This window comes from Enterococcus sp. HMSC076E04 (assembly GCF_001814285.1).
Classification (GTDB): domain Bacteria; phylum Bacillota; class Bacilli; order Lactobacillales; family Enterococcaceae; genus Enterococcus_B; species Enterococcus_B lactis.
This window is the reverse complement of the sequence record NZ_KV815632.1, coordinates 152,840-210,510: the sequence shown is the minus strand read 5'-3', so window position 1 is coordinate 210,510 and position 57,671 is coordinate 152,840. Positions and strand designations below refer to the sequence as shown.

The 57,671-nt window shown below is 39.8% G+C and carries 47 protein-coding genes, 1 pseudogene and 1 other annotated feature (1 of these 49 cut by a window edge); of the genes and pseudogenes, 10 read left to right on the top strand and 38 right to left on the bottom strand.

Features of this window, described 5'->3' with window-relative positions; all coding sequences use genetic code 11:
- Positions 1-1,131: the 5' portion of an ABC transporter substrate-binding protein gene (locus HMPREF2961_RS13530; RefSeq protein WP_002306538.1), read on the bottom strand. Its footprint begins 156 nt before the window's first position; the window shows 1,131 of its 1,287 coding nt (coding positions 1-1,131); the start codon lies at positions 1,129-1,131; its stop codon lies beyond the left edge, outside the window.
- A gap of 273 nt (positions 1,132-1,404) precedes the next feature.
- On the opposite strand from HMPREF2961_RS13530, the pseudogene HMPREF2961_RS15850 reads away from it, so the two are divergent.
- The 3 genes and pseudogenes from HMPREF2961_RS15850 to HMPREF2961_RS13520 form a co-directional block, all read left to right on the top strand.
- Positions 1,405-1,665: pseudogene (locus HMPREF2961_RS15850) on the top strand (response regulator); the annotation flags it as partial.
- Positions 1,666-1,983: 318 nt separating this feature from the next.
- On the top strand, positions 1,984-2,913 hold the full coding sequence (locus HMPREF2961_RS15845) for a helix-turn-helix domain-containing protein (protein WP_025476745.1): 930 nt from the start codon (positions 1,984-1,986) through the stop codon (positions 2,911-2,913).
- A gap of 46 nt (positions 2,914-2,959) precedes the next feature.
- On the top strand, positions 2,960-4,639 hold the full coding sequence (locus tag HMPREF2961_RS13520; RefSeq protein ID WP_070705044.1) for a cache domain-containing sensor histidine kinase: 1,680 nt from the start codon (positions 2,960-2,962) through the stop codon (positions 4,637-4,639).
- A gap of 80 nt (positions 4,640-4,719) precedes the next feature.
- Here HMPREF2961_RS13520 and pheA read toward each other — a convergent pair whose 3' ends face one another.
- From pheA to HMPREF2961_RS13470, 10 genes are all read right to left on the bottom strand, one after another.
- Positions 4,720-5,544: a prephenate dehydratase gene (gene pheA, locus HMPREF2961_RS13515; protein WP_002309043.1), complete on the bottom strand. Its 825-nt coding sequence runs from the start codon at positions 5,542-5,544 to the stop codon at positions 4,720-4,722.
- Positions 5,541-6,050, bottom strand: coding sequence for a shikimate kinase (locus HMPREF2961_RS13510; RefSeq protein ID WP_002292022.1), 510 nt, complete (start codon positions 6,048-6,050; stop codon positions 5,541-5,543). The genes pheA and HMPREF2961_RS13510 overlap by 4 nt, the downstream gene beginning before the upstream one ends.
- A complete protein-coding gene (gene aroA, locus HMPREF2961_RS13505) occupies positions 6,043-7,338 on the bottom strand; it encodes a 3-phosphoshikimate 1-carboxyvinyltransferase (RefSeq protein WP_002314867.1) in 1,296 nt (431 codons plus the stop codon). The genes HMPREF2961_RS13510 and aroA overlap by 8 nt, the downstream gene beginning before the upstream one ends.
- A gap of 12 nt (positions 7,339-7,350) precedes the next feature.
- Entirely contained in the window at positions 7,351-8,442 is a 1,092-nt protein-coding gene (locus tag HMPREF2961_RS13500; RefSeq protein WP_002292024.1) for a prephenate dehydrogenase, read from the bottom strand.
- A gap of 16 nt (positions 8,443-8,458) precedes the next feature.
- Complete coding sequence (aroC, locus tag HMPREF2961_RS13495) at positions 8,459-9,625, bottom strand: chorismate synthase (protein ID WP_002314866.1); 1,167 nt, start codon at positions 9,623-9,625, stop codon at positions 8,459-8,461.
- A gap of 1 nt (position 9,626) precedes the next feature.
- Entirely contained in the window at positions 9,627-10,691 is a 1,065-nt protein-coding gene (gene aroB, locus HMPREF2961_RS13490; RefSeq protein ID WP_025477235.1) for a 3-dehydroquinate synthase, read from the bottom strand.
- A 32-nt stretch (positions 10,692-10,723) separates the two neighbouring features.
- Positions 10,724-11,746 carry a 3-deoxy-7-phosphoheptulonate synthase gene (aroF, locus tag HMPREF2961_RS13485; RefSeq protein WP_002292027.1) on the bottom strand — a complete coding sequence of 341 codons (1,023 nt, stop codon included), beginning with the start codon at positions 11,744-11,746 and terminating at the stop codon, positions 10,724-10,726.
- A 674-nt stretch (positions 11,747-12,420) separates the two neighbouring features.
- Positions 12,421-13,395 carry a beta-galactosidase small subunit gene (locus HMPREF2961_RS13480; protein WP_002314864.1) on the bottom strand — a complete coding sequence of 325 codons (975 nt, stop codon included), beginning with the start codon at positions 13,393-13,395 and terminating at the stop codon, positions 12,421-12,423.
- Complete coding sequence (locus HMPREF2961_RS13475; protein ID WP_025477234.1) at positions 13,376-15,259, bottom strand: glycoside hydrolase family 2 TIM barrel-domain containing protein; 1,884 nt, start codon at positions 15,257-15,259, stop codon at positions 13,376-13,378. The genes HMPREF2961_RS13480 and HMPREF2961_RS13475 overlap by 20 nt, the downstream gene beginning before the upstream one ends.
- Before the next feature lie 17 nt (positions 15,260-15,276).
- Positions 15,277-17,502: an alpha-galactosidase gene (locus HMPREF2961_RS13470; RefSeq protein WP_002314862.1), complete on the bottom strand. Its 2,226-nt coding sequence runs from the start codon at positions 17,500-17,502 to the stop codon at positions 15,277-15,279.
- 113 nt (positions 17,503-17,615) lie between these two features.
- On the opposite strand from HMPREF2961_RS13470, the gene HMPREF2961_RS13465 reads away from it, so the two are divergent.
- Positions 17,616-18,650, top strand: a complete 1,035-nt coding sequence (locus HMPREF2961_RS13465) for a LacI family DNA-binding transcriptional regulator (protein WP_002314861.1) — start codon at positions 17,616-17,618, stop codon at positions 18,648-18,650.
- Between the two features lie 66 nt (positions 18,651-18,716).
- Here HMPREF2961_RS13465 and HMPREF2961_RS13460 read toward each other — a convergent pair whose 3' ends face one another.
- From HMPREF2961_RS13460 to HMPREF2961_RS13450, 3 genes are all read right to left on the bottom strand, one after another.
- Entirely contained in the window at positions 18,717-19,727 is a 1,011-nt protein-coding gene (locus HMPREF2961_RS13460; RefSeq protein WP_002345957.1) for an alpha/beta hydrolase, read from the bottom strand.
- 77 nt (positions 19,728-19,804) lie between these two features.
- Complete coding sequence (locus HMPREF2961_RS13455) at positions 19,805-20,941, bottom strand: 5-methyltetrahydropteroyltriglutamate--homocysteine S-methyltransferase (RefSeq protein WP_002292037.1); 1,137 nt, start codon at positions 20,939-20,941, stop codon at positions 19,805-19,807.
- A gap of 92 nt (positions 20,942-21,033) precedes the next feature.
- Positions 21,034-21,265: a binding site (T-box leader), on the bottom strand.
- Positions 21,266-21,388: 123 nt separating this feature from the next.
- Positions 21,389-22,150, bottom strand: coding sequence for a MerR family transcriptional regulator (locus HMPREF2961_RS13450; RefSeq protein WP_002314859.1), 762 nt, complete (start codon positions 22,148-22,150; stop codon positions 21,389-21,391).
- 98 nt (positions 22,151-22,248) lie between these two features.
- Between HMPREF2961_RS13450 and HMPREF2961_RS13445 the strand changes: the two genes are divergently transcribed.
- Both HMPREF2961_RS13445 and HMPREF2961_RS13440 read left to right on the top strand, forming a co-directional pair.
- Positions 22,249-23,970 carry an ABC transporter ATP-binding protein gene (locus HMPREF2961_RS13445; protein ID WP_070705041.1) on the top strand — a complete coding sequence of 574 codons (1,722 nt, stop codon included), beginning with the start codon at positions 22,249-22,251 and terminating at the stop codon, positions 23,968-23,970.
- A 14-nt stretch (positions 23,971-23,984) separates the two neighbouring features.
- Positions 23,985-25,769: an ABC transporter ATP-binding protein gene (locus tag HMPREF2961_RS13440; protein WP_002314857.1), complete on the top strand. Its 1,785-nt coding sequence runs from the start codon at positions 23,985-23,987 to the stop codon at positions 25,767-25,769.
- Positions 25,770-26,337: 568 nt separating this feature from the next.
- Here the strand turns inward: HMPREF2961_RS13440 and HMPREF2961_RS13435 are convergent.
- The 8 genes from HMPREF2961_RS13435 to pcrA form a co-directional block, all read right to left on the bottom strand.
- Entirely contained in the window at positions 26,338-26,466 is a 129-nt protein-coding gene (locus HMPREF2961_RS13435; protein WP_002295229.1) for a 30S ribosomal protein S9, read from the bottom strand.
- Positions 26,467-26,468: 2 nt separating this feature from the next.
- Positions 26,469-27,842 (bottom strand): 23S rRNA (uracil(1939)-C(5))-methyltransferase RlmD, encoded by a 1,374-nt coding sequence (rlmD, locus tag HMPREF2961_RS13430; protein ID WP_002314856.1) that lies wholly within the window; start codon positions 27,840-27,842, stop codon positions 26,469-26,471.
- Between the two features lie 110 nt (positions 27,843-27,952).
- Positions 27,953-29,008, bottom strand: coding sequence for a diacylglycerol kinase (locus tag HMPREF2961_RS13425; RefSeq protein ID WP_002292050.1), 1,056 nt, complete (start codon positions 29,006-29,008; stop codon positions 27,953-27,955).
- 9 nt (positions 29,009-29,017) lie between these two features.
- On the bottom strand, positions 29,018-30,448 hold the full coding sequence (gene gatB / locus HMPREF2961_RS13420; protein ID WP_002297526.1) for an Asp-tRNA(Asn)/Glu-tRNA(Gln) amidotransferase subunit GatB: 1,431 nt from the start codon (positions 30,446-30,448) through the stop codon (positions 29,018-29,020).
- Positions 30,445-31,917, bottom strand: a complete 1,473-nt coding sequence (gene gatA / locus HMPREF2961_RS13415) for an Asp-tRNA(Asn)/Glu-tRNA(Gln) amidotransferase subunit GatA (protein ID WP_002297528.1) — start codon at positions 31,915-31,917, stop codon at positions 30,445-30,447. The genes gatB and gatA overlap by 4 nt, the downstream gene beginning before the upstream one ends.
- A complete protein-coding gene (gene gatC / locus HMPREF2961_RS13410) occupies positions 31,917-32,222 on the bottom strand; it encodes an Asp-tRNA(Asn)/Glu-tRNA(Gln) amidotransferase subunit GatC (RefSeq protein WP_002288477.1) in 306 nt (101 codons plus the stop codon). Before gatC ends, gatA begins: the two co-directional genes overlap by 1 nt.
- A 105-nt stretch (positions 32,223-32,327) precedes the next feature.
- Positions 32,328-34,364 (bottom strand): NAD-dependent DNA ligase LigA, encoded by a 2,037-nt coding sequence (ligA, locus tag HMPREF2961_RS13405; RefSeq protein ID WP_002306506.1) that lies wholly within the window; start codon positions 34,362-34,364, stop codon positions 32,328-32,330.
- A 16-nt stretch (positions 34,365-34,380) separates the two neighbouring features.
- On the bottom strand, positions 34,381-36,618 hold the full coding sequence (gene pcrA, locus HMPREF2961_RS13400) for a DNA helicase PcrA (protein ID WP_070705038.1): 2,238 nt from the start codon (positions 36,616-36,618) through the stop codon (positions 34,381-34,383).
- Positions 36,619-36,772: 154 nt separating this feature from the next.
- On the opposite strand from pcrA, the gene HMPREF2961_RS13395 reads away from it, so the two are divergent.
- Positions 36,773-38,332 carry a ClC family H(+)/Cl(-) exchange transporter gene (locus HMPREF2961_RS13395; protein WP_002314853.1) on the top strand — a complete coding sequence of 520 codons (1,560 nt, stop codon included), beginning with the start codon at positions 36,773-36,775 and terminating at the stop codon, positions 38,330-38,332.
- Positions 38,333-38,450: 118 nt separating this feature from the next.
- Here the strand turns inward: HMPREF2961_RS13395 and HMPREF2961_RS13390 are convergent, their stop codons facing one another.
- The 5 genes from HMPREF2961_RS13390 to HMPREF2961_RS13370 all read right to left on the bottom strand — a co-directional run bounded on the left by HMPREF2961_RS13390 (position 38,451) and on the right by HMPREF2961_RS13370 (position 43,772).
- Positions 38,451-40,382, bottom strand: a complete 1,932-nt coding sequence (locus HMPREF2961_RS13390; protein ID WP_002306502.1) for a PTS fructose transporter subunit IIABC — start codon at positions 40,380-40,382, stop codon at positions 38,451-38,453.
- A gap of 17 nt (positions 40,383-40,399) precedes the next feature.
- Entirely contained in the window at positions 40,400-41,314 is a 915-nt protein-coding gene (gene pfkB / locus HMPREF2961_RS13385; protein ID WP_002314852.1) for a 1-phosphofructokinase, read from the bottom strand.
- Complete coding sequence (locus tag HMPREF2961_RS13380) at positions 41,311-42,063, bottom strand: DeoR/GlpR family DNA-binding transcription regulator (RefSeq protein WP_002297539.1); 753 nt, start codon at positions 42,061-42,063, stop codon at positions 41,311-41,313. The genes pfkB and HMPREF2961_RS13380 overlap by 4 nt, the downstream gene beginning before the upstream one ends.
- Positions 42,064-42,223: 160 nt before the next feature.
- Complete coding sequence (locus HMPREF2961_RS13375; protein ID WP_002314851.1) at positions 42,224-42,433, bottom strand: hypothetical protein; 210 nt, start codon at positions 42,431-42,433, stop codon at positions 42,224-42,226.
- A 10-nt stretch (positions 42,434-42,443) separates the two neighbouring features.
- Positions 42,444-43,772: a hypothetical protein gene (locus HMPREF2961_RS13370; RefSeq protein WP_070705035.1), complete on the bottom strand. Its 1,329-nt coding sequence runs from the start codon at positions 43,770-43,772 to the stop codon at positions 42,444-42,446.
- Between the two features lie 136 nt (positions 43,773-43,908).
- Between HMPREF2961_RS13370 and HMPREF2961_RS15470 the strand changes: the two genes are divergently transcribed.
- Entirely contained in the window at positions 43,909-44,064 is a 156-nt protein-coding gene (locus HMPREF2961_RS15470) for an SPJ_0845 family protein (RefSeq protein ID WP_002288488.1), read from the top strand.
- Positions 44,065-44,140: 76 nt separating this feature from the next.
- Here HMPREF2961_RS15470 and yihA read toward each other — a convergent pair whose 3' ends face one another.
- The 7 genes from yihA to HMPREF2961_RS13330 form a co-directional block, all read right to left on the bottom strand.
- A complete protein-coding gene (gene yihA, locus HMPREF2961_RS13360) occupies positions 44,141-44,728 on the bottom strand; it encodes a ribosome biogenesis GTP-binding protein YihA/YsxC (RefSeq protein WP_002297545.1) in 588 nt (195 codons plus the stop codon).
- Positions 44,729-44,810: 82 nt separating this feature from the next.
- The gene (clpX, locus tag HMPREF2961_RS13355; protein WP_002292068.1) at positions 44,811-46,061 is read right to left on the bottom strand and encodes an ATP-dependent Clp protease ATP-binding subunit ClpX; all 1,251 of its coding nucleotides are present in this window, start codon (positions 46,059-46,061) and stop codon (positions 44,811-44,813) included.
- A gap of 215 nt (positions 46,062-46,276) precedes the next feature.
- The gene (gene tig, locus HMPREF2961_RS13350) at positions 46,277-47,566 is read right to left on the bottom strand and encodes a trigger factor (RefSeq protein ID WP_002292069.1); all 1,290 of its coding nucleotides are present in this window, start codon (positions 47,564-47,566) and stop codon (positions 46,277-46,279) included.
- Positions 47,567-47,719: 153 nt separating this feature from the next.
- Entirely contained in the window at positions 47,720-48,652 is a 933-nt protein-coding gene (locus tag HMPREF2961_RS13345; RefSeq protein ID WP_002314849.1) for a tetratricopeptide repeat protein, read from the bottom strand.
- A 153-nt stretch (positions 48,653-48,805) separates the two neighbouring features.
- Positions 48,806-49,465 (bottom strand): RDD family protein, encoded by a 660-nt coding sequence (locus tag HMPREF2961_RS13340; RefSeq protein ID WP_002314848.1) that lies wholly within the window; start codon positions 49,463-49,465, stop codon positions 48,806-48,808.
- Positions 49,466-49,467: 2 nt separating this feature from the next.
- Complete coding sequence (sppA, locus tag HMPREF2961_RS13335; RefSeq protein ID WP_002314847.1) at positions 49,468-50,493, bottom strand: signal peptide peptidase SppA; 1,026 nt, start codon at positions 50,491-50,493, stop codon at positions 49,468-49,470.
- A 12-nt stretch (positions 50,494-50,505) separates the two neighbouring features.
- Positions 50,506-50,796 carry a hypothetical protein gene (locus HMPREF2961_RS13330; RefSeq protein WP_002314846.1) on the bottom strand — a complete coding sequence of 97 codons (291 nt, stop codon included), beginning with the start codon at positions 50,794-50,796 and terminating at the stop codon, positions 50,506-50,508.
- Positions 50,797-51,203: 407 nt separating this feature from the next.
- Here HMPREF2961_RS13330 and glmS point away from each other — a divergent pair, with 407 nt between their 5' ends.
- The gene (glmS, locus tag HMPREF2961_RS13325; RefSeq protein WP_002314845.1) at positions 51,204-53,009 is read left to right on the top strand and encodes a glutamine--fructose-6-phosphate transaminase (isomerizing); all 1,806 of its coding nucleotides are present in this window, start codon (positions 51,204-51,206) and stop codon (positions 53,007-53,009) included.
- Between the two features lie 152 nt (positions 53,010-53,161).
- Here glmS and HMPREF2961_RS13320 read toward each other — a convergent pair whose 3' ends face one another.
- On the bottom strand, positions 53,162-53,992 hold the full coding sequence (locus HMPREF2961_RS13320) for a helix-turn-helix domain-containing protein (RefSeq protein ID WP_070705062.1): 831 nt from the start codon (positions 53,990-53,992) through the stop codon (positions 53,162-53,164).
- Between the two features lie 149 nt (positions 53,993-54,141).
- On the opposite strand from HMPREF2961_RS13320, the gene HMPREF2961_RS13315 reads away from it, so the two are divergent.
- Entirely contained in the window at positions 54,142-54,366 is a 225-nt protein-coding gene (locus HMPREF2961_RS13315; RefSeq protein WP_002314843.1) for a hypothetical protein, read from the top strand.
- A 338-nt stretch (positions 54,367-54,704) separates the two neighbouring features.
- On the opposite strand, the gene glmM is transcribed toward HMPREF2961_RS13315, so the two are convergent.
- The 3 genes from glmM to HMPREF2961_RS13295 form a co-directional block, all read right to left on the bottom strand.
- Complete coding sequence (glmM, locus tag HMPREF2961_RS13305; RefSeq protein ID WP_002292085.1) at positions 54,705-56,060, bottom strand: phosphoglucosamine mutase; 1,356 nt, start codon at positions 56,058-56,060, stop codon at positions 54,705-54,707.
- Positions 56,061-56,083: 23 nt separating this feature from the next.
- Positions 56,084-57,256 carry a CdaR family protein gene (locus HMPREF2961_RS13300; RefSeq protein ID WP_002314841.1) on the bottom strand — a complete coding sequence of 391 codons (1,173 nt, stop codon included), beginning with the start codon at positions 57,254-57,256 and terminating at the stop codon, positions 56,084-56,086.
- On the bottom strand, positions 57,253-57,671 hold a 419-nt coding region (locus HMPREF2961_RS13295; protein WP_176746936.1), incomplete at its 5' end, for a diadenylate cyclase. The genes HMPREF2961_RS13295 and HMPREF2961_RS13300, both read right to left, overlap by 4 nt.

Below are 57,671 nucleotides of genomic sequence, written 5' to 3'. Positions count from 1 at the left end.
TTTGGAAAAATCATCAAAGACCTTTTGGCCACTGTAAAATTCTGAAGCTTCTTGATAAGCTTCTTGTTCATTTGCACTAAGCATCGTAGACACCAGTCCGATTTCTTTCGCAAGAGTGCCCATCAGTTCTTCATTCGATGCAAACGTTGCTTCGAGGAAATCTTTCGCTGATTCTTCTCCAGCTACTCCTTTGAGCACATACCAGCCAGCGCCGCCAAGGTTAGAAGCTTGCGCTTTTTGTAAACTTTCTGGCAGTGCAGGTATTGGCGCAATCTTCCATTTTCCAGATTGGTCTTCTGCTCCTTGGATCGTTGAAGAATACCAAGCGCCAGTTGGGCTAGAAGCTACTGCTCCTGATTGTATCGCAGTTACTCCAGCATTCCAGTCAGAGGTTTGTTCGACTAGGTCTTCTTTCAAAAGAGTGGCAAATAATTCAAGACCATACTTTAAAGATGCATTGTCTTGGATCGTGACCGTCTCCCCATCTTTGGACGTATACCATTCTCCCGCTTGTTGCATCATCATTCTTACTCGACCAAGATCAGAAGGATTGACTTCAGCGATTTTCTTTCCCGTCTTTTCTTTGACATCTCGCGCCACTTGAATATACTCGTCCCACCTCAGATTCTCCATGTCCTCTTCTGTATATCCTGCTTCAGCCATCAGATCCGTACGATAGAAGTTTGCTGTTACGCCCGAATCGAAAGGAACACCGTATATTTTTTCTCCTACTTTGTTTACCGCAAATTTATACGGTGCAAAATGATCTTCCTTTACAATAGCAGACAAATCAGCGAATGCATCTGGATAAGAAGTCAAATAGCCTTGTATCCTATAATCTTCAATCAAGACGATATTGGGCAATCCTTCTGTATTCCCGCTTGCTAAAGCGGTGTTCAGTTTCTGAACGATATCATCCTGAGACATCGTAACAACTTCTATCTCTGTTTCTTCGTTCTCATAAATTTTTTTTGCTTCATTCACTGCTTTGATATTGAATGTCTCATCCCACGCCCAAACAGTGACTTTTTCTTCGTTGTCTGCTGTGCTACTAGCACTTCCGCATCCTGTTAAGAAACCTGATGCTGCCGCTAAACAAACGACTCCAGCAATTAACTTTCTGATGTTCATTTTTATCCGCTCCTTTTCCATCAATTAGTTGTTTACGTTTGCTACATTCATCATACCAAAATTCGAAAACGGTTTCTTTATTATTCAGATACTTCAAAAATTTCTCCTAAAATAATAAAAAAATACAAATCAACTATGACAAAAGGAATAATCTTAGCATCTAGACCAAAGATCGAAAGGGTGGAGGTTTCTTTAAAATAAAAATATCCTTGCATTTTCTCCTAGAAATAAGTATTTTTAAATTACAAGACTATTCTTAAGGCGGATAAAAAAATGCCAATACGCGTAATTCTTATCGATGATGAACAGACGATTTTAGACGGAATGAAACAGTTGATCAATTGGTCTGAGCACGGGTTTCAATTAATAGGAACTTTTTCCAGCCCGTTGAAAGCGTTTGACTTTTCTTTGGCACATGCAATCGATATCGTGGTCACAGATGTAATGATGCCTGAACTAAATGGGATCGAATTATCGCGGCTATTAAAACAGCAACAACCTGAAACACAGATTCTTATCCTCTCTAGCTATGATGAATTTGATATGGTTAAAGATTCTTTCAAATATGGCGTCGCTGATTATCTTTTAAAGCCTCGATTGAGTCCTGATTTTTTTCTAAATTCCTTAATTGCCGTTTCACAAAAAATCAAAAAAAAGCCCAACAAAAGCCCAATCACCGATCGTTATGAGCAGATCTGCGAGAATCTTTCACAGCAGATTGCTGGACAAACTCGTCCATTGCTTAACCCTCTTCTTTTTGAACACACCTTGTTTTTTCTGGTATATACCGAAAAACGGCCATTCAGTTCAAAACAAGGCTCTAAACAAAAACAGTCGATCATCCATTCGTTGATGGATAGCGACGATTCATTTACTATCTATCCCTTTTCTACCTTTTCGGAAGAATCCGGCTATGTGATCAATACTGATTCCAAAGATACGCTTAGGAAGTTTGTTCAAAAGTTTCGTCAAGAAATTTTTCCAGGTGATTTTTTTGTTGTTTCTGACTCTTTTGCAATCCAAGATATCAATGAAATATTCCAAGAAATCAGAAATTGTACCAAAGGACAACGTTTCTATCATAAGGGAAAGAACCTTGCTTATCAGCATGAACTTCTTCCGTTATCAACCAACCACGAGCAGCAAGCAAGTAGCTATTTAACAAAAATCGTTCATAAAGACTACGCTTTAGCTGTCAAAGAACTTGAGGTTTTCTTCACGACAATATTGGAACAGCCTATTGATCCAGCTTATTTGAAACATGAGGCAATCAATCGTTTCTATGCATTACTCAACGCTTTGGCTGACGAATATGTTGGGAATGAAGAACTTTCTTTGCTCAAGATCGCCCTTCCTTCTTTATTAGCCGATGCTGAGTACTTGGAAGATTTTTCTATTCTTGTCAAAGAAACACTTGAGAAACTCACCCACTTTTCTGCAAATGCAATAAAAGACAATTTCGATATCTTGACTTTGATCTACGAGTTCGTCCAGGAAAATTATGAGAAAGAAATCAATTTACAACTTCTATCCGAAAAATATCATTTTTCATATAGCTATCTTTCAGCTATCTTTACTGAAAAATTTGGCATCAACTTTTCAAAATATCTAAAAAAAGTCCGTATTAGTAAAGCCAAGCTCTTTTTAACGGAAACACGGCTTACTTTGACGGAAATCTGTGAGAAAGTCGGCTATACCGAACTGGGTTATTTCTCCAGAGTTTTTAAAGAAGAGACAGGAATGACACCTTCTCAATACCGTAAAGGAACTTTTGTAAAATGAGAAAAAAATCAAAGAGCATGAACTCTTTACCAAACTTCTGTTCATTTTGTTCATCGGTCTTTTTCTGCAGGCCATCGTCATCTCTTTGTTTATTTATCATCGATCAAGGGATGCCTATATCCAGCTGTTCAATCAATCGAATGATGTGGTACTAAAAAAGATCCAATCTGAATTTGAAGGCTTGAATGATGCAATCGAGAATACATTAGCCGCTTTTGATTCCAACCCAGCTGTCGAAAGCTATTTTTCCAATGGTCCAGTCCAACATATGGAACAGCTTCAGCAGCTAAGAACGATCCAAAAAATGAATGACTCTCTTTCAAAAATCCATCCAATGATCGATTACGATGTGTTGATCTTTGGAGAAAACGGAAGAACTTTTGTCGGAAACGACATGCTCACTGCCGTATCTGCCGATTCTTTTTTTCAATCTGCGATTGCCCAGAGAGTGAATGAACGTGCTGCTGATACACAAATGCTTTTTGCACAATACGGATTGACTCTTCGCGATAAGAAAGCACCCAGCGTCTTCTTTGTCAAAAAACTGAAAAACACATTGAATCACATTTACGGATATGCTGTTTTATCGATCTCATCTCAGCAACTAGCGAATCTTTTTCAATCTGTAGTAAATCCTGAGATATCGAAGATCTCCTTCATGAACGAAGAACAGACGATCATCGCATCAAATGAAGAAAATAGAATTGGGAGCCGATCAATGATTTTCAAAAAACTAACAGTAGGTGAAACAACGATTTCAAATGGACAGCAGTTGACCCGTCTTCCCCTGTACCGCCAGGATTGTACATTACTCAGTCAAGTCGATCTTCATTCTTTGTCTAACCAAATGGGCGTGATTTTCCCCATTATTTTGTATAATATCGTGACACTTGCTTTTGCTGGCTCATTGGCATTTATGTATTTGGATCGACACACAAAATCGATCTACCGCTTGATTGATTCGCTAAACTGGCTAGAGGAAGATGGCTTAAAAGCTACTGTTCCTGTACAAGGAAGCCATGAAGTCCAATTGCTAGGGAATACGATCAATCAATTGCTAAGTAATGCGCAGCATCATTATGAACAGACCATCCAAGACGAAAAGAAGAAACGTTCGCTTGAAATCCAAACTATGCAAGCACAGATACAGCCCCATTTCATTTATAATACGCTGACTAGCTTGAAATTTTTGATTTGGCAGAAAAAAACTGATGAAGCAGTTCAGGGAATCGACAGTTTCATTACTTTACTAAGAAGTACGATTGGAAAAAAAGAAGAAGTGATTCCAGTCAAGGAAGAAATCAAAAGCGTACAAAGTTACATTGATCTTTTGAGTATGCGATATGGCGAAAGAATCTCGGCTAAAATAATGATTCCTGATGAACTGCAGACATTGTCTATGCCGAATATGATCCTTCAACCAATTATCGAAAACGCCTATCTTCATGCTTTTCACAATAAAACGCAAGGATTCATCACGGTGTACGGCAAAACAAAAAATCAGCTTCTTTTATTCGAAGTGATTGATAACGGCGATGGCTTCGATACTGAAAATACCAAACAAAAAAATGATCATTTCTCAGGAATCGGCATCAGTCATGTAGATGAGCGGATACGCCTAATGTATGGAGATGCATATGGCATAACGATCCAATCAGTGATTGGGACAGGAACGACTGTAACGATTTGTCTCCCGCTTCTTTCTAAAAATCAATCAGAATATTAAAAATAAAGAATAGCCAAGCGCTGATTGATTTATTTTAAGTTAAATAAATCAATCAGTATTCTTGACTTTCATCTACGCGTCTATTCTACTGTCAATACTGGATAACAGCCCAATATTTGACTTTTTCCTCCGAGCATCTTGATTTCTTGGAGCGCATTCTCTACTAATGCCATTGGGCGGTCCAATAACAAATCGATTACGAAAAAATATTCTCCCAAGCTAGTTTTCAATGGTCGGGATTCAATCTTACTTAAGTTGATCTCCCGCCAGCCAAAAGCTGCCAGCATTTTATGAAGCATCCCTGGCCGATTAGCAGGCAGTGTCAAGATGACACTCATCTTTACTGGAGCTGGCTGCTGGCTGGTCATCTTTCGGTCACCGACGATCCAAAAACGTGTCTGGTTCAACTCATTATCTTGGATATTCTCAGCTAAGATCTCCAATCCAACATGCTGTGCTGTTTCTAATGAAGCAATCGCTGCTGCGTCTTCTTTCGGATGTTCTGCTACATACATTGCTGCAGCAGTTGTTGATTCTGTTGCTACTAAAGGAACATTAGGATAATGCGTTTCTAAAAACTGTTGTGATTGTGCTAGTGCTTGGGGATGAGAAAGGATTTTTGTAATCTTTGTTGCTGCATTGCCTAAAAGCTGCTGCTTGATAGGAAGAACGATTTCACTTTTAACTTCGACTTCTGGATGTTTGGAAAGAAGATCGATTGTGTGATGAACAGATCCTTCCAATGAATTCTCTACAGGAACGACAGCCAGATCCACCTGTTTGCGAAACAAAGCGCGCAAACAAGCAGGAATCGAAGCATACGCAGTCAATTGTTCTGTAGGAAATAGCTGGCAAGCCGCCTGATAAGTGAACGAACTTTCTGGCCCTAGATAGCTGACATTCATATGCTTTTGATCCTCTCTATAATGGTATCGATGATCTTTTCTGGTGTTTCATTGGTCGTGTTGATTCGAAGTGTCGCGCTCTCTTCATACCAGGAAAGTCGTTGTGCCAATAAGGCTTTTATTTCTTCTCTTGTTTTTCCAAGAGCTAACGGTCGAATAGACGTTTTATCTTGTTGGATACGATCGATTAGACAATCTGCTTCTGCCTCTAAGTAAAGAACAATTGGCTGTGTTTGTAAAAATTGCCGATTGGCAGCACATTGGACGATTCCTCCACCAGTCGCGATAATTTTATCTTCATTTGACAGCTTTCTTAAAACCTTTGACTCCACTTTTCGAAAGCTGTTTTCACCGTAATAGTGAAAATATTCGGCAATCGACAATTGGATATGTTCCTCAATCTTTGTATCTAAATCTACATACTCTTTTTGTAAACGTTGAGCTAACCCTTTACCGATCGTTGTTTTTCCAGCGCCCATGAAACCAATCAGCAAAATGCTAGCCATGAGCTTCTCCTCCTGACACAAGTTCTGCTAAATCATCGAAAAATGCCGGATAAGAGATTGAAACGGCTTCGGCTCCTTCTAGTTCGCAAGGTCCATCGGCTATCAAAGCAGCTACTTGCAGCATCATCCCGATTCGATGATCGCCTCTGCTAGAAACTTTTGCGCCATGCAGAGGTGTTGGTCCATGGATGATCAAACCATCTGCTGTTGCTTTTATCTTTGCTCCCATTTTTTGCAATTCTTCTGCCACCGCATCAATTCTGTTGGTTTCTTTTACTTTTAATTCTTCTGCGTCTTTAATGATCGTGATTCCTTCTGCTTGAGTAGCCACTAAAGCTAGAATTGGCAGTTCATCAATCAGACGCGGAATGATTTCTCCACCAATCGTCGCTTTCTTCAAATGACTCGTCTTGACACTTAAATCAGCCGATTGGTTCTGTTTATTGTGATTCGTCTGGGTAATCGCTGCGCCCATCTCCTCCAACACATCTAAGATACCTGTCCTTGTTGGATTGACCCCGACATTTTTTAACAACAGCTGGCTTTCCGGAACAAGAAGTCCTGCTGCTAGAAAGAAAGCAGCTGATGAAATATCACCTGGAACAGTGATCTGCTGACCGGTTAATTTTTGCGGTCCTGTCACCATGATTGTTTTATCTTCCACTGTGATCCTTCCACCAAATTGACGAATCATTTCTTCCGTATGGTTACGGGAACGTTCTTTCTCAACGATTACGGATGTACCTTCTGCTTGTAGTGCCGCAAACAGCAAAGCAGATTTGACCTGTGCACTAGCTACAGGCATATTGTATCGGATAGGTGATAAAGAGCGGGTTCCTGTCACAGTGATTGGTAAACACTGGTCATTTTCATTTCCTTGCAAGTCAGCACCCATCTCGCGTAAAGGCTCCATTACTCGCCCCATTGGACGTTTAGACAACGAAGCGTCACCGAACAGAGTCGTTGTAAAAGGCTGACCAGCCAAAATACCCATCAATAAACGACTCGTCGTACCGGAGTTTCCCATGTCGATGGGTTCAGTTGGTGGGACAAAGGAGTGGCTACCGCGACCATGAATATTGATCACCTCTTCCTCTTCTTCGATTTCGACGCCTAATTGTTGGAAGGCATGTAAAGTACTCAGACAATCTTCTGCGCGCAAAAAATTTTGTATAGTCGTCGTTCCCTCAGCAATTGCTCCAAACATGATGCTGCGATGAGAAATCGATTTATCTGCTGGTATCCTAACAGTCCCTCTTAATCCATGTATTTGTTGTAATAATCGCATTTATCCAGCCTCCTATTTGATCCAGCAATGATAACTGGTATTAGACATAATGGTTCTTTTTGCTTGTAACAAATCCTGTTGATTTTTGAAACTGATTTGCAGTATCCCTAAAATATCTTCTCGCGTCTCTTGGATCTTCAAATTAATCAAAGAAACTCCCGCTTTTCCGATCAGTCCAGTTACTTCTGCAATAACGCCAGGCTCATCTGGCACATCGATAAATAAATCAAAAAAGGCAGGGATTGCGCCTTGCTTATGGATAGGCAACTGGTCTCGACTTTCTTTTGCCCGATTGAAAAAAGAAAAGATTTCCGATTGGTTCTCAGTCATGATCCATTCTGCTATTTGTGTCATTTCTTGCTGCCAATCTGCCAATCGTTCCAATAATATCTGCTTATTGCTCAACAAAATATCTGTCCACATGACAGGATCCGAGGAAGCGATCCTAGTGATATCTCGAAAGCCTCCTGCTGCTAGTTGTTTGGCTCGCGGATATTCTTGATTGAATTGTTCTGCCTGATTGACTAAACCAGCTGCCAGAATATGTGGAAAATGACTTAGCATTCCTGTTATACGGTCATGTTCTCCTGCTGTAAGAGTCACATATTTTGCTTTGGTTCCGCAAAATAGTTCTTGCAGTTTTTCAACATCTTTTTTCGTCTTTTCCAAAGGTGTAAAGATGTAATAGGCATTTTCAAATAGTTTAGCATCTGCTGCCTGTATACCTGATTTGTGAGAACCAGCCATTGGATGTCCACCGACAAACCGAAGATTTTTCTGCTCAGCGGATGTCACGACTTGCTGCTTCGTACTGCTGACATCCGTAATGATGACGTGATCAGACAAGTTGATTCTTTCAAGGACATCAAGATAAGCTAAGGTTGTACGGACGGGAACGGCTAATAAGATAACGTCTGCTTGTTCTGCACCTGTTTCAAAATCATTTGCAACGTAATCAACGATCTGCTGTTCTACTGCTTGCTCACGGGTTTTTGACTGACTATCCCAACCAACTACTATCAGTTCTGGATTGGTCTGACGAATACAAAGTGCCATAGAAGCACCAATCAGTCCAAGCCCCACGATAAAAACATGTTGTGCCATCTTATTTGCCCCCTTTTTAGTAATGTTTCAAGTAGTCACGGTACTCCTTCACTGCAGCTTTCAACTCAACAAGCGAATCACTTGGGAATTTTGACAATATCTCTGTCGCTACCACAGTGGCTACAACATTTTCCGCAACGACACTAGCTGCAGGAACTGCTGTACTATCCGAACGTTCTACACTTGCTTTGTAAGGTTCTTTTGTATCGATATCAACGCTTTGAAGTGGCTTGTACAATGTAGGGATGGGTTTCATGACCCCGCGGATAATAAGTGGTTCGCCATTGGTCATTCCGCCTTCGAAGCCGCCTAGATTATTGCTACGTCGGAAGTAGCCTCGTTCTTCTTCCCATAAGATCTCATCCATCACTTCTGATCCTGGTAATGATCCAGCAGTGAATCCGACCCCAAATTCTACTCCTTTAAAGGCATTGATACTAACCACAGCTTGCGCGATTTTGGCATCTAGCTTCGTTTCCCATTGTACATAGCTTCCTAATCCAGCTGGAACGCCTCCAACGAGCACTTCTACAATTCCTCCGATCGTGTCTCCATTTTTCTTTGTCTGATCGATCAGTTCTTTTATTCTTTGCTCGACTGCTGAATCAACAACCCGTACTTCTGATGCTTCAGAAATTTCTTTGATTTCTTGAATGGAGATATTTCCAGGTATTTCTGCTTGGATTCCACCAAGACAAATCACGTGTCCGGCTACGATGATGTCAAGTTCTTCCAGAATTTTCTTGGCAATTGCGCCGATTGCTACACGCATGGTCGTCTCTCTTGCAGAGGACCGTTCAAGCACATTCCGAAGATCTCGATGATGGTATTTCATACCGCCTACCAAATCCGCGTGTCCTGGACGCGGACGTGCAACTCGCCGCAGTGATCGGTCTTTTTCAGGTACTTCTGCTACAGACATGACAGTTGTCCAATTTTTCCAATCTTTATTTTCTACCACTAAAGTGACAGGTGAACCAATTGTTTTGCCGTGACGGATGCCAGACGTGATCCGAACACGGTCTTTTTCGATCTTCATCCTTCCTCCTCTGCCGTAACCAGTTTGTCTGCGAGCGAGTTCGTAATTGATTTCTTCTTCTGATAGAGGTAACCCTGCTGGTAGTCCTTCAATAATCGCTGTTAATTCTGGTCCATGGGATTCTCCCGCAGTCATATAACGCATCTTACAGTCCTCCTAAGTAATCTTTGAATGTCTCTGTAGGAACAGGTACGATTTTTGCTTGCCCAATCTTTTCTAGCAAGATGATATTCAATTGGCTTCCTCTTGCTTTCTTATCATGGGTTATCGCGTGGAATAATTCCTCTGAATGACTTAGATCGTAAGTAATCGGCAGGTGGAATTTTTGGAGTATCCTTTCTAATGCAGCTGTCGATCCAGTTGGAGACAAGCCGATTTTTTCTGCATGAGAAGTGATGGCTACCATTCCAATAGCTACTCCTTCTCCATGACTGACTACCCCATATCCTGCTGTATTTTCAATTGCATGGCCAATTGTATGGCCAAAATTTAAAATAAGTCGATTTCCTTGGTCAAAGACATCTTCTTCCACTACTTTTCGCTTGATTTTCAACGTAGCAGTGATGATTGGAACAGCATGCTCTAAAAGATCTTTTTCGTCTTTCAGCTCATTCAGCTGTTGCCAAAGCATTGCATCTGCTATAGCTGCTGATTTGATGATTTCAGCGATCCCTTCTCGTAAACGACGTACCGGCAAAGTCTTTAGAACCTCAGGATCAATCAATACGCCAGCTGGCTGGCTAAATGTTCCGACAAGGTTCTTCGCTTTGTTTGTATTGACTGCTGTCTTCCCACCGATACTAGAATCTACTTGTGCAAGTAGCGTAGTCGGAAGTTGAACGAAATGGATCCCACGCATGAACGTTGAGGCCACGAATGCGGCTAGATCACCCACCATTCCTCCACCAAGTGCAAGTATTCCATCGCTGCGGGTAAAATCATTATCTGCCAAAAAATCGTATAACTCAGCTGCTTGTTCCAAAGATTTACTGGTCTCACCCGCCGGTACGATTGAAAGGACTGGTTCAAAATCAGCTTGTCTCAATTGGAACATGATTTTTTCCGCATACAGTGGAGCAACGTTGGTATCAGTGATTACAGCTACTTTTTGAGGCTTCCAAATCGTTTGAAGCCATGATCCAGCCTGTTCTAGTGCACCTTCTTCAATATGAATATCGTATTTCTGGTTATCAACATGTATAGTAAGCATTCGTTTCACTTCTTTCTTTTAAAAAGCTGGCATTAATCGAGTGTTTGGATCTTTTCCATTGCTTCTTTCATGATCGCCACTTCTTTCATCATGCGTGAGTAAGTCTTTTCATTCAACGATTGGGGACCGTCTGACCAAGCATTTGCAGGATCAGGATGAATCTCTACGATCATGCCATCTGCTCCGCTTGCCACACCCGCACGGGCCATTGGTGGTACAAGATCCCAAATACCTGTACCATGACTTGGATCAACGATCACAGGGAAATGAGTTAATTTTTTCATCAATGGGACAGCACTTAAATCAAACGTATTACGTGTAGCTGTCTCGTAAGTCCGAATCCCACGTTCGATAAAAATGACAGGAGATTTGTCTTCGACTGCAATGTATTCTGCAGCATTAAGCCATTCATTGATCGTACCAGAAATCCCACGTTTCAATCCAACAGGTTTACCTGTTTTGCCGACAGCAGATAGCAGTTTGAAATTTTGCATATTACGTGCGCCAATCTGTAGGATATCGCTGTACTCAGCCACCATGTCGATATGTCCTTCATCCATCACTTCAGTAATCACTTTCATTCCAAATTCATCAGCCGCTTGACGGATGTATTTCAATCCTTCTTCTTCTAAACCTTGGAAAGCATATGGAGAAGTACGTGGTTTGAAGGCACCACCTCGCAGAATTTTTGCGCCCCCGGCTTTAGCCATCCGCGCACATTCTCTGATTTGGTCTAATCCTTCGATAGAACAAGGACCAGCCATCGTCACAAAACTGCCGTCACCGATTTTTACTCCGTCTACATCCACGACTGTATTGCCAGGATGGAATTCTCGAGAAGTCAATTTGTATGTGTTCAAAATACGCACAGCATTTTCTACTCCTTCGTAGCGTGTAAATGCTCCTTCTTGTAAACTTCGCGTATCACCTTTTAGTCCAATCACTACTCGTTCTGTTCCTTGATCGATTGAGACTTTGAATCCTTCTTTTTCGATATGATCGACGACTTTTTTTACTTGTTCTTCCGTTGCTTCTTTTTTCATAATTACTATCATTGTTTTTCCCGCTTTCTTTTGTTTACTTATCTATCTTGGCTGATTTTCTCTACTTTTTCAAGTTGGTTTTACATAAATTCCTACTAAACGACCGTGTCCTATTGTTCTCATTTTCGCTCCTTCTTTCCTACTTATGAACCGGATAATCAACAAAAAAAGATGTCCCTGTAGGAAATTGCCTCTACAGTGAACATCTTCAACGAGCCTTAAAAAGCGCTGCAAAAATATAAAATAGCCACTATAGATGAATTTCTCTACGTGGCTGTAAGTCGTGTTTAAAAATCTTTAGCCATCATAGATACAAACTTGGTTTGTTTGTACCCACGAAGTCATGAATACAAACCTATCTAAAATAGCTAAAGTAATACGTATTCAGTTTTGTAAGTTTTCTAGATTTCATAAAAAATCGCTCCAAACTGATGTAAGAATTGTACCTAGTATAGACATAAAAAAATCGACTGTCAATCATTTTTGTGAAACTTTTTTTAATTTTCTGATATTTAACTTTATTTTTCAGAAAAACAACAATTGGTTTCATTGAAGAAAATAGTCATGAACAAAAGATTCTGAGAACTTTTTTGCTCGCTTGTTCATGACGTATCTTGTTCATGACGTATAGAATAAAGCAGCTTTGTCTTGTAAACTCTGTTTTTCAAATAATAATCTAAAGATCGCTACTGGATAATAAAGCTGATTTCATGGTCCTCTTCGCCGCTGATGCGATAAGGTGACTCAACATCCGCTCCCCAGCTATTGATACCCCCGACTCCTCTTACTTTTGCAAAAATCGTAAGAACCGTTCGTCTTTCTGGCGGTAGTTCTTCTATATGTGTCGCCTGTTCCAGTTCTTCTGCTTTGAATGGTAAAGCGGAAAAAGCAAATGGCGTATCCTGCTGTTCAAATCGCAACGAAAAGTCTTCTTGATCTTTGTCCGTATTATCCAATGTTTGATTTCTTGTCAGTTCTAGCCATTTCGTTTCCATATGCATACCGCATTCTTGGGGAACAAGATATGGAGGGATAGGGAGTCCTTCCACTTTATAAATACCTTCGATACCACCAGCCAGCCGATCCGGATATGTTTCCCCTGATAAACCCTCATACTCAAAGAATTTTGCTTTTGTTGGTATAATGAACCTTATACCCAATGCTGGTAATTCCGGCAACCCTTTTTGTCCAACATAATGCATTTTAACAAGCATTTTACCCTCTCCAGCGATTTGGTAGGAAATTGTCACTTGTGTTTTTGGTACTGTGTTGATTTCCAGTGTAAAAATGATTTCAACTGTTCCAGCGTATTCATTACTTGAATATTGATTATTTACTGGGGCAATCGGCAAATCGATCTTTTTATTGTCCACCAGTACTTCTATTTCTTTGACTTTTGGATACAATCCGGCTCCTAACCACATACCAGATTTAAATCCAAATCCGCTACCTCTGTCATTATCGGTCGTTGCCCGCCAAAAAACTGGAAGTGTTTCCCGGTATAGCCATTCTTTTCCGTTTTTATTGAGCGATTCCAGTCCGCCTCTTGTATAAGAAAAAATATAATGCGTATTCCCCGATTTGACACCTAATGTACAGTCGCCGAAGACGATTGCAACTTTTTCTGTCTCCATATGACTTTTATTTACTGTATTTTTCATAATAATATCTTACCTCCTGCATGGCGGGTTTTTCTTGTCCATCTGCAAAAACGATTCCATTCCCTGAGAATTCATAGTCACTTGGTTTATCGTCAAAGTCACCGCCATAGCGCATCACTTCTCTACCAGTGATTGGATCAGTCACTTGGATCGCCTGATCTTTAAAATCCCATATATAGCCTCCTTGGTACATTTCATAACGATCAAGCAACGTCATGTAAGAATCCATTCCACCTAACGAATTCCCCATGTCATGCATGTATTCACATAAGATGAACGGTTTTTCCGCTTTATTTTCAAGGTAGTCAACGATCTCTTCTGGTGGCGCATACATGCAGCTTTTTACATCTGAAATCGAATCTTCGAATGCTGGATTTGGAAAATTCCCTTCATAATGAACAAGTCGATCCGGGTCTACTTTTTTGAAGTAATCGTTCATTTGTCGAATGTTTTCTTCCGCATAGGATTCATTTCCAAGAGACCAAAAAAGAATGCTTGGATGGTTTTTTAATGTTTCGAAATTCGTTTTTGCCCGATCAAGAACAGCAGATTGCCACTGAGGTACTGCACCTGGCACGTTGTAAGAAGGCTCAAATGCACCCATTTTTTGCCATGAGCCATGGGATTCGAGGTTCGTTTCCGCCATCACGTGGATACCTGCTTGGTCGCATAAATAATACCAAGTGATCTGGTTGGGGTAATGAGATGTCCGTACGCCGTTGATCTTTGCATTTTTTATGATAGCCAAATCTTTTTCCATATCTTCTATAGTGATGGCGCGTCCTTTTTTTGGATGCCACTCATGTCGATTTACCCCGTTGATGATCATCCGTTTTCCATTGAAGTATATGATTTTATCTTTGATTTCGATTTTACGAAAACCGAAGGAATAGTTAATATACTCCGTTACTCTTTTTTCTTCGTCTATCGTCTCCAATTCAAGCTTATATAAATTGGGCTGAAAATGCCCCCACAATGCCACGTTTTCAAATCCATCGATCCGAATCGTCATTTGTTCTTTTAACGGATATTGCTGTTGATAGATTTCCTTCCCCTCAGGATCTAGTATCGCTACATTCAGCTGACTGTTTTTGGCTACTTGCTCAAAAGACAAATCTACTTCAAGTTTACCATTTTGACATTTGTCATCTAAGCGAGGTTTGATCCAAAGATCTTCTAAATGGTTTTGTCCTCGAGCAACTAAGAAGACCTCTCTGAAGATCCCAAAAAATCGGAAAAAGTCCTGATCTTCCAAGAATGCAGCTGTACTTCTTTTGTAAACCTCCACAGCTAGAATATTTTCTTCTTCCAAATAAGGTGTTAAATCAAATTCAGACGGAGTGAACGAATCTTCGGCATAGCCGATAAAATGACCATTCAACCAAAGGAACATTGCTTGTTCTACACCAGCAAAATGTATCGAGATTTGTTTTCCCTTTAGACCTTCTTCTAATCGAAAAGTCGTCAAATAGGACCCCACCGGATTGTCTTTAGCAGCTGAAAATATCCCTTCCGCCTCTTTCTCAGGGCTTGTCGTGAAAGGGGGACGGCGAAATACATGTCCCTCCCACGGATACATCGTATTGATGTAATGGATCTTGTCATAATTTGCTAATTCAATATGACTAGGAACAGTGATTTCATCAAAAGAACAGGCATCAAAATCTTTTTTATAAAATGTTTTTGGACGTACCGAAGGATTTGGCGAATAACAAAAACGCCATGTTCCATTTAAAGACTGTTTAAGGGATGATGTGGTTTCTACTTCTTCCCTTGTTGCATAGCAAACATGATCACTATGCGCATTTGATTGGTTCACTCTAAAAACTTGTGGATCATCTAACCATTTTATATTTGCTTTCATACTTTTTTCCTTCTCTCTCATAACTTTTTGAAATGAAGCAGCTCTGTTTGGAAATCACCTTGAAAATCAGGGAAGTAAAGTCCGACTGTCATCAATTCGGCCCCCGAAAATAGCCGCTTCGAGGTCTGTTCCTGATAAAGTGCCTCATCATCTAACCCCAACAGATATACTTCATGGAACGCTGGTTGAGCTGAAGCTAGTATCCTCCCTAAAAACACAATAGCTTCATCTTGTTTAGGAGACACAAACATCCATGCGACAATATTTTCTTCAAAAGGACTCGCCAAACGATAATAATGGCCGTACTGGATCACGGGACGAATCGTTTGATAGGATATAATTTGTTCTTTGACTTGCTTTTTTTCTTCAGGAGACAGCTTTGTCAAATCCAGTTCATAACCAAAAACAGCGCTCATAGCTGTTTCTCCTCTTGTTTTCAACGAAGTAGATCTGCCAGTCTGATGATTTGGTACAGCTGATACATGAGCCGTGATGGACGAAATCGGATAAGCAAGACTTGTTCCATATTGGATTTTCATACGCTCCACTGCATCCGTGTTATCACTTGTCCATGACTGCGGCATATAATAAATAAAACCAGCATCAAACCGCCCACCTCCACCAGAACAGCCTTCCCATAAGATTTCCGGATAATCAGCTGTCAAATGTTCGAGTAGTTCATAAAGCCCAAGCATATAACGATGCGCTACTTCTCCTTGTCTAAGTGGGTCAAGGGTAATCGAATAGATATCTGAAAGCGAACGATTCATATCCCATTTGATGTAGTCAAGAGGAATCGTGTCTAAAATCTTTCTCATTTGTTTCTCAATCGTCTGCCGAACATCTAACCTTGTAAAATCCAGTACATGTTGTGATCTGGAAGCAGAAGGCATTCTACCTGGCACCTGCATAAGAAAATCAGGATGTGTTCGATACAGTTCAGAATCAATGGAGATCATTTCTGGTTCAAACCATAAACCAAATTTCAATCCTTTGCTATGAGCATAATCTGCTATTTCACGTAATCCATTTGTCAACTTGCCTTTATACTCGAACCAGTCTCCTAATGAAGAATTGTCCGCATCTCTTTTTCCAAACCAGCCATCATCTAATACGAACATTTCGATGCCTAGCTCCTTTGCTTCATCAATGATCGCCTTGATTTTTTCACTATTGAAGTCAAAGTAAGTGGCTTCCCAGTTATTGACAAGAATCGGCCGTTCAGCAAATTGATGACGACCTCTTGCGATTCTTTCACGTAGCAACTCATGGTGGATCTGACTCATTTTGTTCAATCCCTGACTTGAGTAAGAAAGGATCATTTCAGGTGTTTGAAAAGACTGATTTGCATTCAATTCCCACGAAAAACAATGGCTGTTGATCCCACCGACGACTCTCAATTGATTGATCTGATCTTTTTCAAGTTCGAAAGAATGGTTGCCGGAATAAACAAATTGAAGTCCAATCGCTTCTCCAGTATTTTCTGTCGTATGATGATGAACTAAAGCAATAAAGTTATTCATATGGTGACTGCTCGTTCCTCGACGGCTTTCAAATACTTTTGTTCCAGATAAAAGAGATTGCCGTGAGATCTGTCTTTCATTGACATGTGCTCCTGGCAAAGCAATGACTTCATCAAATCGCCTAGTATGGGCAAAATCTAACTGGAAACTAGCTGCTTTTTCTAGTTTGATTGTTTCTCTAGTTTCATTTCTTATCTTTACAGATCGTGTGATCACTGCTCTATCACTAAATATGGTATAGAACAAATCGAAATAAATCGCTGTTTCTCTATCCTTAAGTGAAATCACCAACGTTTGTGCCTCTGACTTGTCTAGCACATAAGTTTGAGGCAAGCCTTCGATGTCTGGCTTCCCATCTGTAATATAATTACTATCATATCTCAGATCCAGTAAGTCTGACCCATTCTTGCGCTGAATGATCGATGCGGGCGTTCGAAAGTCCATGCTGCCATGAGAAGAGTATTCTTGTGGTAGTGTATCTTTCGACAGAGACCGGTCAGGATTTAAGGGAATATTTCCTGAAAATCCACGATCTCTTCGGGGATAATTTTTATTGTCTTTGTACTGCTTGACTGGTTTGCCAAAATAAATATGCGCCAATACATTGCTCTCTTCTATCTTTATCAGATAAGAAAGAAATGTATTTCGTAAATGGAATACTCGGCTCTTTTCATCAAATAAGATGAAATTTTTTTCTGTTTTTTTATGCGTAATATCCATCATTTCACTCCCACCAAAACGGAAACCGTTTACTTTTTTTATAATTCCTGTATACTGTTTACTAAACAATTTTGTCAATAGAAATTTTTTGTTTTTTTGAGGAGTGTGTAAAAATGGTTGGAATTAGAGATGTCGCACGAAAGGCAAATGTCTCTCCTGCTACAGTTTCCCGCGTGTTGAATAACGATCAGACGATCCATGTGGCTCAGGCTACTCGGCAACGAATAGTAGAGGCAGCAGCTGCGTTGGATTATGATATCAGTACTCGAAAATATATCAAAAAGAGAATGCCTTCGATTGGTGTGATCTCTACGATCGGCAAAGCGAGCGAAGAACATGATATCTATTACAAACATTTGCGAGTAGGGATGGAAGAAGAAGCTCGACGTCTGCATTTAGGGATGAATCGAATCTATAATCTATCTGATAATCCTAAACAATGGGAAGATCTAGATCAGTTAGGTGCGGTGATCGTTGTTGGGACCGTTACGAAAGAATCGATTACCGCCTTATTAAAACAAAACATGCAAATAGTCGTCGTGGATAACCCTGACATCCAGCAAGAGGTCGATATGGTTTATGCAGATCTTGAACGGATGACTAAAACCGTACTGGAATTGTTCTTAGAAAATGGCCATAAAAGAATAGCCTATATTGGGGGGTATAAAGTCGATATGGATGAACTGGGTGGGAAGCAGATTTCTATAAACGAAAAGAGAATGCGTGCCTATCAGCATTTTATGATCGATCATCACTTAGAAAAATATATGTCTTATCGTCTAGGTGGCTGGACAGAAAAACAAGGTGAGGGACTTGCGACTGATCTATTAGAAAATGAATCCCCTCTTCCTACTGCCATTCTTGTCGGGAGCGATCCAATGGCAATCGGTGTCTATCGGGCATTGAAACAAAAAAATATCCAAATTGGAGAAGAGATTGTTGTAGCAAGCTTTGATAATATCGAGACAATCGCAAACCTCTCCCCTGGCTTGACCAGTGTCCAAATCAATGCGAAATCAATTGGGCAAGCAGCTGTTCGAATGGCATTGGAGCGAATTGACGGAATACGGGACGAACCAATCATTTTGACTTATCCTGCACGATTGATTGTTCGGGAAAGTTTTATCCCAAGAACAAAAAGGTATTAAAAGAGAGGTTGTAAAAAGCCGCTTCGTTTCTTCATACTCAAAACTAAACGGCTTTTTCACAACCTCTTACTTATACTTATTCACAAAATCCAATGTCTGCTGGTAACAATTTTGCGATTCTTTTAGCGTGTAATCAAATTGGTATTCATGGGTAATCTCTTTTTTTGTATCTGTATAAAACAAGGATTGCACGGGTACCTTTAATTCTGTCAACCGATTTTCTAATGCTTGACCTTGCTCTTGGAAGGAGTAAGCATTTCCGTCAGTTATATACGTTGGCGGAAATTCCTTAGAAACATGGTCAGCCACACTAGCTTCTTTCAGTTGCTCGCTCGTTTTCCAATCTTTTGTTCCAATCAACGACCATGCAACGGTTTTGACGAAGAACTTCATAAATCGATCATCCGAATGTTGCTGTGCTGTTAGCTTTAAATCAACGGGTCCACAATAAGAAATGGTTCCTTTCAAACTATCTTTTGGAAGTACCTGTTTGATTTTCATCTGTTTGGCATACGCTTCATTTGTTTGTAGAGCTGCATATTGCAAAGCGATTTGTGCACCTGCACTATCGCCGCCAAAAAATAGTTGTTCCATGTCTAGCAGTTTGTCGTCGCCTTCAGCTAATAAATCTTTGACCAGCTCATTCACTTGAAGAACTTGATTAGGGTATTCTGAATCAGGCGCTAATTCATAATTCATCGCAACCACTGCGATGTTGGCATCTGATACTAATTTTGTCGCAAATTCCTTGACACCTGATTTATCTCCGCCGACGAACCCTCCACCATGTACCCAAAACAGAACAGGAACAGGTCCCTTGCTGTTTTTTGGATAGTAGATATCATACGTATTCTCTTTATAGTTGGACTCGTACGTCAAATCTGTTTTTTTCGCCACGTTTTTTTCTGCTTGATTGAACGTTTTCTGATCGGTGATTTGAACAGTATTTGAAAACATATGGTTGATCAAGAATGCTCCGGGTCTGGGGGAAAGCTGGAAGGCAAGAAAGATTGCAAACGCGATCCCAAGAATGATTCCGAAGAACCATCCGATAAATTTAAGAATTTTCTTTTTCATAAGTCTCCCTCAGAAATTAGTATTAAGCATTCTGATTATACCATAGTGTTCTTTCCTAGCAAGCTCTCCTGCATGATTTAATTGTTCCCCCAAACTTCTTCTGCAATGCTTTTGACAAAAGCAATCTTTTCCCATTGTTCTTCTTCAGACAAAATATTTCCTTCTTCTGTTGAAGCAAATCCGCATTGAGGACTTAAGCACAAACGATCCAAAGGCAGATATCGTGTCGCTTCGTAGATCCGGTCAATCACTTGCTGGCGCTCTTCCAGTTCACCACTTTTCGTTGTGATCAAGCCTAATACAACTAATTTATCTTCGGAAACTTTCGCTAAAGGTGCAAAACTCCCAGCACGTTCACTATCGTATTCTAAATAATAGGCACGGACATTTTCTTGAGTAAATAATGGATCTGCTACGTCGTCATAGCCCCCCGATGCTGCCCAAGTAGAATGATAATTCCCGCGACAGACATGTGTATTGAGTGTTAAATCATCCGGCTGGTCAGCTAAGACTGCATTGTTGATCGTTAAATAAAGATTTGCTAGTTCCCGACGAACTTCTTTTTCATCTTTTCCCTCATCCATCGCAAACCCTTTAGGAAGTGGTGCAACTAATACTCCCCATGTACAATCATCTAGCTGGATCGTCCGCGCACCTGCTTCATATAAGTCGTCGATCACTTGACGATAAGCTGCGATGATATCTTTGATCAATGTTTGATTGTCTTCATAGACTTTTCGAACATGGGGTAATATATCCGGACGAAGTAGTTCCACTAAAATTTGAGCTGGAGCAGGAATTGTCTGTTTCACTTCGATGCCTTGACTTGTATGTGCCTGAGTGAATTTAAAATGTTCGACGAAAGGGTGGTTCGTACCAGAAATTTTCCCCGTCACAATCACTGTACCAGGACGTGTCTCTTCTCCATGAAAGAAATAGCCATGTTCAGGCACATAAAATTCCACGCCATTCAACCCATAAAAGAAGTCCAAGTGCCACCAGCTGCGACGGAACTCTCCATCAGTAACAGCTTTCAAACCAGCTCCTTCTTGTTTTTTTATCAATTCGATGATCGTTTCATCTTCAACTTTTCGAAGTTCCTCTTGTGTGATTTCCCCATCGGTAAAACGAGTCCTTGCCTCTTTCAGCTTTTCAGGACGTAAAAAGCTCCCGACGATGTCATAGCGAAATGGTGATGTTGTTCGAATTGTCATAAAAAATCTCCTCCAATAATCATGTTTTAACAAAGCGTATGAAGCTTTTCAAAAAAAGAAAAAAGTACCCGCCTCTTTTGCCGTTGAACGACAAAAGGGACGAATACTTCGTGTTACCACCCTTATTTGCATTATTTTCACAAATAATGCCTCATCGGTACAGATTGTATACCCGGCGAGTTATCGGTCGCTTTACCGTTTAGATTGCGTGAACAATCCAAAAAACTCAGAGCTCATCTTCACTGACCAAACAATCCTTGCTCTCACCTACCAAGGTCTCTGTACTTATTTCCGATCAGCTACTCTTCTCTTCAACGCTTCATTATTTGCTAATTAATATCCCACTTTCGTTTCATTTTGTCAATCTTTTTTTAATAAAAAAATCGAGCAGTTTCTCTCTTATTTCATTTTCATCCATTCAATCCACTTATCCTAAATATTTCTTTCCTATTTTTTCATTTCCATCCATGCATGATAATATTCAATTCTGATATTGTTTTCGTCCGTATTTGTCAATAGATATTGTCCGATCACTTCTCCTGTTTCCCACCCTTTTTCATGCATTGTTTCTCTGACTTCTAAGATATTATTACGTTCCGCATGGTTCATCTCAGATTTCAATAAAAACCGGCGATAAATAGTCGTATCTTTTTTCTTCCAAATCACATCTTGGGAAAATAAATGTATCTCACTAGGGTCGATAAAAAAGCCGTACATCGTTTGCGAACTGGAAGCTGGCATACTCATCATTCCAAAACTCGAATAGTTCGGTAGAAATTGTTTTATTTCCACAATATCCTCAAATTCCGTTGAGATCATACAGTCAAAAGGGATCTCTTCTATAGGAAATTCTTCCTCGTTTGTATCGATCATCAATTTCAACTGTTTTTTTCGCGCCCTTATCTCTTTCTGTTTTTGTTTCATTATCAATAGTTCTTTATGGATTCTTTTTTCTGTTTCATCAAGTGTCTCATATAACTCCGTCAGCGTTTTACCATATAAATTCTTCATCTGCTTGATCGGTATATCTAATTTTCTATAAAAAACAATATCATAAAGCATAAAAATATCGTCGATATCAAACAAGCGGTAATCATTCTCTTCCTGTCTGCTTGACCGGATCAGACCCTGTTCATCCCAATAGCGAATCGTTGATTTTGGCAAATCGAACAGTTCTGATACTTGGCCGATCGTGTACATTTTTTTCATTTTTTCTCACCTCTTTTCTAGTTTATTCTTTTTTCTATTGACCTTCAAGCTACTTGAAGGTATAGAATCGAAAAGTATCAGGAAAAAGGAGGAATAATATGACTATCTTAAAAAAATTCTTACAGCAAAACAAAGGACTCGCTCTCCTTACCTTTGTGATGATCTGTTTACAAATCGCCGGTACATTAGGTGTACCAAAATTAGTAGCCAAACTGATCGACACAGGTATAGCAAGTGGCGAAGCCTCTGTTATCAAGAAAATCGGCGTTGAAATGCTACTTGTAGCATTTCTAGGAACGATCGCTGCAGTTGCCTCTAGTTACTTTTCAGCGTTGGCATCCGCTCGGTTTGGATTCCAGACACGGGAGAAATATTTCCGTAAATTCCAACAACTGTCAATGAAGGATATCAGCCGTTTCAGTTCTGGATCTCTTTTGACAAGAATGACGAATGATGTCGATAATGTCCAGCAAATGATTGTTTTATTTTGCCAAATGATTTTACCAGCACCAGTTATTTGCTTTTTCACCATCCTCATGATGTTTCGTTATTCTCTATTGCTTACATGGGTTACATTACTCTCTGTTGTTTTTTACGTATGGATCGTTTACCGACTGATGAAACGAGGAACGCCTTTATCTTTGAGTATCCAACCAAAAATGGATCGGATCACCATCACATTGAGAGAATTCTTTACGGGGATCAATATGATCCGTGCCTTTGATAATCAATCATATGAAGAAAAGCGAACGAATCAGACCTTTGAAGATTATGCTAGTCAAATGATCAAAGTGAACCGAATCTTTGCTTGGGTCACTCCAATTGCTTTTTTACTCATGGGAATCGTTTATGCTTCTATTTTGTGGTTTGGCGGAAATCTTGTGGCAGACGGGACGTTACAGATCGGGGTCGTGACCGCGGTAGTGGAATACTCTATGCTGACACTTGCTTATTTGATGATTGCAGCCATGGTACTGGTCATTATCCCTAAATCATTCGCCTCTTTACGACGAATAGAAGAAATACTCGAAGCAGAGATCGAAATTAAAGAAGAGACGATCCAAACAGTTGCTAAACCATCCTTTGCTCAGACAAATGCAGCAGCTTTTGAACATGTCACATTCAAATATACTGAAACTTCTGATCCAGTTCTAGAAGATATTGATTTTACAATACCTAAAGGAAAAACAACGGCGATCGTTGGCGGGACCGGATCTGGAAAAAGCAGTTTAGCAAAACTTCTCTTGAGACTAAGTGATCCTACTGTAGGAAAAGTGACCCTTGGTGGTATCCCTCTTACTCAAATGACACAGGAACAGATCCGCTCACACATCAGTTATGTCCCTCAAAAAGCTTTCTTATTCAGCGGTACGATCTTAAGCAACTTGCAGATGGGAAATGAACATGCCTTACCAGAAGAATTGGCTAAAGCGATCAAGATCGCCCAATTAGAAGAACTAGTGGACACTCTTCCGGATGGATTAGATAGCTTTGTTGCTCAAGGTGGTTCTAATTATTCTGGCGGACAGAAACAGCGGATATGCATTGCTCGAGCATTGATCAAACCAGCAGAAATCTATGTATTCGATGATAGTTTTTCCGCTTTAGATTATAAAACAGACGCAGCATTAAGGGCAGCACTCCATAAACACATGTCGGAGAAAACTCTCGTGATTGTTGCTCAACGTCTCAGTACGATCCAACAAGCAGATAACATCATTGTTTTAGATGAAGGAAAAATCGTAGGACAAGGTACTCATGAAGAACTATTGTCTAATTGTCAAACATATCAGGAATTTGCCAAATCACAAGGAATATAGAAAGAAGGGATTCGATGGAAAAGAAAAAAACGTTAAACACACGCGCTTTGATACGTTTTTGGAAAATGATCAAACCTGAACATAAATATTTTTACGGATTGTTTCTATGCAGTTTATTGGGCAACCTATTAGTTGTAGCCATGCCCCTGATCATGGGAATCGGGATTGATGATTTGTTGTCGCAAATAAGAAAAACAGGTATTGGACAGCTTACTTTCAGTGATATCAAACAGGCATTGCTGTTCCCTGTCTTATTGCTGATCGGCTGTTCAGTCCTAAGCAGTGTTGCTTCATTTATCCAAGAACGTACAATGGCAGCATTAAGCGAAAAGATCACATTGAGAGTGCGAAAAGAAATCACAAAAAAATTCAAAACGTTACCGATGTCGTTTTTTGATAATCATCAAGTCGGCGACATCATCAGTCGAACGACTACCGGACTCAATCAGCTTTCTCAAGTGTTATTGACAGGTATCAATCAATTTTTCACTTCTGTCGTAACAATAGCTGCTGCTGGTCTAATGCTGTTTTATATCGAAAGCAAGCTTACTTTGCTCGTCTTATTGCTGATCGTCGGAAGTTCAATTGTTACAACTAAAATTGCGAATAAAAACAAACAGATTTCTGAACAAAACCAATATGAACTAGGTGTCTTGAATAATCGGATGGAAGAAATATTAGCTGGTAATCTAGTGGTCAAAACATTCAATCAGCAAGCTCATGCAGAAGCTTCTATACATGAAGTAAACAAAAAACAATACAATGCTTTTAAACGTGCTCAATTTATGAACTTTGCCATCTATCCGGCAATCCGTTTCATCAATCAACTCGCCTTCATCATAAGTGCGGTATTCGGTGCTATACTCGTTCTTTCTGGCGGTGTAACGATTGGCTTCTTACAAGCTTACCTTCAGTACATCAATCAGATCTCTGAACCAATTTCCACTGCTTCTTATGTGATCAACTCGATCCAATCCGCAATGGCTGCAATCGAAAGGATCTTTGAGATATTAGATGAAACAGATGAAATTCCGGACTTACCAGAAGCAAAACTTTTGGAAGAACCGAAAGGAAAAATAGCTTTCAAAAATGTACAATTTGGTTACACATCGGATAAAATATTGATGAATCAAGTTGATTTTTCAGTAAAACCAAAACAAACTGTGGCGATCGTTGGACCAACTGGTGCAGGAAAAACGACTTTAGTTAATCTGCTGATGCGTTTTTATGAACTGAATAAAGGAAAGATCGAATTTGACGGCCGCGATATTACTAAGCTTTCGCGTGGAGAACTACGCCGTTCTTTTGGGATGGTCTTACAAAATACCTGGCTGTTTGAAGGAACAGTGGCCGATAATATTGCCTATGGGAAAATGGATGCCACGAGAGAACAAATTATCGAAGCGGCTGAAATCGCGCAATGTGATCACTTTATTCGAACACTGCCAGAGGGATATGATACAATCATCTCTAGCGAAAATGGTACGTTATCTCAAGGGCAGCAACAATTATTAACAATTGCACGGGTCATTCTGGCAAATCCCCCTGTCGTTATTTTAGATGAAGCAACTTCTAGTGTAGATACACGAACAGAAGCATTGATCCAGCAAGCAATGGAGGCTGTGACAAAAGACAGGACAAGTTTTGTCATCGCGCACCGTTTGTCAACGATTGAAAATGCAGATATGATCCTTGTAATGAAAAACGGCGATATCGTCGAAAAAGGAACGCATTCTGAATTACTCCAAGCACCAACGCTTTATGCTAGCCTTTATAATAGTCAATTTCAGGTAGCATAGCCAAAAGAGCGTGGGACAAAAGTAAAGAACACTTTTGTCTCACGCTCTAAACACGTATAAACGGCGGAAGCAGAAGCAACTCCTTCGGAAATAAGCTGAAATTCACAAAGATTTGAAAAGCAATTTTCGTGAATTCCTTCTTATTTCTTGGAGTTAAACGCTTCTGTCCCAGCCTCTTTGTCTCATTACTGGTTGAACACAAAAAATGTTAAAATATCTGAATGCAATCAGCTAAATATTTTGGAATGGCCTCGTATGTAGCTTTCCAGTCAGCAGGAGCAATTCTGATGGCTTTCATGAGTTTTTCTAAGCTTTTCTAAATGCAGCTAAATTTCTTGTTTCTTTTGTCATCATGACTTTTTTAACCCCTCATTTTCAACGACTTTTTCACGAACAGCCGATTGAATTACCAAAAATGTGGAGTATAGCGGCATTTATTCACTCTTTTTTTATCTTTTTTAGGTTATATCATTTTCAAGAATATAAAACAAAGTGTATGAGGATTTAAATAGCGAAAGGATGGGGAACGATCATCAAGATCATCGTTCCCCATCCATTTTTAACCATATTACTTATTAAAGATCTTAGGGCCTTTTCTCATGTTTTTACGATCATTCTTAGGTGTTTCCATTTGTTTGGATCGGCCTCCACCTTGTTTCTTTTTGATCAATTCTTTCATTTTTTCTTTTTGGTCCATTTTTATTCTCCTTTAACGAATGAAGCGACTAATTCGATATGATGGGTTTGCGGGAAAAGATCTACAGGCTGAACTTTCTTCACGGCATAACCTGCTTCTGCAAATAACTTAGCATCTCTTGCAAAAGTTGCCGGATTACACGAGATATAGACGATTCGTTCTGGTGACATTTCGATTGCTGATTCAATAAAATGATGATCTAATCCTTTTCGTGGAGGGTCAACTACGATCACAGATGGTTTAATCCCTTTTTCTTGCCATTTTTTCATGACTTTCTCTGCTTTTCCGACTTCATAATGAACATTTTCGATTTTATTATTTAAAGCATTGAACTGTGCATCTTCAATTGCTTCTGGAATAACTTCCATCCCATACACCTTATCCACTCTGTCTGCTAAAGACAAGCCAATCGTACCTATTCCTGAATAAGCGTCGATCACAATGTCTTTTTTATCTAACTCAGCAAACTCGATGGCTGTTTGGTACAGATACTCTGCTTGTTGAGTATTTACTTGATAAAATGACTTTGCTGAGATTCGATAGGTTTTTCCTAATAGCTGATCTTCGATATAGTCTCTGCCATATAAAACTTTTTCTTTGTCTCCTAAAATCACATTTGTTTTTTCTTCATTGATATTTTGGATGACCGAAACCACTTCTGGCAATTCTTCATGAATGGCTTCAGCAATTTCCTTGGATTTAAAGAATTTTTCTTTACGAGTAACTAAAACGACCATCATTTCATGGGAATAATGACCACGACGGATAATGATGTGACGAAGCTGTCCTTCATTTTTTTCTTCATTATATCCTCGTACTTGGAACCGTTGCAAGATATCTCTGACTACTTTGATTGCTTGATCGATGACAGGATCTTGGATATAAAAATCTTCGATAGGGACTAGATCATGGCTATTCTTTTTGTAAAAACCGGTGGCTAACTGTCCATCGATACGGCGAACAGGGATCTGTGCTTTATTACGGTAGCCGAATGGTTCTGCCATTCCGACAGTTGGAAGTACAGGAACTTCTGGCATCTTAGCAATCTTCGCCATTACATGCTCTACTTGTTTTTGTTTGAAGACAAGCTGTTGTTCATACTTCAAATGAGCTAAAGGTGCGATACCTGTGCGAAGTAATGCATTGTTTTCTACAGGCTGGCGATCAGGAGATTGTGTAATAAATGTTTCGACTTTCCCATACCCAAACTTATTGCCTGCTTTCACTACTAGTATTTCTACTTCTTCTCCAGGGAGTGCATTTTCGATAAACAATGGATAACCATCGATTTTTGCTACCCCCATTCCTTCATAACTCAAGTCGACGATTTCGACTGTATATCGTTCGTTTTTCTTTACTATTTGCTGTTCTGTCATATTTTGCTCCTTTAAGCCTATTTTTCAATCCTACTGAACTCTACTATAAATCAGCTAATTACACAACTAAAACCGGCACTGACCTTACTACGTTCAGCACCGGCTTTTGATTAATTCTTTTGATTAGGTGTTTCGTCTGCTATTTTTCCGTCACCGTCGATATCTTCATCCGTTAAACGTTCGACTTCTTTTACGAATTCTTTGCTGACAACCTCTAATTCTTCTTCATCTGTGCCTGTGATTGCTTCATCAGGAATCTGATCGGTATTGGCAAAGAACTCAATGTGTTGATGAAGATTTTGGAAATGCATCGGTGCTTCCCCGCCATATTCACCATCTAAGTTGATCATTACTGGTCGATTGATATCATCTTCTGTTTCGACGAACAAACTGCTTGTTTTGGTATAGATTACTCTTGGATCATCGACATGTCGACCGCCATTCAGCATGAGTGCCGCAATATGCAAGATCTCAAAGATATTTGCTGTCTTCACAATGATCAAAGAAAACTTGCCATCATCCAATTTGGCATCTGGCGCGATCTGTTCGAATCCTCCAACAGAGTTCGTCAGCCCTAGGAAAAACATCGAAGCATTTCCGATATATTCCCCTTCATCATACTTCAAGCGCATTTTGATTGGCTTTACTCGAGGTAGCATCTCTGCTCCTTTCGCAAGGTAGGCAAGATAACCAAAAATACTCTTTAGTTCTGATGGAACTTCATAAGTCAATTCTGTCAAATAGCCGCCTGCAGCGATATTGATGAAGTAACTGCTATCAGAAAGACCGATGTCCATTTTTACTGTTTGGTGTTTTTTTATTACTTCTGCTGCTGCTTTAATATTATCTCTAGGAATTTTTAATGCTCGAGCATAGTCGTTCGTCGTACCGGCTGGGATAATGGCCATTTTAGGACGGTGTTCAAGCGGAGCGATCCCATTGACCACTTCGTTGATCGTTCCGTCGCCCCCAGCTGCCACTACTAGATCAAAACCTAGTTCTGCAACTCTGCGTGCTTCATTCTTGGCTGAATCAGGTTCTGGTGTAGTGGCATAGGCGCTGGCTTCAAATCCTGCTTCTTCTAATGCCTGCAGGATATCCGCCAAATTTTTTTTTAATAATTCTTTTCCCGAGGTAGGGTTATAAATTACGCGTGCTTTTTTCATTTTCAGCCTCTAGCGTTTCGCTAATTCATCTTTAAGCAGCTTGTTCACGACACCAGGATTTGCTTGCCCTTTAGTTGCTTTCATGATTTGACCGACTAGGAAGCCAACCGCACGATCTTTTCCATTTTTGAAATCATCGACAGATTGTTGATTGTTATCCAAGATTTCATTAATGATTGGAAGAAGTTTGCTAGGATCAGATAATTGTACCCAACCATTTTTCTCAACAACTTCTTGCGCTTCTCCGCCATTTGTGATCAATTCACGGAAGACTTTTTTGGCGATTTTTGAGCTGATCGTTCCATCGGCGATCAAACGAATCATTCCTGCTAAGTTCTCAGGTGTCAATTTTGTCTCAGCTAATTCCAGTTTCTCACTGTTCAAGTAAGCAGAAACTTCACCCATCAACCAGTTAGATGCTTGCTTGGCATCTGCACCATTTTCCAAAACAGCTTCAAAGAAATCAGACATTTCTTTTGTAAGTGTCAATACCATTGCGTCATACTCTGGAAGACCAAATTCACGGATATAGCGTTCGCGACGAGAAGCTGGCATCTCAGGTAAACTAGCTTTTACTTTTTGAATCCATTCGTCATCGATCACGAATTTCGGAATATCAGGCTCTGGGAAATAACGATAATCACTAGAACCCTCTTTCACACGCATCAAAACTGTTTTATTCGTTGTTTCGTCAAAACGGCGTGTTTCTTGTTGGATTTCTCCTCCTGAAAGAAGAACTTTTGCTTGACGTTTTTCTTCAAAAGCTAAACCTTTTTTCACGAAAGATAAAGAGTTCAAGTTTTTCAATTCTGCTTTCGTACCGAATTCTTCTTGTCCATAAGGGCGGAGAGAAATATTCGCATCACAACGCATAGAACCTTCTTCCATTTTCACATCGCTGACTTCTGTAAATTGGATGATTGAACGTAATGCTTCTAGATAAGCGTATGCTTCTTCTGGTGAACGCATATCAGCTTCAGAAACGATTTCGATCAAAGGCGTGCCTTGTCGGTTCAAATCAACGTAAGAATAGCCGCCGATACCATGCATGTTTTTCCCAGCATCTTCTTCTAAATGGACCCGTTCGATCCGGATTTTTTTCTTCTTGCCTTCTACTTCGATTTCGATCCATCCGTCATGACCGATTGGTTGATCAAATTGGGAAATTTGATATGCTTTCGGATTATCTGGGTAAAAGTAATTTTTCCGGTCAAAATGAGTATCTTTAGAGATTTCGCAGTTTAATGCCAAAGCTGCTTTCATCCCGAATTCCAGCGCAGCTTTGTTCATTACTGGCAGCACGCCTGGATAACCCCAGTCGATCACGTTTGTATTGCTGTTTGGTTCTGCACCAAAATGAGCTGGCGCTGGAGAGAAAATTTTTGAGTTGGTTTTCAACTCGACGTGGACTTCTAGTCCAATGACTGTTTCAAAATTCATTCGTCTTTCCCTCCTAAAATAGCTGGTTGTTGTGTGTGGAATTCTGTTGCTTGTTCAAACGCATATGCCGCTTGATACATCGTTTTTTCATCAAAATAATTACCGATGATCTGCAATCCAACTGGTAATCCTTCTGACAATCCTGCCGGTACAGACATACCTGGAAGTCCAGCCAAGTTGACAGGGATCGTTAAGATGTCACTCATGTACATCGTGATTGGATCGTTGATGTTCTCACCGATTCCGAATGCCACTGTTGGTGAAGATGGTCCGATGATCAAGTCATAATCTGCAAAGACTTTTTCAAAATCTCGTTTGATCAATGTACGGACTTGTCCTGCTTTTTTGAAGTAAGCGTCATAATAACCCGCACTTAATGAGAATGTACCTAACATGATACGGCGTTTTACTTCTTCACCGAATCCTTCTGAACGTGAGTTGACATATACATCATCCAATGATTTCACGTTTTCAGAGCGATAACCATAGCGGATACCATCGAAACGTTGCAAGTTGGAACTTGCTTCTGATGAGGCAATGATATAATAAACAGCCACACCGTATTTTGAATGAGGTAAGCTGACTTCTTCCACAACAGCACCTAATGAACGGAATGTTTCTGCTGCTTTCAATACAGCTTCTTTTACGCCAGGGGCCACACCTTCGCCTAAGTATTCTTTAGGTAAAGCAATCTTCATTCCTTTGATGTCACCGGTCAGTCCCTCTGCAAAGTCAGGAACTGAAACGCCTGAAGAAGTACCGTCTTTTTCGTCATAACCACTGATAGCTGTTAATGCTAATGCGTTATCTTTCACCGTACGGGTCATTGGTCCGATTTGGTCAAGAGATGAAGCAAAGGCAATCAAACCAAAACGTGAGACACGGCCATAAGTAGGTTTCATTCCTACAATGCCGTTGAAAGCTGCTGGCTGGCGGATACTTCCCCCCGTATCACTACCTAAAGAAACTGGGATTTGTCCAGCTGCTACTGCTGCTGCAGAACCACCGGAAGAGCCCCCAGGTACTTTTGTTTGGTCCCAAGCATTTTTTGTTTTCTTGAAATAAGAAGTTTCTGTACTTCCGCCCATAGCAAATTCATCCATGTTTAGTTTACCAACAGGGATCATATCTGCTTGATAGATTTTATCCATGACCGTTGCATCATAAATTGGTTCAAAATTGTAAAGAATCTTAGATGCAGCGGTTGTCAAGATATCTTTTGTTACGATATTATCCTTGATCCCAATCGGAATTCCAGCAAGGATGTTGCTTTCATCAATCCCTTTTTCATCTAAAGCTTTTGCCTGTTCCAATGCTTTTTCTTCATTCAATGTGATGAATGCTTCGATCTCAGGCTCTGTTTCTTTGATTCGTTCAAATGTTGCTTTTGTCAAATCTTGTACAGTGATTTCTTTTGATACAAGCATATGATGTAGTTCCTCTAGAGAACGATTGTGTAATTTTGTCATTATGCGCCAGCCTCCCCATTATCGATGATTGCGGGTACTTTGATAAAGCCGTCTTCTGTTTCCGGCACATTTTTCAATAATTCATCCCGGTTCCATCCAGCTTGCGCCCGATCTTGTCGCATCACGTTTACTGTTTCGACAACATTCGACGTAAATGGAACACCTTCCGTATCTACTTCTTCCAGCATTTCCACCATATCGATGATTTTACCTAATTGGTCGGTAAAACTTGCAAGTTCTTCATCTGCGAACGCAAGTTTTGCTAATTTGGCAACGTGTTTCACTTGTTCTTCACTAATCGCCATACTACCCCTTCTTTCTAAACGAGTTAAAAACTTTGCTCTCTATTTTAACATAAGAGTGCTCTGTCTGAAATTATTTATTGAAATTTGTCTGAAAAAACTCAATATTTATTCTTTTGCTGAGTGGCTTTTAGCCAATGCTTCTGCCATTTGATCTTCTGTCCAAACTTCGATTCCTAATTCTTGTGCTTTGGTTAGCTTGCTGCCAGCATCTTCTCCTGCTACCACGATATCCGTTTTTTTCGATACGCTACCAGTCACTTTCCCGCCAAGATTTTCGATCGTCTCTTTTGCTTCTTCACGAGTCAATCGTGTTAGTTTACCAGTAAGGACTACTGTTTTTTCTTTAAAAGGCGACTCGACTTCTTGCAATTGGGTACTTCGAAGCCCTTTGTATTCGAAATTGACGCCTGCTTGTTTTAATTCATTCATCAATTCATGGACTTCTTCGTTACTAAAATAAGTGACTACACTGTCGGCAATGATATCACCGATCGTATCAAGCGCAATAATCGACTCATAGTCGCTTCTACTCAATGTCTCTAGATCACCAAAATGTTCTGCTAAAATTTTTGCTGCTTTCGCTCCGACATGTCGGATTCCTAATCCGAAAATCAACCGCTCGACCGAATTATCTTTGCTGTTGTCAATTGCTGTCAAAATATTATTTGCTGATTTTTCTTTTATTTTGTCCAACGTCAATAACTCTTCTTCTGTCAATTTATAAAGATCAGCAACATCTGCGACTAGTTTTTTGTCATACATCTGTTCAAGCACACGTGGGCCCAACCCGTCGATATTCATCGCATTTCTTGAGACAAAGTGATTCAAGCCTTCTTTCATTTGAGCAGGGCATTTAGGATTGATGCACCGTAGCGCTACTTCTTCATCCAAATGGACAAGTTCACTTCCACAAACTGGGCAATGTGTAGGTAATTGGTATTCTTCGCTGTCTTTAGGTCGTTTATCCAACACGACTTGCGAAACTTCTGGAATGATATCTCCCGCTTTATAAATCAGAACTGTATCTTTCAAGCGGATATCCTTCAACTTGATATAATCCCCATTATGCAGACTGGCACGGCTTACTGTCGTTCCTGCTACTCGGACCGGCGTCATGATAGCCGTTGGCGTCACTACCCCCGTTCGTCCGACTGTCCATTCGATGTTTTCGATCAGTGTTTCAACTTCTTCTGGGGGAAACTTATAAGCTGTTGCCCATCGTGGTGCTTTGACAGTAAAGCCAAGTTGATCTTGCAGCGAGAACTCATTCACTTTGATGACGATCCCATCAATCTCATAGGGCAAATCTACACGTTTATCATGATATTCCTCAATGTATGCCCATACTTCGTCAATCGAATGACATAGACGTTTTTCCCGATTCGTGTGGAATCCTATTTTTTCTAGCTCTTCTAGTGCATCATACTGTGTTTTTGCTTCCATAGGACCGAAATCAGCTACTGTGTATAAGAAAGTATCCAGGTTTCTTTTCGCTGTGATTTTAGAATCTAACTGACGTAAGGAACCGGCTGCGGCATTCCGAGGATTCGCAAAGATATCTTTTCCCTCTGCTTCTCTGTCTTGATTCAATTGAACAAATGAACGTTTTGGCATGAAACATTCGCCTCTTACTTCGATGTTCATCGGTTCTTTTAATTTGATTGGGACTGATCGGACAGTCTTTAGGTTTTCAGTGATGTTTTCTCCTACAGTCCCATCCCCACGAGTCGCTCCTCTAACGAAATTCCCATCTTCATAACGCAAAGAGACGGAAAGACCATCTATTTTTAGTTCGCAGCAATAATCGACTACACGTCCCACTGCTTTTTGTACACGTTGATCAAAAGCTATCAGCTCTTCTTTGCTGAAAACGTCGTTCAAACTGTAAAGCGGAATATCATGAGTGACTTTTTCAAACCCTTCTAATACTTTTCCGCCTACTCGTTGAGTGGGAGAATCCGACGTGATCAAATCAGGATATTGTTCTTCGATTGCTACTAATTCTGCGTATTCTTTATCATAAACATAGTCTTCCACTGTTGGTTTATCTTCTACGTAGTATTCGCGAGACCATTGGTTCAATCTTGTACGAAGTTCTTCTGCTCGTTTAGCAGCTTCGTCAATCGTCATTTCATGTTCCATCATTTACCCTCCACTACTAAGCTTTTTCAATTGGCGCAAAGGCAGCCAAAAGACGTTTTACTCCTTGACTTGGGAAAGCCACATCTAGTTCTAGATCCTTCGACGTCCCACTTACTCGGACGACTGTTCCTAGTCCCCATTTTTTATGTTTGACTTTATCTCCAGGTTTCCAGCTGTTCTTTTCCCCTCCAGTGGCACTTTTAGAGGAAACAACCGCTGTCTCTGGCTGTTTATAGCTATATGCTGCTGTTTTTTTAGCGAATACAGGTGTTTTTTTAGGCGTAGGACGCATGCCCTCGATTTCTAGCAATTCTTGATCGATTTCTTCTACAAAACGAGAAGGTCGGTTATATTGCGTCCGTCCATATAATGTTCTGGAGAAAGCATTGGTTAAATACAACGCTTCTTCTGCTCGCGTGATTCCCACATAAGCGAGACGACGTTCTTCTTCCAGTTCGCTTTCTTCCATCAATGCTCGAGATAAAGGAAAAACACCTTCTTCTAGACCAATCAGGAATACAACTGGAAATTCTAATCCTTTGGCTGCATGCAATGTCATCAATGTCACTTGCGAAGCGTCTTCTTCTAAATTGTCAATGTCAGAAACAAGTGCCAGATCGTTCAAGAAGACCGTTAGTTTTTCTTCTGGTGCATCAGCATCTTCTTCATTTTGCTGTTCGAACTGCTTATCGAATTCTTGTGTGACCGTTAAAAATTCCTCCAAGTTTTCGATGCGCGCTTGTGCTTCTAATGTATTTTGGATTTTTAAATCTTCCAGGTAACCGCTACGATCCAAAACCTCTTTCGTCAATTCTGTCACTGTCAAGTATGGGATCATCTGCGTGACTTCTTGAATCATCTCTCCAAATGCACCTAATTGCTGGCCTGCTTTTCCACCGATATTTGCCAGATCCACATTTTGGGCTGCTTCAAGCAGCGGCCATTCATGGAGAGAAGCAAAACTGCGTAGTTTTTCGATAGATCCTGGTCCGATGCCTCGTTTGGGCGAATTAACGATACGCTCAAAACTGATTGAGTCTTGAGGATTTGCCAGCACATTTAAATACGCTAAAATATCTTTGATTTCTTTACGATCGTAGAATTTGTGCCCTCCAACCATTTTATAAGGAATATTTGCTTTCAACAGGGTTTCTTCCATTACACGAGATTGTGCGTTCGTCCGGTACAAAATGGCAAAGTCGCCGTAATTTCGATGATTGCTTCGAATCTCTTCTTGCATCCGGTCTACGATAAAACGAGTTTCGTCTCGTTCATTATCTGCACGATAGTAAGTGATCTTGTTTCCTTCTTTGTTTTCTGTCCACAAGTTTTTTGGTTTTCGATTGCTATTGTTTTCAATGACTTGGTTTGCCGCGCTAAGAATGTTTTTCGTGGAGCGATAGTTTTGTTCCAGCAAAATCACTGCAGCATCTGGATAATCTTTTTCGAAATCCAAGATGTTCTGCATATCTGCACCGCGCCAGCCGTAGATACTTTGATCTGCATCTCCCACTACGCATAGATTTCTAAATCTACCTGCCAATAAATTGACCAACGTATACTGTGCATGGTTTGTATGTTGATACTCATCTACATGAATATAATGGAATTTGTTTTGGTAATATGTGAGTGAATCAGGATGTTCTTCAAATAACCGGATCGTATTCATGATCAGGTCGTCAAAGTCCATACATTGATTGTATTGAAGCTCTTTTTGATAAGCAGCGTAACATTTTGCCGCAATCTCTTCGTAATAACTGCCTTGCATTTTTGCAAAATCCTGAGGGGTCTGCAAGCTATTTTTTGCTTGGGAGATTGTTCCTAATATGCTGCGAGGATCATATTTTTTCGGGTCAATGTTCAGTTCTTTCAGTATCCGTTTCATCAAGGTCAGCTGTTCAGAAGAGTCGATGATCGTAAAGTTCCGGTTATACCCGATAAAATCAACATCTCTTCTTAAAATACGCACACACATTGAGTGAAAAGTCGATACCCAGACATCTTCGCCTCCAGATGCGAGAATCGCATTGACACGTTCTTTCATTTCTTTTGCAGCTTTATTGGTAAAAGTAATCGCTAGGATGTTCCAAGGATTGACTTCTTTTTCCTCAATCAAATAGGCAATGCGATGCGTCAACACTCTCGTCTTTCCACTTCCCGCACCTGCCATCAGCAATAATGGTCCGTCAGTGTGAAGAACAGCTTCTTTCTGACGGGGGTTCATCCCGTTTAATAATTCAGCTTTGGATGACATTAACAACATCCTTTCTTTTATCAATCTTGTTAATTATAGCATTTTCTTGGCTTTCATTAAACTAGCTAATTCAAAATCATTTGTTTCTTTTTATGGATTTCTCCTTGTCAATTCGTTGATTTCGCGCTAAATTAAAAGAAAGCGAGGCGTTTGAATGAAAAAAAAAGGAAAAATCAAGAAATTAGATAAAACTCAGATATATTTTATTCTAAAAGGAATATTCGTTGGACTACTGACAGGAATCGTGGTTAGCCTGTTTCGTTTATCGATCGAAAAGTTAGGCGATTTTGTTCGAAGCATCTATGAAATAAGTCGGGAACAGCCGATTTACTTAGTTGGTATGGCTATTTGCTGCATCCTTGCAGCATTTTTTGTGGGTTATCTGGTCAAAAATGAACCGGATATCAAAGGAAGCGGGATTCCACAAGTAGAAGGACAGCTTCGAGGGGAATTATCAATGAACTGGTTCTCTGTTTTATGGAAAAAGTTCATTGGTGGTGTACTTTCAGTTGGCGCAGGACTTTTTCTAGGTCGAGAAGGTCCTTCTATACAGCTTGGCGCAGCTATCGGACAAGGAGCTGGACAATTGTTTCGGAGTCCATCTTCAGAAGAAAAGATTTTGATTTCTAGCGGAGCAAGTAGCGGACTTGCAGCAGCATTCAATGCTCCTATCGCAGGATTACTCTTTGTTTTAGAAGAAATCCATCACTCCTTCTCTCCTCTTGTTTGGCTGACATCTTTTGCTGCGGCCATCACGGCTAACTTTGTCTCTCTTTATTTTTTTGGCTTAAGACCAGTTTTATATCTAGGGGATCTTCCTTCTTTGCCGTTGAAATATTATGGTTCTTTGGTGGTATTAGGCGTACTTCTAGGCGTCTTAGGTTTTATTTATCAAAAGGTCCTGCTGGCATTGCCAAAATTTTACAACCGATTGCCTTTACCAGCTTATTTTCATGGATTCGTTCCTTTCTTGCTGATTTTGCCGATTGGTTATTTATGGCCTAGTACGCTAGGCGGAGGCAATCAAATCGTTTTAGCTTTTGGACATGCTTCATTGCCAATCATTATGATTATCGGTTTGTTTGTTCTTCGATTCGTTTTTTCCATGATTTCTTATGGTGGTGGTCTTCCAGGAGGGATTTTCCTTCCGATATTGACATTGGGTGCTTTAATCGGTAGCTTTTATGGAAACATCATGGTTGATTTCGGGATGGATCCAATCTACATCAAGGATTTCGTCGTGATTGCCATGGCTGGTTATTTCACAGCAATTGGGAAAGCACCGCTGACAGCAATTATTTTAGTGACAGAAATGGTTGGCTCTCTCAATCATCTGATGCCTTTAGGGTTGGCTGCTCTTGTTGCTTATATCGTCAATGATCTTCTCGGAGGGAATCCGATCTACGAATCATTGTTGGAACGTTTACTTGGAAATAATCAGACCGCCGCTCTTAAAGGTGCAAGGACAACTTTTGATTTTCCAGTAACGGCAGAGAGTTCTTTAGACGGATTAATGGTGCGGGACTTCAATTGGCCTAAAAATATGCTGCTAATCTCTATACGCAGAGGAAATCAGGAAATCTTGACTCACGGTGATACGATCATGAATGTAGGAGATATTTTGGTAATCTTGACTGATGAAGCAAACTTACCAAGAATCAAGCAAGAAATCGAGGCTAAATCTTCGATCACAAATTTGAAGCAATCATTTTAACGAACCGAGAAGAACTATTTTATGGCACAACAACTATTCATCTATACTACTCATCTATACTACTTTGACTCTACAAAAAAAGAAGAGGCTGGATTTCCCCAGTCTCTTCTTTTTATTTCTATGCTTCTGCTACTGCAGGAGCTTTTCTCAACAAACCATAAATCACACCAGAGACGACTGCTCCGATAGCAATAAACACCAAATACATGATTGGGTGACTCAGTAAGAATACAACAAAAATTCCGCCATGAGGAGCCAGTAATTTGATTCCGAAAGCACCGACTAATCCGCCAGTTAAAGCAGAACCAATAATAAAACTTGGAATGGCACGAATCGGGTCAGCTGCTGCAAATGGAATCGATCCTTCCGTGACAAACGAAAGTCCCATCACGATGTTCGTCAAACCAGCATCTTGATCTGTTTTGCTGAATTTATTTTTGAACAAACGTGTAGCAACGAAAATCGCCAATGGAGGGACCATTCCTCCAGCCATAACAGAAGCCATCACAACACTTCCGCCAGTGGCAACAGTCGTAGCTAAAGTTGCTGTACCAAATACATAAGCGGCTTTGTTGATTGGACCGCCTAAATCTGCCGCCATCATTCCAGCTAATAATGCACCAAGTAAAGCAGCATTCGAACCACTCATACTTGTCAAGAAACCATTCAATGCATCATTGATTGCTTTCATAGGGACATTGACCAGCAACATCAGGAAACCAGTAATCAGTAAGCCAAACACTGGATAAAAGAGGATCGTTTTGATTCCATCCAATGATTTTGGTAAGTTCTTGAATAATTTACGTAAAAATACGATGACATAACCAGCCAAGAATCCACCAATCAGTGCGCCTAAGAATCCTGCGCCACCTGTATTAGCTAATGCACCAGCAGCAAATCCAACAATCAAACCAGGGCGGTCGCCGATACTTGAAGCAATAAATCCAGCTAATACCGGTAACATGAACCCAAATGCAGCTTGTCCGATTTGGTTGAACCAGCTAGCAGCTTGATTGTAGTTCCCCAGATTCGATAACTGGTCATGCGGCACGCCAATAAATTGGTCAATCATGAAAGAAAGAGCAATAGCGATTCCTCCACCAATAACGAATGGTAACATGTGTGATACGCCATTCATCAAATCTTTATAGATTCTTTGTCCGACAGTACCATCCGCGTTTCCTTCTTCTGAACTATTTTCTTTTCCGTCGCCATGGAATACTGGTGCAGTACCACTAAGGGCTAGATTGATCAACTCTTCTGGTTTACGGATACCATCACTGACTGGACGATTGATCAATTCTTTTCCGTCAAAACGGTTCATCTCTACTTTTTTGTCTGCTGCAACGATCACGCCTTCTGCACGAGCGATGTCTTCAGCAGTCAATCGGTTTTTGATTCCTTCTGAACCGTTCGTTTCGACTTTGATCTCCACTCCCATTTCTTTCGCTTTTTTCTTCAAAGCATCTTCTGCCATGTAAGTATGAGCGATTCCTGTTGGGCAAGCTGTAACGGCAACAACGAATTTTCTTTCTGGATGAGCAGAAGCTTCTGCAGCTTGTGTTTCTTGTTCTGCTTTTTCTTCTGCTTCTTTTTGCTCTTCAGCTGTTTGGAACAAGTCTTGGACTTCTTCTGGTGTACTTGCTTCTTTTAATTTCGCTACAAAATCTGCATCAATCAGCAATCGAGATAGTGCTGCTAATGCTTGCAAGTGTGTGTCGTTCGCGCCCTCTGGAGCTGCGATCATGAAAAACAGATAAGTCGGCTGTCCGTCTAATGCTTCATAATCTACACCTTTTTGGCTTTTTGCAAATAAAACTGTTGCTTCTTTGACTGCACTATTTTTCGCGTGAGGCATGGCGATTCCGTCACCAAGACCTGTAGAGGTTTGTGCTTCACGAGCTAGAATTCCTTCTTTATATGTGTCGATATCGGAAATCCGGCCGGCATCAAACATTTTTTGAACCATTTCATCGATCGCGCCTTTTTTATCAGTCGCTTGCAAATCCATGATCATTGCTTCTTTGACCATTAAATCCTTGATATTCATGATTATCCTCCTTGAAACTAATCAATTTTTGTGATTTCAACTTCTGGCAATAACTCATCAATCAGTTCGCGAGCTGCCAAGTCATCAGAAAAAGCCGTTGCGCTTCCACAAGCAACTCCCCATTTAAAGGCTTCGATCGGATCTTTCGTCCGGCTGTAAGCACCAATAAAACCGGCAATCATTGAATCCCCTGCACCTACTGAATTTTTCAATGGGCGAACCAATACATTCGTTTTATAAGTTCCTTGTTCTGTAAAGAGCAAAGCGCCGTCTCCAGCCATTGAGATCAGCACATTCTGTGCCCCTTCAGCTAGTAATTTTTTTCCATACGGAATGATTTCTTCTACAGATTGGAAGGTTGTATTGTAAAGCTCAGCTAATTCGTGATTGTTTGGTTTAATCAACAACGGTTTCTTAACAAGTGCATTTTTTAGATCATCACCTGTTGTATCGATTACGAAATCTGCACCTTTTTCTCGAATGATATCAATCAGTTCTTGATAAAATCCTTTTCGTAGGCTGGCTGGCGCGCTTCCTGACAATACGACGATATCTCCTTGTTCTACTGTCCCTAGTGCTTGCTTCAATTCATTGATTTCTTCGTCTGAAATAGCTGGACCTAAACCGTTAATTTCAGTTTCAGTATCTGATTTTAGTTTGATATTGATTCTTGTATCTTCTTGCACGTGTGTGAACAAAGATTTGATTTGTTCTTTTTCAAGCCACTTCGAAATAAATTCGCCAGTGAATCCTCCTAAAAACCCTAGTGCTGTAGATTGAGAATCAATCCGTTTCAAAATACGGGAAACATTGATCCCTTTTCCTCCAGGCAATTTGAAGTCTTCTTTCATCCGGTTCAAATCACCTATTTTTAACCCATCTACGCGTACAATATAATCAATTGATGGATTAAGTGTTACTGTGTAAATCATTGTATTGCCTCCTTAATTGTTGTCTTTTCACGGAATTCATTGATGAATTCTAATGGACAACGCTCGGTTATGATCGTGGCTGCTTCCAAAGGTGCAACAGAGGTGAAAGACAACTGGCTGAATTTAGTATGATCAATCAATACAAAGGTCTCTTCAGAATTTTTCATGGCTAAACGTTTAACAGCTGCTTCTTCTGGATCCGGTGTCGTGAATCCTTGCTCGATATGCGCACCGTTCATTCCCATAAACGCTTTATTGAAATGAAAATGTTTTAGTTGTTCTATCGCATTAGATCCTAAAACAGCATTGGTTGACAGCTTGATCGTTCCACCTAAAATGATCGTAGCAAGCTCCAAATCAACTAAATTTGCCGCATGTTGAACGGAATTTGTCACCACTGTGATTTGTTTTCCTTGTAAAAAAGGGATCATTTCTAAAGTAGTAGAGCCAGCGTCTAAATAGATGACATCTTCGTCATTAATGGTTTCAGCTGCCAATTTGGCAATCTGCTGTTTTTCATGAACGTTTTTGAGTGATTTTTCACTCATATTCTGCTCAAAATTCAATAATTGCTCTTTCTTAGCGCCGCCATGGACTCTTTCTAGAAAACCACCATTCTCCAACTCTTGCAAATCACGCCTTATCGTTGATTCTGAAGCATTCAAAAGGTTTACAAGGTCTTGTGATTTCACGATTTTCTGCTGTTCAAGCAAGTCTAGTATTTTTTGTCTGCGTTCCTCTGTAAGCATTTTCACGATCACCTCAATACAAATAATAGCATATTTTTTTTAGACTCGCAATACAAATCAGTCAAAATCGTTCACAAAAAATTATAAATCGGTCAAAAAAATAAAAAACCAGTCTTTTTTTGACTGGTTTCCTACTTTATTTGACTATTATCAAACTGTTTTATCGTTTGTTATTTTCGCTTCTTGTTTTTTTCATATAAACAGAAGCAGGTTTTCTTTCCTTATGAAGAAGGTAATAATAAAGTCCCATCCCACCAAACATGACCAAGAAACCGATGACTGATCGAATAGGAAAATTAGGAACAAAAAAGAGACAGACGGATAATAATGATGCTGGAACCATTATTCGATAATAAAGTTGTTTATCCATTTTCTTCACCTCATATTTTTTGTAAAGTAATCAATTGTTCTAATTCGCGATAATCTAAAAACTGCACACGCAGATGCTTCTCGCCTTTCTTGACATCAAATTGGACACTTCGCCGTTTTTTCTTTATTCGTTTGAAGGCAATATCAGTGAGTCTGTGTTTGATTTCCTTTAACGGTAAATCCGGCAGTGCTTCAGAAGGAACATAGATTCTTAATGATAAAAGATAATCTTGATATTTCTCATCTGTTACCTCTATTTCTAGATATTCCCTGATGTAATAACAATACGCTTCGATTCCATTGTCCAAAGCAACAGTCGGATCGATGATCTTATAGCACATCATTCGCGCGCGATTCTCGTCAACCCAAGGAAAATACGCCTGGGCATTCAGTGTTCCGCGAACACGTCTTTCTTTATAATTTCCTCCTTGAATATCATAACTTTTCGTTACAAAGAACGAGGCATTTTTTTTGGGAACAGGTTGCATCTGCGCATTTTGATACTGGACAGATTGAATCGTATGATCAGTATAAATGTATTCAACAAATGGTGGTTTCAGCAATCCCACGCCGTTATCCCAAGCAAGGTGGTCAAACCCAAGCTGGTCTCTAAAATAGGATTGGAATAGCTGATTGTTTGTTTTTTGCCAATTGAATGGGTCTCGATAAAGCTGGATATATATGACTTCGTTATCTAATTCTTTCACTTTTTCTACTTGTTGTGTATCGAGAAAAATCGGTTTGGGGATGATCTGATGGTAATAGTGACTGTAATACATTTCCCAACATGAGGTAAAACATAAGCCTTGATAAAAAAGATCGTAGCCTGGAAATTTATTGCAATCCACTACTACGTCGCCATTTTTCTGTTTCATTTTAGGTAAACGCTCGATTTCATCCATCGTCTCAAACAGCAGCCGCTGGGGAATCTGTTTTGTATTGTGATAGATAAACTCGCTATAAGCTCTCATATAAGCAAACACACCATGGGCAATCATTTTTTTCTGAATGAAATCTCGAATCAAAAACTGGTTTTCTTTGAAAACAGGGATAGCCAATACATTTTTTATCAACAATTGATTGCCTTCCAAACGAAAACTACACTCGTTCTCGTCATTCCCTACAACTAACCAGCTTTCGTCTCTTACCGATGCGAGCATTATTTTTTCTTGCAGTTTCCTAAGATCATACGGCTCCGCTTGTTGAGCGAAAGAGCGGATAAATGTTGGCTGGATCAACAGACGTGTCAAAACAGCCCAATCGCTTATTTCCTGTTTTTTTTCTTCCTCATTTAAGTCTGTGAGCTGGATAGTCATTAATAATTTATCTTCACCAATCATTTTCTCACCTCTTTCAAATCTTTTTATAATTCAATTATAACGAATGATAAAGAAAAACTAAAACTTTTTGTCTTAGAAACCAATTTTAGGTATTACATGGTAAACTAAGTAAAAAAGGAACAAAGAGGTGTTCGCGATGGGATTGAAATTTGAACGTACAGACAATTTAGATAAACTTTTCGAATCATTTGCTGTCGATCCGGAAAAAACAGTTGCGCCAAAAGAAGAAATCGATCGGTTTCTAAAACCGCAGCCACAAAACGAAAAGAAAAAAGACAAGAAACAAAAGTAAGATAAGTTCTGCAAAAAAAGACTTACTAGCCAAACTTTTATGGAAGAGTTTGGCTAGTAAGTCTTTTTTATTCTTTTTATGATTCGATTGCTTGTTCTATTGCTGCCCATGCTTCTTCTTTCCCTTGTTTTGTAACGGAAGAAAAAAGAATAAATGTGTCATTACGATCAAAATCCAATGCTTTTTTGATCTCGCTTTCGTGCTTGTTCCATTTACCGCGAGGAATCTTATCTGCCTTAGTAGCAACAACGATCACAGGGATATCATAATACTTCAAAAATTGATACATCTGGATATCTTCTTGAGAAGGCTTATGGCGCAGATCTACTAAAGAAACGACCGCACGTAGTTGTTCTCTGGTCGTTAAATATGTCTCGATCATCTTTCCCCATTTTGCTCGTTCAGTTTTGGATACTTTTGCATACCCGTATCCTGGAACATCGACAAAATGCAATGCATTCTCGATCAAATAAAAATTCAAGGTCTGGGTCTTTCCAGGCTTACCGGAAGTACGCGCTAAATTCTTTCGATCAATCAATGTGTTGATAAAAGAAGATTTCCCTACATTTGATCGCCCTGCCAGAGCTATTTCCGGCAATTGTGTCTCTGGATATTGTTTTGGTGCCACTGCACTTATGATGATTTCAGCTTGATGGACTTTCATGGTCTCTCTCCTTAAAAAGGTGATGAATAAAGCAAGCGGCTGTCGTAAAAGCCAAAATGACTTTTACGGCAGCCTCTTCTCATCAACCCGCTTTTTTCTCTGAATCTTTATAGATCACTGTTGGCTCACCAGACAATTCAGCTGCTTCTTTGGTAATAATCACTTTTTCGATGTTTTCATTTGAAGGAATATCAAACATCACATCCATCATGATTTCTTCGATGATAGAACGAAGACCTCGAGCACCAGTGTTGCGTTCGATTGCTTTTTTCGCAATAGCTCTCAATGCTTCAGGTTCAAATTCAAGTTCGGTATCATCTAGAGAAAGAAGTTTTTGATATTGTTTGACTAACGCATTTTTTGGCTCAGTCAAGATCCGTACCAGATCATCTGTTGTCAATTTCTCTAAAGCTGCCATAACAGGTAATCGTCCGATAAACTCAGGAATCAATCCGAATTTCAGCAAATCTTCAGGAATGATATGCTGCATGACGCTTTCGTCTTCAGAAAGTTTTTGGTTTTGTGTACCAAATCCAATCGTTTTTTCGCCCATGCGGTTCTTCACGATTGTTTCGATACCATCAAACGCCCCACCTACGATGAACAAGATATTCGTCGTATCGATCTGGATAAATTCTTGATGTGGATGTTTACGTCCTCCCTGAGGCGGAACACTTGCAACAGTTCCTTCTAGAATCTTCAGCAAGGCTTGTTGGACACCTTCGCCGGAAACATCACGAGTGATGGATACATTTTCGCTTTTACGCGCGATTTTATCGATCTCATCAATATAGATGATCCCTTTTTCTGCACGTTCCACATTGTAATCAGCAGACTGGAGCAATTTAAGCAAAATGTTTTCTACATCTTCACCCACATAACCAGCCTCTGTCAAACTTGTCGCATCTGCGATTGCAAAAGGTACATTCAACGTTTTTGCTAATGTTTGTGCCAAAAATGTTTTCCCTGACCCTGTAGGTCCGATCAAGCAGATATTGCTTTTTTGTAGTTCAACATCATCTGTGTTCTCTTGTGCTTGCTGATTGACACGTTTGTAGTGATTGTATACAGCGACAGCTAACGAGCGTTTTGCGCGATCTTGTCCAATCACGTAGTTATTCAATACTTCAAGAATTTCTAGTGGTTTAGGGACTTCAGTGAATTCGCGTACAGCTTCTTCATAAAATTCTTCATCAATGATTTCTTTACATAGGTCGATACATTCATTACAGATGTAGACCCCTGGACCAGCTACGATTTTTTTCACTTCTTCTTGGGTTTTCCCACAAAAAGAACAGCGTACGGTCTCATTGCTACTTGGATTGTCATACATGGTCTTCACCCCTTAACTTGCAAAAAGTATGCAAGAAACTATCAGAGACTTTACAGTCTTTTACTATCATAACATAGTTTAGTAAAAAGAAAAAGTGTTTAACAAAGGATCGATTGACCTATATTTTTGTATATTTTCACGCTTAACAAAAAATAAGGGACTGTGACAACAAACATGTCACAGTCCCTTATTTCATGACCTCTATTACTTAATTTCTATTCTTTTGCTTCTGTCGCTGTACCTGTGATCAATTCGATTGCTTTTTTCATTGTCACATCATGTTCCAGCATATCTTCTGTCAACACGCGTTTGATTTGTTCGATTGGCATGTTGTATGTTTCTGATAATTCTTGGATTTCTGCATTGATTTCTTCTTCTGTTGCTTGAAGATTTTCAGCAGCTGCAATTGCTTCGATCACAAGATTTGTTCTTGTGCGCATTTCTGCTTCACCTTCGAATTGTTTATGCAAGTCTTCTTCTGTAGAACCAGTTAATTGATAGTACATTTCAGGAGAGATACCTTGACGTTGCATGTTGTTCAAGAATTCGTCCATTGAACGATGTACTTCATCATGAACCATCACGTGCGGCAATTCAACGATTTCTGCGTTTTCAACAGCCATACGGATTGCTGCTTCATCTTTTGCATCGTCCGCTGCTTTTTCTTTTGTTTCTACTAATTCTTTGCGATATTTTTCTTTCAATTCGTCTAATGTTGATACTTCGTCATCCACATCTTTTGCGAATTCGTCATCTAATTCAGGCACTTCTTTTGCTTTTACTTCATGGATTGTCACTTTGAAGACTGCTTCTTTTCCAGCAAGATCTTCTGCTTGATAATCTTCTGGGAAAGTTACATTTACATCTAGACTTTCACCTGATTTATGACCAACTAATTGATCTTCAAATCCTGGAATGAATGAACCTGAACCTAATTCAAGTGAGTAATTTTCGCCTTTTCCGCCATCAAACGCTTCGCCATCTACAAAGCCTTCGAAGTCGATTACTACTGTATCGCCATTTTCAGCTGCAGCATCTTCTTTGATAACTAATTCAGCTTGTGCTTCTTGTTCACGTTTGATACGTGCATCCACGTCAGCATCTGTTACTTCACGGTCTTGTTTTTCAACAACTAGATCTTTATATTGTCCTAATTTTACTTCTGGTTTCACTGTTACTTCAGCAGTGATTACCCAATCTTGACCTTTTTCCATGCTTTCTACATCGATTTTTGGTTGAGAAACAGGGTCGATGCCAGCTTCTTTGACAGCAGCTTCATAAGCTTCTGGTAATACAGCATTCAATGCATCTTCATATAAAGCTTCTTCACCGTACATACGGTTGAATACTTGACGAGAAACTTTCCCTTTACGGAATCCAGGTACGTTCAAGCTTTTTTTCACTTTATTAAACGCAGTTGTTAATCCTTTTTGGATTTCGTCTTGCGCAATCGTAAATTTTAAAACACCATCATTCGTGCCTTTTTTTTCAAATGTTGCAGTCATTTAATTCCCTCCGAGTTTAGAAATTCATTTTATACATCAAAAACGTTTCATGCATACCTTTAAATAGTACACTAACCCTTTCAAATTGTAAACATATTGAATGGGTAGAATCCTTGTTTTTCATAACATTTTTATCTTTTTCACTGATAAAATCTAATGGAAGAAGATCATTTGCTGCAAAATTTTCTCTCGTTTTTTAAAAAAATCTTGTTTTTCATCTTCCGTACCATCATACATCGTTTTTCCTGTACATGCCTCTACAGTCAGTTGAAACCAACGCCTCGGGTCTTCAATGTATGTATCATAGACAGGATAAACGATTGCAGATTGCAACGTAAATTCTTCTTTCAGCACCGAACTAAGTAGCGCATCTTCATTCCCGTAATGATCTGAAAACACACACAATTGTCGATAACTTGACTGTTGCTGTGGCTTAGGCAAATCTTTGGGTATGACTTTGACTAGTTTTTCTTCAATCGTCAAATAGAAAACAGGGTTGCATTCATTCAATTGCCTGAGTGTCTCCAGCAATTTTGCCCTCGCTAAAATATGGACCTCTGGTAATACAATCAGTTTACTCGCTGTTTGGATAAACTCATGGTAAGGAAGCTGTTCGATCTCCTCGATAGACGACAGCTGACGTGCTGGTTCCAATGAAGGAAGTTCCTCCGATTTTTTATGGAGTGCCTTGACTTTTTGCCTCTCCATTTGTCCGGACAATTCTTCTGCAAATTGGATTTTTTCAATGATACGCTGCTCAAAAGATTCATAAAAATCTGTACTTGCTATCAATTTTCTAGCATATAAAAAATCTTGTGCGCTGATTAACAAGTCAAAATAAAATTCAGCAAACTCCTCGTTTTGAAGATACTGTTTTTCATGTAAGAGTGCTTGTTTCAACGCTTCTTTTTTCTCGTCTAACTCATAAAGACAAAAAACAAGCAGGCTATTAGCCTCAAAGCTTTCTTTTAACTCGTAAGCACGTTGAAATAGTTCTTTTGCCTGCTGATATTGCTGGTTTGCTAGTGCTTGTTGGGCCACTCGCATTAAATTCTCATATTTTTCTGGAAAATCAATCGGCTTCACGCAGTGTCCTCCTCTTGCTTATGTTCAGCTCATGTTCAATAGTAGCAAAACAAAAAAAGCATGACAATTAAAAATAATCGAAGCATCCTCTAAAAGCTAGATTTTTAATCTGACTTTTAGAAGATGCTTCAAACTACTGTTTTTTATGGATCATCAGCTGTTAACTTCTTGGTTGAATGCTTTGATCAGATTAATCGTAACGACACTTGTATTAGTGAAAAGATCTCCCAGATGCTGCTTTTTCTGATTAAAGATTGCTGGAAGATACCCTAACATCAGCAAAGGAAACTTTAGAATGAACCGACAAGCACCTTCTCTAACTAAAACAGTTGACCAGCTAAGTTCTTCTTCATCAAAACTGATGACTCGAATACCGAAGATCATTTTCCCAATCGTTTGGCCATGATTGAGTTTCGTCAATAAAACAAAATACGCTAAATAAATGAGTAATGCTGTGAATCCATAGAGACTCAAATACGAATCTGAAAAATTCAGCCAACCTAGATTTTTGGCAATACCAAGTGTTAAACGTGTAATAGCTCCGATACACAAAAGATCGATCAAGAAGGCAAACATTCGGATCAAAAAACCTGCATAGAAATAATGAGGAAAATCATTTGCTTTTGGTGGTTCATTTTTTGTGTCAGTATACTTTTTCCATTTCCGTTGTTTCTTTTTGATTTCTTCTGACGTCATCGGTTCTCTTTCAAAAGAGCTCAGCACCTTTTGGGAAAAGCTTGGATCAGGTCCCACAGCAGGCTGCTGCTGCCTCTCTCTTCCTTGTTCCTTATTTTCGTTTGGAAGTTCCGTCATGCTTACTCACCTCCGTAATAATACATTGCTTTTGGTGATTCTGCAGTTCCGAGATTCTCAAGTATTGATAAGATCTGACTAGTTTCAGAAGATTTCAATCCTTGGAACTCTGCCAGTTTGCTCCCTAACCATGTGCTGGCAAATCCAGATGATGCGGAGGAATATTCTACTAATTCAGCATCTTCAAGTTTTTGTTCCTTTCGCATAGCTTGTAAGGCGTCTTCAGGGAATCCCAATTCATCGACTAAACCTACTTCTTTTGCTTGGACACCATCATAAATCCTTCCATCTGCTATTTTTTTGACTGCTTCTTCAGATTTATTTCGTCCCTCGCTAACGATTCTTACAAATCGTTGATACGCACTATCAATATACGCTTGAAGCACTGCTTCCTCTTCTTTTGTCTCTGGGCGTGTTCCTGAACCCATATCTTTCAATGCGCCACTTTTCACTGTTGTGTCTTCCACACCCAGTTTTTCTAAAAGGCCTGAATAATTCAATCCTGACATGATCACACCAATTGAACCGGTCACTGTTTCTTCGGTTGCAAAGATTTTATCTGCTTGAGCAGAAATATAGTAACCACCGCTAGCTGCCATGTTTTTCATACTGACATACATCGGGATATCATGTTCTTTACGGATCGTATCTAATTTCTTAGCGATTTCCGCACTTTCATAGACACCACCACCAGGAGAGTTTACTTCTAAAAAAATTCCTTTGACTGTTGGATCTTCTTCCACAGCTTTCAGTTGTTCCATGAAATTTTCATGGTTATAGCCTTCAGAAGCAAATAAACCAGAAGATCCTCCTGCAGCAATCGTACCATCTACTGTTAGTTTTACGATTTTTTGCGTACTGTCTCCCTCTTCCAACACATTTGGTACTAACTCTTCATCCCCGTATAACCAACTGTTCAACCCTTCGACTTGATTGTTTTCCTGAGGCTTAGTCAAACTCGCCGAAACTAACGAAACCACAAATAATCCCGCAGCAATCAGAACTGCTGCCCAACGTTTTTTATTCATTCTTTCTCCTTTCTAATACAAGTTTTTTATGACGATTACAGTTTCTGACTGCTCGGAAGCGTCGAACCGCTCTGCTTTTTCTTCACGCGCATACCCGGAAAATGATTCTTTTGTCCATTCATCTTCTACCGTAAACTCTCGCGCTTGGACAACTTCCAAGGCATCAGGTGCGATTTCCTGGATGCTATCCCAACCAGTATCTAAAAATATTTTTGTGTCATCTGATACACCAGCTGATGCTTTAAATTCGGACAATTGTTTTTTTAACCTTCCAAGTGTCATGATTTCGATTTTTGAATCCATTTTTCTCCTCCTTCATCCTATTACTTTCTATTGTACCGAACTCCTGAAAAAGATGATAGATAAAAACCGATTATTTTTTGACACAAAACGCACCCCCAAAAGGAAATTCGATATATACCAATTTATTTTTATTCTTTTTTTGTTGACAAAAACATTCGCAAAAGGGTATGATTTTAAATGTTTCCAGATAAAAAATAAAAAAGGAGGATAGTTATACCTTTTAGGATAGCGCCTGGTCTGTGTAAACAGATGACGAGGAGAGGGTTTATCGAAAGATTCGGCGGATGACCCTAGGGACTGCACTCTACAGAAGATCCACAAAAAGTATCTGCAAAGATAAAACAAAAGGATTTTCCTGCAGCTGGAAGCATTCATACGAATTCATTATAGAAAGTAGGATGTTTTTTATGTGCGGAATTGTTGGAATGATTGGATTAAAAAATGTAACACCAGGATTGATTGGCGGGCTAGAAAAATTGGAATACCGCGGTTATGATTCAGCTGGCATCTTTGTCTCAGATGGCACGACAGATCATTTAGTCAAAGCACAAGGCAGAATCCAAAATTTAAAAGATAGAATAACTTCTGATACTACAGGAAATATAGGCATCGGCCATACACGTTGGGCAACCCACGGACAACCATCTGAGGAAAATGCCCATCCACATACTTCACAAAGCGGACGTTTCGTGCTCGTCCATAATGGCGTGATCGAAAACTTCGAAGAACTTAAAAATGCTTATTTAACAGATGATCACTTTATCGGTGAGACAGATACTGAGATTATCGCTCATCTGATTGAAACTTTTGCGAAGGATATGACGGCAAAAGAGGCATTTTTAAAAGCTTTGCGCATCATCAAAGGTTCTTATGCTTTCGCTTTGATTGATCGTACAACACCTGATGTGATTTATGTAGCAAAAAACAAAAGCCCATTGTTAGTCGGACTTGGTGATGGATTCAATGTGATTGCCAGCGATGCAATGGCTATGCTTGCTCATACGAAGAAATTCGTCGAGGTCGAAGATGAAGAGATGGTTACCGTTACATCAGACAAAATTATTATCCAAAATTTTGCGGGCGACATTATGGAACGTTCTTCATTTGAAGCGCAAGTAGATGCTTCAGATATCGAGAAAGGCACCTATCCTTTTTATATGCTGAAAGAAATCGACGAACAGCCTATTATCATGCGCCGTATTGCTCAAAAATACGTAACAGAAGACAATCGGGTCCCTCTTGATCCAAAACTGATCGATACATTATCTGACAGCGATCGAATCTACATCGTTGCTTGCGGAACTAGTTACCATGCGGGATTAGCTGGTAAACAGACTTTGGAAGAATTGACACAGATTCCTGTCGAGGTTCATTTAGCTAGTGAATTCGGCTATAACACACCTCTTCTTTCAAAAAAACCATTCTTTATTTTCTTGAGTCAAAGTGGCGAAACAGCGGACAGTCGGCAAGTGCTGGTAAAAATCAACCGTCTTGGCTATCCTTCACTTACGATTACAAATGTTGCTGGCTCTACTCTTTCGCGAGAAGCGTCCTTCACCCTATTGTTGCATGCCGGACCTGAGATTGCAGTAGCATCAACGAAAGCTTATACTGCACAAATAGCAGTACTGACTTTATTAGCCAAAGCTATCGGTGACAAAAAAGAAGTAGAAACTTCTCTTTCGTTCGATATCACTCATGAATTGAGTTTAGTCGCAAATGCGATGGAATCGGTCATTGCCCGGAAAGATTATTTAGAGGAGCTGGCTGCAGAATACCTCAGTGACACAAGAAATGCTTTTTATATCGGACGCGGGGCAGACTACAACGTTTCTCTTGAAGCCGCTCTGAAATTGAAAGAAATCAGTTACATCCAGGCAGAAGGTTTTGCTGCTGGTGAATTGAAACACGGAACAATTGCTTTGATTGAAGAAGGAACGCCCGTGATCGGAATCATCAGTGAAGAAGTGACTGGCGCGCATACTCGAGGTAATCTGAAAGAAGTCGAAAGCCGTGGCGCTAAAACATTAGTTATCGTCTCAGAAGGATTAGAAAAGGAAAATGACCAACTAGTACTGCCAGCAGTCCACCCTTATCTGTCTACTCTTGCCACAGTCGTACCGACTCAATTACTTGCCTATTACGCCACACTATTACGAGGGTTTGACGTTGACAAGCCACGTAATCTGGCGAAATCAGTGACAGTTGAGTAACGTTTCTGTACGGGAAAACATTTGATTTTTGCAGTCTTTTGTAAAAAATAAAAGCATAGTATGTACCGAACACAAAAAAATTTGATTTTTAGTGTTCGGTATTTTTACTTTATTTCCCGTTTACTTTTTAAAACCTCGTTTCAATAAATCGTTCACTTTCTCTGTCTATAATATTGGAGTTCCTTTAATAATTTGGCTTTTAATTCCGTTTCTTCAACTACTTCAAGTAAATCAAACCCTTTTTGCATTAATTTTGTATCGTTTTGGCAGTACCCTAATCTTACGAAAATCGCGCCTAGAAAATCAGCTCGTTTTGCTCGTTTCGCAATATCTTTTGCTAGATTCAACATATATCGGCCATCTTCTACAAGATTTTTTTGTATATATATTTGAGAGATATTCATCAAAAGTGTCAGCCTTACTGTATCGACAATATCCAATCGATTATATCTATCAAGCGTAGCTAATAGAATCGGATACATTATTTCTAACGTGCTGATTTCTAGATGAAATGAAATGATCGCAAATATTTGAATATCTCTTAATGTCCACACCTCTATTTTTGAAAGCCGCTGCCAAATCGGAGTCACCAACCCTTTGCATTCTGTTTTATCAAAGACCATAGGATCAGCAGATAAATACAAGCGTAAAATCAACAGGATTTCTTCTATTTTTTTATCTGAACAAGTAGATGTAAATTCTAAACATCGTCTATACAACTTTCTTATCTGTGCACTTTCTGTATTTGAAATAATAGAATAAAGATCCTCAATAAGCCTTGTACGGTTATCTCTATTCTCTATATTTGCCAAATATCTAAATTCATCTAAAGATACATCTATCCTCTCTAATAAATAACAAGCATTTTCAAACCTTGGCTCCGTCTCATTTTTTTCAATCCGCGAAAGAGTTGTCCTATCTAAAAAATCATTACAAACTTCTTTTTGAGTCATTCCTTTCCCTTTCCTTATATATCGATACATTTCGCCAAACCTCAATTTTTTCTCCCTCCAAAATTTTTGTGAGCTTATGCAACAAATCTACCAAAAACAATTCGATGATTATAAAATATAAGGGTAACAAAGAAACTATTATACTCATATTATAACAAAAACAAAATGGAGGTTGTCCTATGATAAGAAAAATGCTTATTATTTTTGTCACTACAATTGTTGTTTCCTCACTCGTCCTGACTTCTACTGCAATCGTCTCCCTTGCTTCTGAATTAGATACTACCACTATCAAGCCTGATGTTTACAAAAATGATAGTTATATAGATGCTAACGGCAATAGAGGGACTGGTAGAATAACCTTGACTGAAGCACGCTGGAGTTCTACCTATGATTTTCGATGGTAACAAAATTAACGCTCTTACGCTGGTCTATTCTCTTTTTTGATAGTATAGTTGCTTCTCTTGTTTTGTACTTCCTTATTGCGGACGGGCAAAACTATTATTACGTCTATCTATTGGCTCAAATTCCTAGTTATATTATTCTTGATCATATCCACAAAAAAATAGGATTAAAAGCAGATAAAGCATGCAAACGTGCTATTTTACTAGTGATGTTGATTTTTTTCATCTCTTACATTGGTATAATATTTCTTACACAATATGTTTTTAAATAAAAGAAAAAGCAAAGACCAGCGACGAATAACCGTCACTAGTCTTTGCTTTTTCTCTTCTATCTTAGGTTCTTAATCTAGACCGATTTCTTCTTTGACTACTGCTGCGATTTTATCGACATAGTAATTGACTTTCTCATCGGTAGGCGCTTCTGCCATCACACGAAGTAATGGTTCTGTGCCGGAAGGACGAACTAGGATTCTACCTTCTGATCCCATTTCAGCTTCTGCTTCTTCGATCACTTTTTTAATTGCTGGAACATCCATCGCACCATTTTTATCACTTACGCGGATATTCACTAATTTTTGCGGATAAATCGTTACCTCTGCTGCAAGCTCAGATAATTTTTTACCCGTCTGTTTCATAATATTCAACAACTGAATTCCTGAAAGCATCCCATCACCAGTTGTGTTGAAATCTAAGAAAATCATGTGTCCAGACTGCTCGCCACCAAAATTATAATCGTTTTTGCGCATTTCTTCTACAACATAACGATCACCGACTTGTGTAACGACATCTTTCAGACCGATTCCTTCTACCGCTTTGTGGAAGCCTAAGTTGCTCATCACAGTTGTAACGATAGTGTCTTTTTTCAAGCGATTTTTTTCTGCTAAGTATTTAGCACAGATAAACATGATTTTATCACCATCGACGATATTCCCAAGTTCATCTACCGCGATGATGCGATCGCCATCGCCATCGAAAGCTAGACCAGCATCTGCTCCTTTTTCAACGACCATCTCAGCTAAACGTTCTGGATGTGTAGAACCTACCCCATCATTGATGTTTAAACCATCTGGATTTGTGCCCATTGTATAGAAGTCTGTTTCAAGATCAGCGAACAAACGATTGACACTTGTTGAAGTTGCTCCGTTTGCTGCATCGACACAAATCGTCAAACCGGAAAGATCGCCATTGATCGTTTGTACAAGGAATTGAGAATATTTCAATAAACCTTCTGGAAATTCTTCTACAGTTCCCAAACCATCAGCTGATGGACGAGGCAATTCATCTACTTCTGCATCCAATAACGCTTCGATTTCTAGTTCTTGATCATCTACTAATTTAAAACCGTCTGCACCAAAAAATTTGATTCCATTATCCTGCGCTGGATTGTGAGAAGCAGAGATCATGACTCCTGCACTTGCTTTTTGTAATCGTGTCAGATAAGCAACACCTGGCGTAGAAATCACACCTAGTTGGAACACTTCGATACCCACCGATAAAAGTCCTGAAATCAGCGCTTCTTCTAACATTTGACCTGAGATTCTTGTATCCCGCCCCACTAGTACGCGTGGGCGTTTTCCTTCTTCTTCATGCTGGCTTAGGACATAACCTCCGCATCGTCCCAGCTTAAATGCAAGTTCTGGCGTAAGTTCCTTGTTGGCTTCACCGCGGACGCCGTCTGTTCCAAAATATTTACCCATAGTTGTAAAATTACTCCTTTAACTTAATTTTCCGAGGAATTTGTTCTGCTCATTTGTGTTGATTCGCTTGTTTGCGATGTTTCTTCTGTACTCGTGGATGAACTGCTTGTTGCAGATCCCGAACTAGAAGAAATGGACGTTGTTGTTGAAGGTACCGTTACTGAATCAGCAGATGAAGTGCTTGTACTTGTATTTGTATCTTCTTGTGTCCGACTGCTTGTCGAAGCGGAACTGCTGCTTGACGTTTGCATTACGGGTGTAATCTCCACACTGACTGATTTAGGTTTGATACTTAGTCCTTCTTCTACTGGTATTTCGATTTTACGAGTTGTTCGATGACTGATTCCTGAGACATTGATCGGTACAGCGATACTGTCGCCGATTGATGCAAGCAAATCGCTAGATCCGCTTACTTCTGCTTCCAAGTCTGAAAAACTGAAATCATAGCTTTCAACCCCAGCAGCCGGTGTTCCTTGTTGCGTCCCATAAAGTCGTACCGTTTTGCTTGGTTTGATTGCATCAGCTTTCACAGTTACTTGCACTGGATCGGAAATGATACTTAATATTTCTCCTGCTGCATTCAGCGCTTGTATCGGCACTTTACTATTGATGCCATCATCCGTGACCATCGAAGCATCCACATCAGCTACTACTCGTTTGATTTCGGCCAACGTTTTGTCACCTGTAGTGATAGAGACTTTTTTAGGACTAACGGAAGTATCATCTAGTTCATATCCAGATGGTGTGATCGTTGAAGGGATCAATGTTTCCACATCGAAATCTTTTGTCACCTTTTTCTCAACCGTTACTGTAATAGTCGATGGTTCCATCTTTGCTGTGACAGCACTGCTCAAGTTCTGAATTTTCAGCGGAACTTCATGTGTTCCTTCGCCAAGCTTAGTGATATCTGCAGTGATGCGAAACATCCGTGTATCTTCGTTTGCTTCTGCATTCAACTGGACTCGGTTGGCACTGGAAAGTTTGACCGTCACTGTGTTTTCATATCCATGGATATAATAGCGTTGCGAATCATATGAAATTTTGATTGGTACACCAGTGACTGTTTGATTATACGCTTCATTTCCAGAAAGCGTGTTTTGAACGGACTGTCCATTTGCATTGAAGTACAGTGCAATACTGAACAGCAATGCAATAAAACTGTAAAGAATACTTGTCCGTTTCTCTTTTGAGATCATTTGCGATCCCCTCCCTTAGTCATACCGTCTAGGAAAGATTGAATCACGTTTTTCTTATTTTTTGTTTTCTCTTCAGCAATTAGTTCTCTACGCAAGATTGCCAAATATTCTTGCTGGGATAAGCCAGCCATCAGTTCATTGTCTAACGTGATGCTGACGTCCCCGGTTTCTTCAGAGACAACGATGGTGATCGCGTCGCTGACTTCGCTTATACCGACAGCTGCCCGGTGTCGAGTCCCGAATTCTTTAGGGATCAACATACTTTCTGATAGTGGAAGATAGGCGCTTGCTACTGCGATCTTTCCTTCTTTTACAATAACTGCACCATCATGCAGCGGTGTATTAGGAATAAAGATATTGATCAGCAACTCCCCAGTGATATCTGCATCTAAAGCAATCCCTGTCTCAATATACT

Excerpts from the sequence above, each read along its gene's own strand:
- HMPREF2961_RS13340 (WP_002314848.1), bottom strand. The coding sequence starts at position 49,465 with ATGACGGAACTTCCAAACGAAAATAAGGAACAAGGAAGAGAGAGGCAG.
- gatB (WP_002297526.1), bottom strand. The coding sequence starts at position 30,448 with ATGAATTTTGAAACAGTCATTGGACTAGAAGTCCACGTCGAGTTGAAA.
- HMPREF2961_RS13450 (WP_002314859.1), bottom strand. The coding sequence starts at position 22,150 with ATGAAAAAAATGTACACGATCGGCCAAGTATCAGAACTGTTCGATTTG.
- gatA (WP_002297528.1), bottom strand. The coding sequence starts at position 31,917 with ATGACAAAATTACACAATCGTTCTCTAGAGGAACTACATCATATGCTT.
- glmS (WP_002314845.1), top strand. The coding sequence starts at position 51,204 with ATGTGCGGAATTGTTGGAATGATTGGATTAAAAAATGTAACACCAGGA.
- rlmD (WP_002314856.1), bottom strand. The coding sequence starts at position 27,842 with ATGACAGAACAGCAAATAGTAAAGAAAAACGAACGATATACAGTCGAA.
- HMPREF2961_RS13440 (WP_002314857.1), top strand. The coding sequence starts at position 23,985 with ATGGAAAAGAAAAAAACGTTAAACACACGCGCTTTGATACGTTTTTGG.
- HMPREF2961_RS13330 (WP_002314846.1), bottom strand. The coding sequence starts at position 50,796 with ATGGATTCAAAAATCGAAATCATGACACTTGGAAGGTTAAAAAAACAA.
- clpX (WP_002292068.1), bottom strand. The coding sequence starts at position 46,061 with ATGTATGACAATCCAAGTAGCAATGAGACCGTACGCTGTTCTTTTTGT.
- HMPREF2961_RS13395 (WP_002314853.1), top strand. The coding sequence starts at position 36,773 with ATGAAAAAAAAAGGAAAAATCAAGAAATTAGATAAAACTCAGATATAT.
- HMPREF2961_RS13425 (WP_002292050.1), bottom strand. The coding sequence starts at position 29,008 with ATGAAAAAAGCACGCGTAATTTATAACCCTACCTCGGGAAAAGAATTA.
- pcrA (WP_070705038.1), bottom strand. The coding sequence starts at position 36,618 with ATGTCATCCAAAGCTGAATTATTAAACGGGATGAACCCCCGTCAGAAA.
- HMPREF2961_RS13390 (WP_002306502.1), bottom strand. The coding sequence starts at position 40,382 with ATGAATATCAAGGATTTAATGGTCAAAGAAGCAATGATCATGGATTTG.
- aroC (WP_002314866.1), bottom strand. The coding sequence starts at position 9,625 with ATGCGTTATATGACTGCGGGAGAATCCCATGGACCAGAATTAACAGCG.
- HMPREF2961_RS13460 (WP_002345957.1), bottom strand. The coding sequence starts at position 19,727 with ATGAAAAAGAAAATTCTTAAATTTATCGGATGGTTCTTCGGAATCATT.
- HMPREF2961_RS13480 (WP_002314864.1), bottom strand. The coding sequence starts at position 13,395 with ATGAAAAATACAGTAAATAAAAGTCATATGGAGACAGAAAAAGTTGCA.
- aroB (WP_025477235.1), bottom strand. The coding sequence starts at position 10,691 with ATGCTTACTATACATGTTGATAACCAGAAATACGATATTCATATTGAA.
- pheA (WP_002309043.1), bottom strand. The coding sequence starts at position 5,544 with ATGAATGTCAGCTATCTAGGGCCAGAAAGTTCGTTCACTTATCAGGCG.
- HMPREF2961_RS13465 (WP_002314861.1), top strand. The coding sequence starts at position 17,616 with ATGGTTGGAATTAGAGATGTCGCACGAAAGGCAAATGTCTCTCCTGCT.
- HMPREF2961_RS13500 (WP_002292024.1), bottom strand. The coding sequence starts at position 8,442 with ATGGCACAACATGTTTTTATCGTGGGGCTTGGACTGATTGGTGCTTCT.
- HMPREF2961_RS13380 (WP_002297539.1), bottom strand. The coding sequence starts at position 42,063 with ATGCTTACAGAGGAACGCAGACAAAAAATACTAGACTTGCTTGAACAG.
- HMPREF2961_RS13455 (WP_002292037.1), bottom strand. The coding sequence starts at position 20,941 with ATGACAATTCGAACAACATCACCATTTCGCTATGACATCGTCGGGAGC.
- HMPREF2961_RS13315 (WP_002314843.1), top strand. The coding sequence starts at position 54,142 with ATGATAAGAAAAATGCTTATTATTTTTGTCACTACAATTGTTGTTTCC.
- HMPREF2961_RS13445 (WP_070705041.1), top strand. The coding sequence starts at position 22,249 with ATGACTATCTTAAAAAAATTCTTACAGCAAAACAAAGGACTCGCTCTC.
- pfkB (WP_002314852.1), bottom strand. The coding sequence starts at position 41,314 with ATGATTTACACAGTAACACTTAATCCATCAATTGATTATATTGTACGC.
- gatC (WP_002288477.1), bottom strand. The coding sequence starts at position 32,222 with ATGGCGATTAGTGAAGAACAAGTGAAACACGTTGCCAAATTAGCAAAA.
- HMPREF2961_RS13320 (WP_070705062.1), bottom strand. The coding sequence starts at position 53,992 with ATGTATCGATATATAAGGAAAGGGAAAGGAATGACTCAAAAAGAAGTT.
- yihA (WP_002297545.1), bottom strand. The coding sequence starts at position 44,728 with ATGAAAGTCCATCAAGCTGAAATCATCATAAGTGCAGTGGCACCAAAA.
- HMPREF2961_RS13470 (WP_002314862.1), bottom strand. The coding sequence starts at position 17,502 with ATGGATATTACGCATAAAAAAACAGAAAAAAATTTCATCTTATTTGAT.
- HMPREF2961_RS13510 (WP_002292022.1), bottom strand. The coding sequence starts at position 6,050 with ATGGCTAGCATTTTGCTGATTGGTTTCATGGGCGCTGGAAAAACAACG.
- HMPREF2961_RS15845 (WP_025476745.1), top strand. The coding sequence starts at position 1,984 with ATGGATAGCGACGATTCATTTACTATCTATCCCTTTTCTACCTTTTCG.
- glmM (WP_002292085.1), bottom strand. The coding sequence starts at position 56,060 with ATGGGTAAATATTTTGGAACAGACGGCGTCCGCGGTGAAGCCAACAAG.
- HMPREF2961_RS13435 (WP_002295229.1), bottom strand. The coding sequence starts at position 26,466 with ATGGACCAAAAAGAAAAAATGAAAGAATTGATCAAAAAGAAACAAGGT.
- aroA (WP_002314867.1), bottom strand. The coding sequence starts at position 7,338 with ATGCGATTATTACAACAAATACATGGATTAAGAGGGACTGTTAGGATA.
- tig (WP_002292069.1), bottom strand. The coding sequence starts at position 47,566 with ATGACTGCAACATTTGAAAAAAAAGGCACGAATGATGGTGTTTTAAAA.
- HMPREF2961_RS13370 (WP_070705035.1), bottom strand. The coding sequence starts at position 43,772 with ATGATTGGTGAAGATAAATTATTAATGACTATCCAGCTCACAGACTTA.
- ligA (WP_002306506.1), bottom strand. The coding sequence starts at position 34,364 with ATGGAACATGAAATGACGATTGACGAAGCTGCTAAACGAGCAGAAGAA.
- aroF (WP_002292027.1), bottom strand. The coding sequence starts at position 11,746 with ATGATAGTAATTATGAAAAAAGAAGCAACGGAAGAACAAGTAAAAAAA.
- sppA (WP_002314847.1), bottom strand. The coding sequence starts at position 50,493 with ATGAATAAAAAACGTTGGGCAGCAGTTCTGATTGCTGCGGGATTATTT.
- HMPREF2961_RS13475 (WP_025477234.1), bottom strand. The coding sequence starts at position 15,259 with ATGAAAGCAAATATAAAATGGTTAGATGATCCACAAGTTTTTAGAGTG.
- HMPREF2961_RS15470 (WP_002288488.1), top strand. The coding sequence starts at position 43,909 with ATGGGATTGAAATTTGAACGTACAGACAATTTAGATAAACTTTTCGAA.
- HMPREF2961_RS13375 (WP_002314851.1), bottom strand. The coding sequence starts at position 42,433 with ATGGATAAACAACTTTATTATCGAATAATGGTTCCAGCATCATTATTA.
- HMPREF2961_RS13300 (WP_002314841.1), bottom strand. The coding sequence starts at position 57,256 with ATGATCTCAAAAGAGAAACGGACAAGTATTCTTTACAGTTTTATTGCA.